Annotated in this window: 57 protein-coding genes (1 of these 57 running past the window's edge); 20 read left to right on the top strand and 37 right to left on the bottom strand. The window is 73.7% G+C overall.

Annotated elements, in window-relative coordinates; translation table 11 throughout:
• The 3 genes in view from DCS98_RS20525 to DCS98_RS20515 are tightly spaced (at most 42 nt apart) and all read left to right on the top strand, a layout consistent with a single transcriptional unit that may run on beyond the window.
• Nucleotides 1-205, top strand: the 3' end of a protein-coding gene (locus tag DCS98_RS20525) for an aldehyde dehydrogenase family protein (RefSeq protein WP_116453333.1). Its footprint begins 1280 nt before the window's first position; the window shows 205 of its 1485 coding nt (coding positions 1281-1485); its start codon lies beyond the left edge, outside the window; its stop codon occupies nt 203-205.
• Entirely contained in the window at nt 202-1071 is an 870-nt protein-coding gene (locus DCS98_RS20520; RefSeq protein WP_116453331.1) for an aldehyde dehydrogenase family protein, read from the top strand. The genes DCS98_RS20525 and DCS98_RS20520 overlap by 4 nt, the downstream gene beginning before the upstream one ends.
• A gap of 42 nt (nt 1072-1113) precedes the next feature.
• Nucleotides 1114-2445: a hypothetical protein gene (locus DCS98_RS20515; RefSeq protein WP_116453328.1), complete on the top strand. Its 1332-nt coding sequence runs from the start codon at nt 1114-1116 to the stop codon at nt 2443-2445.
• A gap of 87 nt (nt 2446-2532) precedes the next feature.
• On the opposite strand, the gene DCS98_RS20510 is transcribed toward DCS98_RS20515, so the two are convergent.
• From DCS98_RS20510 to DCS98_RS20465, 10 genes are all read right to left on the bottom strand, one after another.
• The gene (locus tag DCS98_RS20510; RefSeq protein WP_116453326.1) at nt 2533-4008 is read right to left on the bottom strand and encodes a DEAD/DEAH box helicase; all 1476 of its coding nucleotides are present in this window, start codon (nt 4006-4008) and stop codon (nt 2533-2535) included.
• Between the two features lie 231 nt (nt 4009-4239).
• A complete protein-coding gene (locus DCS98_RS20505) occupies nt 4240-5316 on the bottom strand; it encodes an adenosine deaminase (protein ID WP_116453325.1) in 1077 nt (358 codons plus the stop codon).
• Between the two features lie 50 nt (nt 5317-5366).
• Nucleotides 5367-6191 (bottom strand): ABC transporter permease, encoded by an 825-nt coding sequence (locus tag DCS98_RS20500; protein ID WP_116453323.1) that lies wholly within the window; start codon nt 6189-6191, stop codon nt 5367-5369.
• Entirely contained in the window at nt 6188-7087 is a 900-nt protein-coding gene (locus DCS98_RS20495; protein ID WP_241038517.1) for an ABC transporter ATP-binding protein, read from the bottom strand. The genes DCS98_RS20500 and DCS98_RS20495 overlap by 4 nt, the downstream gene beginning before the upstream one ends.
• Before the next feature lie 64 nt (nt 7088-7151).
• Nucleotides 7152-8423 (bottom strand): thymidine phosphorylase, encoded by a 1272-nt coding sequence (locus tag DCS98_RS20490; protein ID WP_116453321.1) that lies wholly within the window; start codon nt 8421-8423, stop codon nt 7152-7154.
• Nucleotides 8423-8857, bottom strand: coding sequence for a cytidine deaminase (locus DCS98_RS20485; protein ID WP_116453319.1), 435 nt, complete (start codon nt 8855-8857; stop codon nt 8423-8425). The genes DCS98_RS20490 and DCS98_RS20485 overlap by 1 nt, the downstream gene beginning before the upstream one ends.
• Nucleotides 8857-10137 (bottom strand): ABC transporter permease, encoded by a 1281-nt coding sequence (locus tag DCS98_RS20480; RefSeq protein ID WP_116453317.1) that lies wholly within the window; start codon nt 10135-10137, stop codon nt 8857-8859. Before DCS98_RS20480 ends, DCS98_RS20485 begins: the two co-directional genes overlap by 1 nt.
• The gene (locus DCS98_RS20475) at nt 10134-11333 is read right to left on the bottom strand and encodes an ABC transporter permease (RefSeq protein WP_116453315.1); all 1200 of its coding nucleotides are present in this window, start codon (nt 11331-11333) and stop codon (nt 10134-10136) included. Before DCS98_RS20475 ends, DCS98_RS20480 begins: the two co-directional genes overlap by 4 nt.
• Complete coding sequence (locus tag DCS98_RS20470; protein ID WP_116453313.1) at nt 11330-12952, bottom strand: ABC transporter ATP-binding protein; 1623 nt, start codon at nt 12950-12952, stop codon at nt 11330-11332. Before DCS98_RS20470 ends, DCS98_RS20475 begins: the two co-directional genes overlap by 4 nt.
• A 278-nt stretch (nt 12953-13230) precedes the next feature.
• Nucleotides 13231-14280 (bottom strand): BMP family lipoprotein, encoded by a 1050-nt coding sequence (locus tag DCS98_RS20465; protein WP_116453311.1) that lies wholly within the window; start codon nt 14278-14280, stop codon nt 13231-13233.
• Nucleotides 14281-14528: 248 nt separating this feature from the next.
• On the opposite strand from DCS98_RS20465, the gene DCS98_RS20460 reads away from it, so the two are divergent.
• Nucleotides 14529-15824: a D-alanyl-D-alanine carboxypeptidase family protein gene (locus tag DCS98_RS20460; RefSeq protein ID WP_116453309.1), complete on the top strand. Its 1296-nt coding sequence runs from the start codon at nt 14529-14531 to the stop codon at nt 15822-15824.
• Here DCS98_RS20460 and DCS98_RS20455 read toward each other — a convergent pair.
• Genes DCS98_RS20455 through hisC form a run of 4 tightly spaced genes read right to left on the bottom strand, consistent with a single transcriptional unit; the run spans nt 15745 to nt 19473 of the window.
• Complete coding sequence (locus DCS98_RS20455) at nt 15745-16704, bottom strand: YihY/virulence factor BrkB family protein (protein ID WP_241038515.1); 960 nt, start codon at nt 16702-16704, stop codon at nt 15745-15747. The genes DCS98_RS20460 and DCS98_RS20455 overlap by 80 nt on opposite strands.
• Nucleotides 16705-16724: 20 nt before the next feature.
• A complete protein-coding gene (locus DCS98_RS20450) occupies nt 16725-17291 on the bottom strand; it encodes a 2'-5' RNA ligase family protein (protein ID WP_116453306.1) in 567 nt (188 codons plus the stop codon).
• A complete protein-coding gene (gene trpS, locus DCS98_RS20445; protein WP_116453304.1) occupies nt 17288-18310 on the bottom strand; it encodes a tryptophan--tRNA ligase in 1023 nt (340 codons plus the stop codon). The genes DCS98_RS20450 and trpS overlap by 4 nt, the downstream gene beginning before the upstream one ends.
• Nucleotides 18311-18360: 50 nt before the next feature.
• Complete coding sequence (gene hisC, locus DCS98_RS20440) at nt 18361-19473, bottom strand: histidinol-phosphate transaminase (protein WP_241038513.1); 1113 nt, start codon at nt 19471-19473, stop codon at nt 18361-18363.
• A gap of 43 nt (nt 19474-19516) precedes the next feature.
• Between hisC and galE the strand changes: the two genes are divergently transcribed.
• The gene (gene galE / locus DCS98_RS20435) at nt 19517-20470 is read left to right on the top strand and encodes a UDP-glucose 4-epimerase GalE (protein ID WP_116453300.1); all 954 of its coding nucleotides are present in this window, start codon (nt 19517-19519) and stop codon (nt 20468-20470) included.
• Here galE and DCS98_RS20430 read toward each other — a convergent pair.
• Nucleotides 20467-21795: a hemolysin family protein gene (locus tag DCS98_RS20430; RefSeq protein WP_116453298.1), complete on the bottom strand. Its 1329-nt coding sequence runs from the start codon at nt 21793-21795 to the stop codon at nt 20467-20469. The two genes, galE and DCS98_RS20430, sit on opposite strands and share 4 nt — an antisense overlap.
• 218 nt (nt 21796-22013) lie before the next feature.
• Here DCS98_RS20430 and DCS98_RS23745 point away from each other — a divergent pair, with 218 nt between their 5' ends.
• A complete protein-coding gene (locus tag DCS98_RS23745; RefSeq protein ID WP_241038512.1) occupies nt 22014-22865 on the top strand; it encodes a CAP domain-containing protein in 852 nt (283 codons plus the stop codon).
• A gap of 160 nt (nt 22866-23025) precedes the next feature.
• Here DCS98_RS23745 and DCS98_RS20420 read toward each other — a convergent pair whose 3' ends face one another.
• The 5 genes from DCS98_RS20420 to DCS98_RS20400 form a co-directional block, all read right to left on the bottom strand.
• A complete protein-coding gene (locus tag DCS98_RS20420; protein ID WP_116453296.1) occupies nt 23026-23403 on the bottom strand; it encodes a hypothetical protein in 378 nt (125 codons plus the stop codon).
• A 129-nt stretch (nt 23404-23532) separates the two neighbouring features.
• A complete protein-coding gene (locus tag DCS98_RS20415) occupies nt 23533-24747 on the bottom strand; it encodes an NADP-dependent isocitrate dehydrogenase (RefSeq protein WP_116453294.1) in 1215 nt (404 codons plus the stop codon).
• A gap of 35 nt (nt 24748-24782) precedes the next feature.
• The gene (gene mdh, locus DCS98_RS20410; RefSeq protein ID WP_116453292.1) at nt 24783-25736 is read right to left on the bottom strand and encodes a malate dehydrogenase; all 954 of its coding nucleotides are present in this window, start codon (nt 25734-25736) and stop codon (nt 24783-24785) included.
• Between the two features lie 54 nt (nt 25737-25790).
• Nucleotides 25791-26090: a DUF3017 domain-containing protein gene (locus DCS98_RS20405; protein ID WP_116453290.1), complete on the bottom strand. Its 300-nt coding sequence runs from the start codon at nt 26088-26090 to the stop codon at nt 25791-25793.
• A gap of 2 nt (nt 26091-26092) precedes the next feature.
• Nucleotides 26093-26962 carry a bifunctional methylenetetrahydrofolate dehydrogenase/methenyltetrahydrofolate cyclohydrolase gene (locus tag DCS98_RS20400; RefSeq protein WP_116453288.1) on the bottom strand — a complete coding sequence of 290 codons (870 nt, stop codon included), beginning with the start codon at nt 26960-26962 and terminating at the stop codon, nt 26093-26095.
• 91 nt (nt 26963-27053) lie between these two features.
• On the opposite strand from DCS98_RS20400, the gene DCS98_RS20395 reads away from it, so the two are divergent.
• Nucleotides 27054-27593: a hypothetical protein gene (locus tag DCS98_RS20395; protein ID WP_241038510.1), complete on the top strand. Its 540-nt coding sequence runs from the start codon at nt 27054-27056 to the stop codon at nt 27591-27593.
• On the opposite strand, the gene DCS98_RS20390 is transcribed toward DCS98_RS20395, so the two are convergent.
• The 7 genes from DCS98_RS20390 to sucC form a co-directional block, all read right to left on the bottom strand.
• Nucleotides 27590-28225: a pentapeptide repeat-containing protein gene (locus tag DCS98_RS20390; RefSeq protein WP_116453286.1), complete on the bottom strand. Its 636-nt coding sequence runs from the start codon at nt 28223-28225 to the stop codon at nt 27590-27592. The genes DCS98_RS20395 and DCS98_RS20390 overlap by 4 nt on opposite strands.
• On the bottom strand, nt 28225-29775 hold the full coding sequence (purH, locus tag DCS98_RS20385; protein ID WP_116453284.1) for a bifunctional phosphoribosylaminoimidazolecarboxamide formyltransferase/IMP cyclohydrolase: 1551 nt from the start codon (nt 29773-29775) through the stop codon (nt 28225-28227). The genes DCS98_RS20390 and purH overlap by 1 nt, the downstream gene beginning before the upstream one ends.
• Nucleotides 29772-30383: a phosphoribosylglycinamide formyltransferase gene (gene purN, locus DCS98_RS20380; RefSeq protein WP_206340370.1), complete on the bottom strand. Its 612-nt coding sequence runs from the start codon at nt 30381-30383 to the stop codon at nt 29772-29774. The genes purH and purN overlap by 4 nt, the downstream gene beginning before the upstream one ends.
• A 44-nt stretch (nt 30384-30427) precedes the next feature.
• Nucleotides 30428-31603: a cell division protein PerM gene (locus DCS98_RS20375; protein ID WP_206340369.1), complete on the bottom strand. Its 1176-nt coding sequence runs from the start codon at nt 31601-31603 to the stop codon at nt 30428-30430.
• Between the two features lie 84 nt (nt 31604-31687).
• Nucleotides 31688-32794, bottom strand: coding sequence for a hypothetical protein (locus tag DCS98_RS23390; protein ID WP_206340368.1), 1107 nt, complete (start codon nt 32792-32794; stop codon nt 31688-31690).
• 170 nt (nt 32795-32964) lie between these two features.
• On the bottom strand, nt 32965-33843 hold the full coding sequence (gene sucD, locus DCS98_RS20365) for a succinate--CoA ligase subunit alpha (RefSeq protein ID WP_116453282.1): 879 nt from the start codon (nt 33841-33843) through the stop codon (nt 32965-32967).
• A 31-nt stretch (nt 33844-33874) separates the two neighbouring features.
• Complete coding sequence (gene sucC / locus DCS98_RS20360; RefSeq protein WP_116453280.1) at nt 33875-35035, bottom strand: ADP-forming succinate--CoA ligase subunit beta; 1161 nt, start codon at nt 35033-35035, stop codon at nt 33875-33877.
• A gap of 156 nt (nt 35036-35191) precedes the next feature.
• On the opposite strand from sucC, the gene DCS98_RS20355 reads away from it, so the two are divergent.
• Nucleotides 35192-37066, top strand: a complete 1875-nt coding sequence (locus DCS98_RS20355) for a CocE/NonD family hydrolase (protein WP_206340367.1) — start codon at nt 35192-35194, stop codon at nt 37064-37066.
• Here the strand turns inward: DCS98_RS20355 and DCS98_RS20350 are convergent.
• Nucleotides 37063-37464 (bottom strand): coenzyme B12-dependent isobutyryl CoA mutase small subunit, encoded by a 402-nt coding sequence (locus tag DCS98_RS20350; RefSeq protein ID WP_116453278.1) that lies wholly within the window; start codon nt 37462-37464, stop codon nt 37063-37065. The genes DCS98_RS20355 and DCS98_RS20350 overlap by 4 nt on opposite strands.
• A gap of 32 nt (nt 37465-37496) precedes the next feature.
• A complete protein-coding gene (locus DCS98_RS20345) occupies nt 37497-38528 on the bottom strand; it encodes a hypothetical protein (protein ID WP_241038508.1) in 1032 nt (343 codons plus the stop codon).
• Between the two features lie 254 nt (nt 38529-38782).
• Between DCS98_RS20345 and DCS98_RS20340 the strand changes: the two genes are divergently transcribed.
• Nucleotides 38783-39670, top strand: coding sequence for a lipase family alpha/beta hydrolase (locus DCS98_RS20340; RefSeq protein WP_116453276.1), 888 nt, complete (start codon nt 38783-38785; stop codon nt 39668-39670).
• Nucleotides 39671-39864: 194 nt separating this feature from the next.
• Nucleotides 39865-40665, top strand: a complete 801-nt coding sequence (locus DCS98_RS20335) for a M23 family metallopeptidase (protein WP_116453274.1) — start codon at nt 39865-39867, stop codon at nt 40663-40665.
• Nucleotides 40666-40878: 213 nt separating this feature from the next.
• Here DCS98_RS20335 and pcrA read toward each other — a convergent pair whose 3' ends face one another.
• Nucleotides 40879-43173 (bottom strand): DNA helicase PcrA, encoded by a 2295-nt coding sequence (pcrA, locus tag DCS98_RS20330; protein ID WP_116453393.1) that lies wholly within the window; start codon nt 43171-43173, stop codon nt 40879-40881.
• 272 nt (nt 43174-43445) lie between these two features.
• On the opposite strand from pcrA, the gene DCS98_RS20325 reads away from it, so the two are divergent.
• Nucleotides 43446-43718 carry a chorismate mutase gene (locus DCS98_RS20325; RefSeq protein WP_116453273.1) on the top strand — a complete coding sequence of 91 codons (273 nt, stop codon included), beginning with the start codon at nt 43446-43448 and terminating at the stop codon, nt 43716-43718.
• 16 nt (nt 43719-43734) lie between these two features.
• On the opposite strand, the gene DCS98_RS20320 is transcribed toward DCS98_RS20325, so the two are convergent.
• On the bottom strand, nt 43735-44028 hold the full coding sequence (locus tag DCS98_RS20320) for a hypothetical protein (protein ID WP_116453271.1): 294 nt from the start codon (nt 44026-44028) through the stop codon (nt 43735-43737).
• A gap of 83 nt (nt 44029-44111) precedes the next feature.
• Here DCS98_RS20320 and DCS98_RS20315 point away from each other — a divergent pair, with 83 nt between their 5' ends.
• From DCS98_RS20315 to DCS98_RS20295, 5 genes are all read left to right on the top strand, one after another.
• Entirely contained in the window at nt 44112-44360 is a 249-nt protein-coding gene (locus DCS98_RS20315; protein WP_164704678.1) for a hypothetical protein, read from the top strand.
• 192 nt (nt 44361-44552) lie between these two features.
• Nucleotides 44553-45104: a carboxymuconolactone decarboxylase family protein gene (locus DCS98_RS20310; RefSeq protein ID WP_116453267.1), complete on the top strand. Its 552-nt coding sequence runs from the start codon at nt 44553-44555 to the stop codon at nt 45102-45104.
• Entirely contained in the window at nt 45101-46003 is a 903-nt protein-coding gene (locus tag DCS98_RS20305) for an RNA polymerase sigma-70 factor (protein WP_116453265.1), read from the top strand. The genes DCS98_RS20310 and DCS98_RS20305 overlap by 4 nt, the downstream gene beginning before the upstream one ends.
• Before the next feature lie 9 nt (nt 46004-46012).
• A complete protein-coding gene (locus DCS98_RS20300; RefSeq protein ID WP_116453263.1) occupies nt 46013-46744 on the top strand; it encodes a PIG-L deacetylase family protein in 732 nt (243 codons plus the stop codon).
• A gap of 12 nt (nt 46745-46756) precedes the next feature.
• Nucleotides 46757-47056, top strand: coding sequence for a TfoX/Sxy family protein (locus DCS98_RS20295; RefSeq protein WP_116453261.1), 300 nt, complete (start codon nt 46757-46759; stop codon nt 47054-47056).
• On the opposite strand, the gene DCS98_RS20290 is transcribed toward DCS98_RS20295, so the two are convergent.
• Nucleotides 47053-47715, bottom strand: a complete 663-nt coding sequence (locus DCS98_RS20290) for a response regulator (RefSeq protein WP_116453259.1) — start codon at nt 47713-47715, stop codon at nt 47053-47055. The two genes, DCS98_RS20295 and DCS98_RS20290, sit on opposite strands and share 4 nt — an antisense overlap.
• Nucleotides 47712-48917: an ATP-binding protein gene (locus DCS98_RS20285; protein ID WP_116453258.1), complete on the bottom strand. Its 1206-nt coding sequence runs from the start codon at nt 48915-48917 to the stop codon at nt 47712-47714. The genes DCS98_RS20290 and DCS98_RS20285 overlap by 4 nt, the downstream gene beginning before the upstream one ends.
• Nucleotides 48918-49052: 135 nt before the next feature.
• Between DCS98_RS20285 and DCS98_RS20280 the strand changes: the two genes are divergently transcribed.
• The 3 genes from DCS98_RS20280 to DCS98_RS20270 all read left to right on the top strand — a co-directional run bounded on the left by DCS98_RS20280 (nt 49053) and on the right by DCS98_RS20270 (nt 51139).
• Complete coding sequence (locus DCS98_RS20280; RefSeq protein ID WP_116453256.1) at nt 49053-49988, top strand: PspC domain-containing protein; 936 nt, start codon at nt 49053-49055, stop codon at nt 49986-49988.
• Nucleotides 49981-50283 carry a hypothetical protein gene (locus DCS98_RS20275; protein ID WP_116453255.1) on the top strand — a complete coding sequence of 101 codons (303 nt, stop codon included), beginning with the start codon at nt 49981-49983 and terminating at the stop codon, nt 50281-50283. The genes DCS98_RS20280 and DCS98_RS20275 overlap by 8 nt, the downstream gene beginning before the upstream one ends.
• Before the next feature lie 97 nt (nt 50284-50380).
• Nucleotides 50381-51139 (top strand): META domain-containing protein, encoded by a 759-nt coding sequence (locus DCS98_RS20270; protein ID WP_164704677.1) that lies wholly within the window; start codon nt 50381-50383, stop codon nt 51137-51139.
• A 4-nt stretch (nt 51140-51143) separates the two neighbouring features.
• Here the strand turns inward: DCS98_RS20270 and guaA are convergent, their stop codons facing one another.
• The 3 genes from guaA to guaB are packed head-to-tail and all read right to left on the bottom strand — an operon-like array spanning nt 51144 to nt 55359.
• On the bottom strand, nt 51144-52706 hold the full coding sequence (gene guaA, locus DCS98_RS20265) for a glutamine-hydrolyzing GMP synthase (RefSeq protein ID WP_116453251.1): 1563 nt from the start codon (nt 52704-52706) through the stop codon (nt 51144-51146).
• Nucleotides 52706-53842 (bottom strand): GuaB3 family IMP dehydrogenase-related protein, encoded by a 1137-nt coding sequence (locus DCS98_RS20260; RefSeq protein ID WP_206340366.1) that lies wholly within the window; start codon nt 53840-53842, stop codon nt 52706-52708. Before DCS98_RS20260 ends, guaA begins: the two co-directional genes overlap by 1 nt.
• Before the next feature lie 2 nt (nt 53843-53844).
• Entirely contained in the window at nt 53845-55359 is a 1515-nt protein-coding gene (gene guaB, locus DCS98_RS20255; RefSeq protein WP_116453249.1) for an IMP dehydrogenase, read from the bottom strand.
• A 124-nt stretch (nt 55360-55483) separates the two neighbouring features.
• Here guaB and DCS98_RS20250 point away from each other — a divergent pair, with 124 nt between their 5' ends.
• Entirely contained in the window at nt 55484-55882 is a 399-nt protein-coding gene (locus DCS98_RS20250) for a DUF5319 family protein (protein ID WP_116453391.1), read from the top strand.
• 72 nt (nt 55883-55954) lie between these two features.
• Here the strand turns inward: DCS98_RS20250 and DCS98_RS20245 are convergent.
• The coding region (locus DCS98_RS20245; RefSeq protein ID WP_164704676.1) for a response regulator transcription factor at nt 55955-56135 on the bottom strand (181 nt) is incomplete at its 5' end.

The raw sequence follows: 56135 nt of genomic DNA, 5'->3' as shown, positions 1-56135 counted from the left end.
CTACGGGCTCTCGGCCGGCATCTGGACCGAGAAGGGCTCGCGGATCCTCAAGATCGCGAACCAGCTCCGGGCCGGCGTCGTGTGGGCCAACACGTTCAACAAGTTCGACCCGACGTCGCCGTTCGGCGGCTACAAGCAGTCCGGCTACGGCCGCGAGGGCGGCCGCCACGGCCTGGCCGCGTACCTGAAGGGGAACGACCAGTGAGCTCGGACCGTCTCGCCGTCCGGAAGACCTACAAGCTCTACGTCGGCGGGGCCTTCCCGCGGTCGGAGTCCGGGCGCACCTACGAGGTCACCGACGCCAAGGGCCACTTCCTCGCCAACGCCGCCTGGGCGTCGCGCAAGGACGCCCGGGACGCCGTCGTCGCCGCACGTGGCGCCTTCGGGAAGTGGTCAGCCATGACGGCGTACAACCGCGGCCAGGTGCTCTACCGCGTCGCCGAGGTGATGGAGGGCCGGCACGTCCAGTTCTGCGCGGAGGTCGCCGAGGGCGAGGGCCTGTCCGCGTCCAAGGCCCGCGCCGCCGTGGACGCGGCCATCGACCGCTGGGTCTGGTACGCCGGCTGGACCGACAAGCTCGCCGCCGTCCTCGGCGGGGCCAACCCGGTGGCCGGCCCGTACTTCGACTTCTCCATGCCGGAGCCGACCGGCGTCGTCGCCGTCCTGGCGCCGCAGCAGTCGTCCCTGCTCGGCCTGGTCAGCGTGCTGGCCCCCGTCCTGGCCGGCGGCAACACCGCGGTAGTGGTGACGTCGAAGGAGCGCCCGCTCCCGGCGGTCACCCTGGCCGAGGTGCTGGCCACCAGCGACGTCCCGGGCGGCGTGGTGAACGTGCTGACCGGCGACGCCGACGAGCTGGGCCCCTGGCTCGCCGAGCACGCCGACGTCGACGCCATCGACCTCACCGGCGCGTCCCCGCGCCGGGCCATGGAGTTCGAGCGCGAGGCGGCCGGCACGGTGAAGCGCGTCCTGCGCGCGCCGGCCCAGGAGCCGGACTGGACGGCCGACCCGGGGCTCTCGCGGATGACGCCGTTCCTCGAGACCAAGACGGTGTGGCACCCGATCGGGGTCTGAACCGGGCAGCGCGTTCCCAGGGCGACCTGAGAGGGTGTTCCCGTGGCCAGGCCCAGCATCGTCCCGATCGCACTCACCCTCGATGACCGCACCGGCTACACCCTGTGGGCTCCTCCGTGGGAGGAGGACGGGGAGGAGTGGCAGGCGTTCCTCGGCACCACCGAGGGCGACACGGCGAAGGTCCACCTCTTCCCCACCCCGGCGGCGCTGGCGGCGTACTGCCGCACCAGCACCGACCACGACCTCGCCGACCACCCGGTGTGGCCGGTCGTCGTCGGCCTCGGCCCCGAGGACCTGACCCCGGACGACGACCACCGCTACGACCTCGACGGCGTCTACGACATCGCCGCCGAGAACCCCGACCGCTGGGCGGTCGAGGAGCTCGCGGCCACCATCGACATCGTCACCCGGCTGGCCGACTGCCTGGACACCGCCGGCGACGAGGACGACGAGGACGACGACGAGACGCAGTTCGAGGCGGTCGCCGAGCTGGCGGCCAAGCCGGAGATCGGCTCCCTGGGACTCGGCGTGGACGCGTTCGTCGGCCGGTCCGGCGAGGACGCCTGGGTCGGTGTGGGAGGGGTGCTCGACGACCTGTGGGAGGACGTCGTCGCCGAGCTCGACGAGCACTTCGACTGGACCGGCGCCGGCTCGGCCACCCTCGACGACTACCCGGCCGCGTCCGAGGTGGAGGACGTCGACCCCGACGACCTCCCGGAGGACGTCGTCGTGGTCGACGACGACGAGCCCGCCGGTGCCACGCCGGTGAGCAGCATCGCCCGCGGTGGCCGGCTCAACGCCTCGGCCGCCGAGGTGGCCCAGGCCGCGACGTTCTGGGAGGCGGTCGGGATCCTGCCGGTGGAGATCGTGGTGCCCGACGGGGCCGGGGTGACCCTGCGCTGCTACGTCGAGGACGTCGCCCGGTTCCTCGGCCGCGACGGCGAGGTGTTCCTCTTCGACACCCCCGAGCAGCTGGCGCGCTTCTGCAAGGGCAACGAGGAGCACGACCTGGCGGAGATCGCGTCGTGGCCGGAGGTGGCCGACACCGACGTCCGGCCGCTGCCCGCCGACCAGGACCGCTACGACCTCACGGAGCTCTCCGAGGTGCTCGCCGAGGTCGCGGACGGCGCCGCGGGGCTGGTCGACCACCAGGCCTTCGCCCAGCCGGTGGAGGGCGTGCGCGACCTCGCCGAGTACGCGGGGCTCCGCCGGGTGGAGGCCCTGCTCTCCCCCGGCGAGCCGCTCGGCCGCGCCGTCGTCCACGGCGAGAGCCACCCGACGGCACCGCTGCGCCAGGAGGACGCCGGCGAGCTGCGCCGCCAGTGGGACGAGGTCGTCGGCGAGATCAGCGGCGCCCTGGTCTTCCGCGACTGAGAACGCTGTCGGTACAGGAAGCTGGAACGGCAGCGGCCGGCCCCGGGAGATCCCGGGACCGGCCGCTGCGTCGTCCGGTGCTGCGCGTCAGCTGGAGTAGCGCGACGGGCGGCCGGGCCGCCCGCCGGACCGCTGACCGCGGTCCCCGTAGGAGCGCTCACCCGAGCCGGACCGCTCGCCGGCCGGCCGGGGCCGGTCGCCGAACGAGCGACGCGGACCGCCACGGTGACCGCCGGTGGGCCGGTCGCCGTCGCGACGCGGGCGGCCGCCGGGGCCGCCGCCGCCGCGGCGCATGTCGCGCTGGGTGCGCTCCTTGGGCTCCACGGCGATGCCCTTCGCCACCAGGTCGAGGATCGCCTGGTCACCGGGGCGGATGCGGTCGACGCGCGGGTCGACCTTCGCCGTCCGGAAGCGGCGCTTGGCCTGGCCGACCTGGTCGGGCAGGAGCAGCGACACGACCACACCGGCGGCACCGGCGCGGGCGGTGCGGCCCGAACGGTGCAGGTAGGTCTTGGCGTCCGTCGGCGGGTCGTAGTGCAGGACCAGCGAGACGTCGTCCACGTGGATGCCACGGGCGGCGACGTCGGTCGCGACGAGCACCGGCGACCGCGCGTCGGTGAACTCCTCGAGGGCCCGGCGGCGCGCCGACTGCGGCAGCCCGCCGTGGATGGCCTCGGCCTTGATGCCGGCGGCCTTCAGGTTCTCGGCGAGCCGGTCGACGCCCAGCTGGGTGCGGGCGAAGACGATCGTCCGGCCCGGGCGGCCGGCCAGCTCCGTGGCCACCTGCAGCTTGTCGCGGAAGGCGAGGCTGAACGCCAGGTGCTCGGCCGGCGGGGCGTCGTCCCCGGCGCGCTTGACCTCGTGCCGGGCCGGGTCCTTGAGGTAGCGGCGCACGAGGGCGTCCACCTCGCCGTCCAGGGTGGCCGAGAAGAGCAGCCGCTGGGCGTCGGAGACGGTCTGGTCGAGGAGCTCCTTGACGACCGGGAGGAAGCCCAGGTCGGCCATGAAGTCGGCCTCGTCGAGGACGGTGATGACGACCTCGGCGAGGGTGGCCTCGCCCTGGTTGATCAGGTCCTGGAGCCGGCCCGGGGTGGCGATGACGACGTCGACGCCACGGCGCAGCTGCTGGATCTGGCGGTACATGGGCGCACCGCCGTAGACGGTGGCCAGCTGGACGCCGGTCGCCTGACCCAGCGGGGCCAGGTTGTCGTGCACCTGCTGGGCGAGCTCGCGGGTCGGCACGAGGACCAGGCCACGCGGGGCACGGCGGCCCTGCTTCACCTCGGCGCCGATGCGCGCGAGCAGCGGGAGGCCGAAGGCCAGGGTCTTGCCCGAGCCGGTGGCGGCCTTGCCGAGCACGTCACGGCCGGCGAGGGCGTCCGGCAGGGCGGAGGTCTGGATGGCGAACGGGCGGTGGATGCCGCGCCGCTCCAAGGCGGTGATCAGCAGCTGAGGCAGGCCCAGCTCGTGGAAGGTCGGACCCGCGGGGGCCTCGACGGAAAGGTCTTCGGAAGTGGTCTGAACAGCGTTCGACTCGAACGAGACAGGGTGGACCAAGGTCATGCGGGGTGGGGCTCCGATACTGCTCGGAGCGCGTCCCGTGGGAGAGGAGGAGCACCGTCAGGTACCGGCGTCCTCACATGGCGATCGCTTGCGCCCAGGTGTGGAACGCGGATCTGCACGGATGCGCTCGTGCCCGGACAAACCGTCCGGGAGGATGACCGGCCTTGTGCCGGTACACCCAGGTTAGCAGCGGGGACCGCCGGGCGATTCCCGAGAAGGGGGTGGGGGCGGTCACCCCTGCAGGGCGGCGTACCCCGGCCGGACCAGCTGGTCGAGCAGCCGCTGCCGGTCGCCCTCGCCGATGAAGGCGGCGGCCAGCGCCCGCTCGGTGACGGTGCGGACGTCGTCCCACGACCAGCCGAAAGTGCCGGCGACGGCCGCGACCTCGCTGGTCACCGAGACCCCGCTCATCAGCCGGTTGTCGGTGTTCAGCGTGACGGCGAAACCCAGCCGGTGCAGCCGGTCGACGGGGTGCTCGGCCAGCGACGGGTACGCGCCGGTCTGCACGTTGGACGACGGCGCGACCTCGAGGACCACCTGCTCGTCGAGGACGCGCTGCGCCACCGGGCCCAGGGTGCCGTCGGCGCCCACCTCGTCGGCGATGCGGATGCCGTGGCCGAGCCGCTCGGCGTGGGCGCCGTCCAGCGCCGCCCGGATGCTGTCGATGCCGGCCGCCTCGCCCGCGTGGATGGTGCGGTGGGCGCGGGCGCCGTCCAGCACGCCGATCGCCGAGGGGATCCGGTCGGGCGGGAAGCCGATCTCCGGCCCGGCGAGGTCGAAGCCGACCACACCCGCGTCCCGGAAGCGGACGACGAGGCCGGCGACCTCGTCCCAGCGGTCGGCCTGGCGCATGGCGCACAGCAGCGCGCCCACCCGGATCGGCGAGCCCGCCTCGGTGGCCTCCCGGCCGCCGACGGCGAAGCCGTCGACCATCGCCTCGACGACCTCCTCGATCGGCAGGCCCTGGGCGGTCGACAGCTCCGGGGCGAACCGCACCTCGGCGTAGACGACGCCGTCGGCGGCGAGGTCGAGCGCGCACTCGCGGGCGACCCGGTGGATCGCCTCGGGCTGCTGCATCACGCCGACCGTGTGGGCGAAGGTCTCCAGGTACTGCACCAGCGAGCCCGAGTCGGCCGCCTCCCGGAACCAGGCGCCGAGCCCTTCCGGGTCGGATGCGGGCAGCCCGCGGTAGCCGAACTCGTCGGCCAGCTCGAGCACCGTCTCCGGGCGCAGGCCGCCGTCCAGGTGGTCGTGGAGGAGGACCTTGGGGGCGCGGCGGATGTTCTCGGCGTTCAGCGGAGCAGGCACGCAGCGACGCTACCTGCCGTGCGGCGAAGGGCCGGCGAGGCTGCGGAGCGCTAGTCCGAGCCGCGGTCCTGCCAGCGGAAGGTGGCCACGCACAGGAGGAGCCCGGCCACGCACCACACGCCCAGGACGATCGCGACCCGGCCGAGCTCCCAGGTGCCGGCCGGCTCCTGCGCGGCCAGGAAGTCGGGCAGGAACACCGACCGGAGGCCCTGCGCCATCCACTTGAGCGGGAAGAACGACGCGATCGTCTGCATCCAGGTCGGCACCTGGCTGAACTGGAAGAAGACACCGGAGATGAACTGCAGCACCAGCGCGATCGGGGTGACCATCGCCGACGCCGACCGCCCGTTCTTCGCCAGGCTGGACACGGCGATGCCGAGCAGCGTGCAGGCGGCCGAGCCGAGCGCCGTCACCCAGACGAAGGTGACCCAGTCGCTGCCCGTCGGCAGGTCGATGCCGTAGACGAGGACCCCGACTGCCAGCAGGATCGCCACGATCAGCACCGTGACGGCGAGGACCTGGACGACCTTCCCGACGAAGTAGGCGCTCTTCGGCATCGGCGTGCCGTAGAGGCCCTTCAGCGTCCCGTCGGAGCGCTCGGTGGCGATGCTGATGGCCATGTTCTGCAGGCTGGCCCCCAGGATGCCCGCCGCGATGATCCCGGCCATGAAGTACTGCGTGAAGGTGACGCCGCCGCCGATGTCGTAGTCGAGGACGGCACCGAACACCACCAGCAGGATCACGGGGAAGGCGAGGGTGAAGACCACCGACTCCCGCTGCCGGAAGAACTCCTTGAGCTCCACGGACGCCCGAGTGCGGTAGACGGCCGCCAGCGACGGCAGCGCGACCTGCGAGCGGTCCTGGACGGTGGTCATGCCGGGTCCCCGATCATCCGCAGGTAGACGTCCTCGAGCGTCGGCCGGGTCACGGCCAGCTCCGGGACCTCGCCCGGGAACCGGCTCGCCAGGTCCCGCACGAAGGCGGTCGGCGTCGCGGTCGCCTCGGTGCGCCGGACGCCGTCCTCGCTCCAGCTGACGACGGCGGGCGCGTTCTCCCGTCCGCCCAGGTGCGCCGGGACGGCGACCTCGACCAGCCGGCCGCGGGCGATGACCCCGACGCGGTCGGCGAGCGCCTCGGCCTCGTCGAGGTAGTGCGTGGTGAGCAGCATCGTGGTGCCCAGCTCGCGCAGCGACCGGATCAGCGACCAGAACTGCCGGCGCGCCTCGGGGTCGAACCCGGTGGTCGGCTCGTCGAGGAACAGCAGCGTGGGGCGGCCGACGATGCCGAGGGCGACGTCGAGGCGCCGCCGCTGGCCACCCGACAGCGTCCGCCCGCGCGACTTCGCCTTCTCGGTGAGCCCGACCAGCTCGAGCACCTCGTCGGGGTCGCGCGGGTCGGGGAAGTAGGAGGCCTGGGCCTGCAGCAGCTCCCGGCAGGTCAGCTGGCTGTCCCCCGCCCCGGACTGCAGCACGATGCCGAGCCGCGACTTCCAGCGGCGACCGCCCGCGGCCGGGTCCTCGCCGAGCACCCGGACCTCGCCGGCGTCCGGCCGGCGGTACCCCTCGCAGATCTCGACGGTCGTCGTCTTGCCGGCTCCGTTGGGGCCGAGCAGCGCGAAGATCTCGCCACGGCGGATGTCGAGGTCGAGCCCGTCGACGGCGGCGAAGGTTCCGTAGCGCTTCACCAGACCGCGGATGGAGATCGCTGCGTCGGGGTCGAGGGGCTCGACGGGAGGCAGCACGGCGGCTGCCGACGCGGGAGTGCTGGTCACGAGGAGACAGTGTCCCCCTCCGACCTGCCGATCCCGCGGCCAGGTGGCCGCGGGATCGCGCAGATCACCCGGTGATGCGGTCCAGGACCAGCGGCAGCGGCTGCTCGCCGGTGTCGACGCCGATGGCGCCCTCGAGCGCCTCCAGTGCCCGCGGGATGCGCGAGGCGTCGTCGGTCTGCAGCTCCAGGAGCGGCTGGCCGGCGGTCACCTGCTCCCCGACCTGGGCGGTCCAGACGACGCCCGCCGCGGCGGACACCGGGTCCTCCTTGCGCGCCCGCCCGGCACCGAGCCGCCAGGCGGCGACACCGAGGGAGAACGCGTCCAGGCGGGTCAGGGTGCCGGTCGCCGGTGCCGTGACGACGTGCGTCTCGGCCGGCGTCGGCAGCGCGGCGTCCGGGTCACCGCCCTGGGCGGCGATCATCCGCCGCCACACGTCCATGGCCCGGCCGTCGGCCAGCGCGTCGGCCGGGTCGACGTCGGCCCGCCCCGCACCGGCGAGCATCTCCCGGGCCAGCGCGAGGGTCAGCTCGACGACGTCGGCCGGCCCGCCGCCGGCGAGCACCTCGACCGACTCCGCGACCTCGACGGCGTTGCCCGCCGCGCGGCCGAGCGGGCGGTCCATCGCGGTGACGAGCGCGACCGTCTTCACGCCGGCCGCCTCGCCGAGGCCGACCATCGTGCGGGCCAGCTCGCGGGAGAGCTCCGGGTCCTTCATGAACGCACCCGAGCCGGTCTTCACGTCCAGCACCAGCGCGTCGGCGCCCTCGGCGATCTTCTTGCTCATGATCGAGCTGGCGATCAGCGGGATCGACTCCACCGTGCCGGTCACGTCGCGCAGCGCGTAGAGCTTCTTGTCGGCCGGCGCCAGGTCGTTGCCGGCCGCGCAGATCACCGCGCCGACCTCGCGCAGCTGCGCCAGGTAGGCCTCCTCGTGCACGTCGGCGCGCCAGCCCGGGATGGCCTCGAGCTTGTCCAGCGTGCCGCCGGTGTGCCCGAGCCCGCGCCCCGACAGCTGCGGCACCGCGACCCCGCAGGCGGCCACGAGCGGCGCCAGGGGCAGCGTGATCTTGTCGCCCACGCCGCCGGTGGAGTGCTTGTCGGCGGTGGGCCGGCCGAGCGAGGACAGGTCCTTGCGCTCGCCCGAGTCGATCATCGCCTGGGTCCACACGGCGAGCTCGTCCGGCGACATCCCGCGGAAGAACACCGCCATGAGCAGCGCACTCATCTGCTCGTCGGGCACGGTGCCGTCGGTGTAGGCGCCGATGACCCAGCGGATCTGCTCCGGGGTCAGCTGCCCGCCGTCCCGCTTGGTGCGGAGGACGTCGATCGCGTCCATCAGCCCTGCCCCCGCTCCGCCGCGGCGACCAGGTCCTCGGGACCGAACGCGTCGGGCAGCACCTCGCGCATGGGCACGATGCCGAGCGAGACGGTCTCGATGAGCATGTCCGCTCCCCCGTGCTCCCAGAGCAGCTGCCGGCAGCGCCCGCACGGCATCAGCGGCTGCCCGTCGCCGCCCACGCACGCCACGGCGACGAGCCGGCCGCCACCGGTGCGGGCGAGGTCGCTGACCATCCCGCACTCGGCGCACAGGCCCAGCCCGTAGGAGGCGTTCTCCACGTTGCACCCGGTGACCACGCGGCCGTCGTCCACGAGACCGGCGACGCCGACCGGGAACTTCGAGTACGGCGCGTAGGCGTGGGTCATCGCCTCGCGGGCGGCCGCCCGCAGGGCGTCCCAGTCCGCCTGGACACTCCGGCCCGGCCCGCCCATCAATGCTCTCCTCGTCGGTAGACCAGGCCGTCGGCCTGGGGCATGCGCAATCGCTGGGAGGCCAGCGAGAGGACGAGCAGCGTCGTCAGGTGCGGCGTGAAGGAGACGATGCCCGGGGGCAGCTCGTCGATCAGCAGGAAGCCGGTCAGCGACGCGACCGCGAACGCGCCGGCCAGGATCGCCTGCACCAGCTTGCGTCGCGTCGCCTGCCAGATCGCCACGCCGGCGAGCAGGACCGCCACCAGCAGCAGGAGGGCCACGACCGCGGTGCGGCTGCGCAGCTGGAGCGCGTCGGCGAACCCGAAGAGGCCGGCGCCCGCGGCCAGGCCGCCCGGCCGCCAGTTGCCGAAGATCAGCGCGGCCAGACCGATGAAGCCACGGCCGTTGGTCTGGTTCTCCCGGTAGATGCCGGCGATGAAGACCAGGAAGACACCGCCCATGCCGGCCAGCGCGCCGGAGATGATCACGGCGATGTACTTCATCCGGTAGACCGCGACGCCGAGGGAGTCGGCGGCCGCCGGGTTCTCACCGCACGAGCGCAGCCGCAGCCCGAACGCCGTCCGCCAGAGCAGCAGGTAGGACGCCGGCACCAGCAGGACGGCGAGGATCGTCAGGACGCCGACGCCGCTGGTGAACCCGCGCAGGACGCCGGCCAGGTCGCTGACCAGGAACCAGTGCTGGTTCTCGAGGTCGCCGAGCAGGTCCGGGCCCGACGAGAGCACCGGCAGCGACAGCCGCGGCGGGTCGCTCGACAGCGCCGGGGACTGGGTCACGCCGCCGCCGGCCGGGTTGTCGGTGTAGAGCAGCTCGGAGAGGAAGCGGGCGACGCCGGCGGCCAGGATGTTGATGGCCACACCGGACACCACGTGGTCGACGCCGAAGGTCACTGTCGCGACCGCGTGCAGGAGGCCGCCGAGGGCGCCGAACAGGACGCCGCCGATCAGCGCGGCCGCCCAGCCCCACTGGTAGCCGGCGTAGCCCGCGCCCCAGGTGCCGAGGATCATCATGCCCTCGAGGCCGATGTTCACCACGCCCGCGCGCTCGGAGAAGAGCCCGCCCAGCGCGGCCAGACCGATCGGCACCGCCAGCAGCAGGGCGGCCGACATCGTCGAGGACGACGTCAGCGCCTCCTCGCCGCTGATCGCGCGGACGACGGAGAACAGGACCAGGGCGGCCATGGCCAGCCACAGCGCCCGGCGGACCGGCCCACCGCCGGTCAGGAGGTCGGTGATCGGACCGCGGCTGGGCCGGGTCCCGGGTGACGTCACCACGGTGCTCATGCCCGGGCCCCCTGCCGCTGGTCGAGATCCCCGGCGGGCCCGGCTGGGCCGCCCGGGGTCTGGTCGGGTCCGGTGCCGCCGTCACCGGCCACCGGGGCGGGCGCCTGGCCGCTGCCCCGCTCGGCCGACCGGCGGGCCACGCGGCGGGCGATCTCGTTCGCGACGACGACCGCCAGCACGATCGTGCCCTGGATGATCGTGACGACCGATGCGGGGAAGTCCGCGATCTGCAGGGGCACCAGCGACCGGTCGAGGAACCCGAAGAGCAGGGCCGCGAACGCGATGCCGAGCGGCCGGTTGCGGCCCAGCAGCGCCACCGCGATGCCGAGGAAGCCCAGGCCGGCGGTGAAGTCGGTCGTGTAGGAGTGCGTCGTCCCGAGCAGGTCGGGCAGGCCGATCAGGCCCGCGACCGCGCCGGACAGCAGCATCGTCTTGATGACCATGCCGCGGGCGTCGACCCCGCTCGCGCTCGCCGCCGAGGGCGACAGGCCGCTGATCTTGAGGTCGTAGCCGAACCGCGTGCGGTTGAGCAGGATCGCGATGACGACGCCGACGACGATCGCGATCGGCAGGAAGCCGTAGAGCTGCCGCGGCGGGTTGGCCAGCCCGATCGCGCCGAAGATCGCGTTGATGCCGCCGAGCTGACCCGACTCGGGGATCTCGGCGGTGCTGATGATCGAGGCGCCCTCCTCGCTCCCCCGGAACGGTCCGGTGAGCAGGTAGGACGCCAGCCCCAGCGCGATGAAGTTCAGCATGATCGAGCTGATGACCTCGCTGACGCCGCGGGTCACCTTGAGGACGGCGACGATGCCCGCCCAGAACGCCGCGACGACCACGGCCACCACCACGATCAGCAGGACGTGCAGCGGCCCGGGCAGCGCGACGGCGGCCCCGACGGCGGCGGCCACGATGGTCGCGAGCCGGTACTGGCCCTCGACGCCGATGTTGAACAGGCCCATGCGGAAGGCGACGGCGACCGCCAGGCCGGCGAGGAACAGCGGGATCGCCCGGTTGACGATCACCACGATCGCGGTGACCTGCTGGGCCGGCGTCTCGCCGAAGTCGAGCATCACCTCGAACACCTGCAGGGGGTTCACCTGCAGCGCGGCCATGACCAGCGACGAGATGACCAGGGCGACGACGACGGCCAGGACCGGCGCGAACAGCGCCATCCCGATGCGGCGGAGCACGCTCATGCCGCACCCGCCGAGGTGCGCGCGCCCGTCATGTAGCCGCCGAGTTCCTCGGGCGTGACGTGAGCGGGGTCCACGGTGGCGACCAGCCGGCCGCGCAGCATCACCTGCAGCGTGTCCGACAGGCCGATCAGCTCGTCGAGGTCGGCGGAGATCAGCAGGATCCCCATCCCTTCGGCTCGGGCGTCCTTGAGCAGCTCCCAGATCGCCGCCTGGGCCCCGATGTCGACGCCGCGGGTCGGGTGCGCGGCGATGAGCAGACGCGGGTTCGAGCTCATCTCGCGGCCGACGATGAGCTTCTGCTGGTTGCCGCCCGACAGCGCGACGGCGAGGGTGTCCGGCCCCGGGGCGCGGACGTCGTAGTCCTTCATGATCCGCTCGGTGTCGGTCCGGGCGGCCTTCTTGTCGATGAAGAGGCCCTTCGCGGCGGGCGGCAGCGTCTGGTGGCCGAGGATCCGGTTCTCCCAGAGCGGCGCGTCGAGGAGGATGCCCTGCCGGTGCCGGTCCTCGGGGATGAAGCCGAGCCCGGCCTCGCGGCGGGCGCGCGTGCTCCAGGCGGTGATGTCCTCCAGAGCGGCTCCGCCCCTGTCCGCCCCGCCGTCGCCCTTCGTCCCCCCGTCGAGCCGCACGGTGCCCGTCGCCAGGGGGCGCAGGCCCATGATCGCGTCCACGAGCTCGGCCTGGCCGTTGCCCTCGACCCCGGCCAGCCCCACGACCTCGCCCGCCCGCACGGTCAGGCTCACGTCGTCGATGAGCGCGCGGCCCTCGGGGGTGCGCACCGTGAGGTGCTCGAGCACCAGGACCGGCTCGTCGCGGACGGTCGACGTCCGCGTCTCCGGGGAGGGCAGCTCGGAGCCGACCATCATCTCGGCGAGCTGCTTGACCGTCGTCGTCCGCGGGTCGGCGTCCCCGACCGTCGTGCCGCGGCGGATGACGGTGATCGCGTCGCACACCCGGCGGACCTCGTCGAGCTTGTGCGAGATGAAGATGACGGTGAGGCCCTCGCGGGTGAGCTGCTTGAGGTTGCCGAACAGCTCGTCGACCTCGTGGGGCACCAGGACGGCGGTCGGCTCGTCCAGGATCAGGATGCGGGCGTCGCGGTAGAGCACCTTGGCGATCTCGACCCGCTGCCGCGCGCCCACGCCGAGGTTCTCGACCAGCTCGTCGGGGTCGAGGCCGAGGGCGTACCGGTCGGAGATCTCGAGGATGCGCCGGCGGGCCTCCGTACGGTCGAGGCGCACGCCCTTGGTCGGCTCGCTGCCGAGGACGACGTTCTCGAGGACGGTGAAGTTGTCGGCCAGCATGAAGTGCTGGTGGACCATGCCGATGCCGGCAGCGATGGCGTCGGCCGGGCTGCGGAAGGAGACCTCGCGCCCGTCGACGACGATCTTGCCCTCGTCGGGCCGGTGCTCGCCGTACAGGGTCTTCATCAGCGTCGACTTCCCGGCGCCGTTCTCGCCGACGATCGCGTGCACCTCGCCGCGGCGGACCCGCAGCCGGATGTCGCGGTTGGCGACGACGCCCGGGAAGCGCTTGGTGATGCCGCGCAGCTCGACGGCGTACGGGGCCTCACCGGCCGCCGGCGCCGGGGCGCTGTCGCCGGTTCCTCCTGTTGCGGCCATGGTGGGCCTCTCCCTCGGGTGCGGCCGCCGGTGGGCGGCGCAGGTGTGCTCGTCTGCGCCGGCGACGGGGTCGTCCGCCCGCGGCGCTGCGGTTCGGGCTCGCCGCATGATGTCGCACCTCGCCGTACCGGCGGGAGACCGGGGGCGGTGCGGGGCGTGCGGTGCGCCCCGACCGCGACGGCGGGCCCGGGCTGCGCACCGGAGGTGCGGTGCGCCCGGACCCGCCGTCGGGGGTGGATCAGCGGCGCGGGCCCGCCGGAACGGGCCCGCGCCCGGTGTCACGGGGTCGTGGGGACCTCGATCTCACCGTCGATGATCTGCTGGCGGTACTCGTCGATGTCACCCTGGATGTCGTCGATGAACCCACCGGTGGTGGCCAGGCCGACGCCCTCGGACTCGAGGTCGTTGACGACGTCCGTGCCGCCCTCGACGTTGCCCTCGACGAAGCTGTCGATGAACGCCTGGACGGCGTTGTCGACACGCTTGAGCATCGAGGTCATGATCACGGCCTGGAGGGCCGGGTCGTCGACGGTCTGGTACTGGTCGGAGTCGACGCCGATCGCGCGGCCGTTCGAGGCGGCGGCGGCCTGGAAGACACCCAGACCCGAGCCACCGGCTGCGTGGTAGACGATGTCCGCCCCGCCGTCGAACATGCCCTGCGCCACGATCTGGCCCTTCGCCGGGTCGTTGAAGCCGGAGAAGTCACCGGCCGGCGAGATGTAGGAGACGTCGACCGTGATCGCGTCGTTGACGGCCTTGGCGCCGGCGACGTAGCCCGCCTCGAACTTCTCGATCAGCGGCGTCTCGACACCACCGACGAAACCGATGTGGTCGGTCTCGGTCTTCAGGGCGGCGGCGACGCCGGCGAGGAACGAGCCCTGCTCCTCGGCGAACAGCAGGCCGGTGAGGTTGTCGGCGCCGATCTCCTCGACCGAGGAGTCGATGATCGCGAAGGTGGTGTCCGGGTACTGCTCCACCACGTCGCCGATCACGTCGCCGTAGGCGAAGCCGACGGCGATGACCGGGTTGTAACCCTCGTCGGCGAGCTGGGTGAGCAGCTCCACGCGGTTCGAGGCGTCGGAGTTCGGGGACAGGTCGCGGACCTCGCCACCGTGCTCCTCGATCGCGGCCTCGACGCCGGCGATGGCCGAGTCGTTGAACGAGCGGTCGCCACGGCCACCGGTGTCGTACGCGACGCCGATCTTGAGGTCCTCGCTGCCGCCGCCGCCGCTGCTGCTGCCGCCGGCGGCGTCGCCGCCGTCCTCGTCGCTGGCACAGGCCGACAGGGCCAGGCCGCCGGCCAGCAGCAGCGCTGCGGCCTTCGTCATCCGCGCTCGGCGCAAGACGATCTCCTCTCTGGAGGGACGCGCGTGTTCGTCGGTGCGCGTCCCGGTGGGGTCAGGATCCATCGGCCCCGGCCCGCAGGCCGGACTCGATCGCTTAGGACTGAGGAACGCTAACTGCGCCGGGCACGGACACCACCACCCCGCCCAGGACTGAGATGCGATCGTTGCGAACCGCCGGACAGGGGTGGGCGGGGTCACCTCGAGGGGCACGAGCGCCTACCGTGCCGTCCATGGAGCGACGCCCACGGGGGGCGCGGTGGCCGGTCGCCGCGCTGGTCGCGGCTGTGGTCGCCCTGCCGGGGGCGGGCCCCGCGGCGGCCGACGACGCGCGGCCGACCGTCGATCCCGGCGCCCCGACACCCACCGCGCCGTACGTCGGCGGGCCACCCCAGGGGTCGGCTCCCGACGGCCGCACCGTGGGCGGCGAGGACCTCGACACGCGGGGTCTGGTGGTCGCCGAGGGGGCACCGCCGCTCCCCGACGGCCTGGCGGCCGGCGGCTGGCTGGTGGCCGACGCGGGCACGGGCGAGGTCCTGGCCGCCCGGGACCCGCACGGCCGCTACTACCCGGCGAGCACGCTCAAGACGCTGACGCTGCTGACCCTGGCCCCGCTCCTGGACCCGGCCGCGGTCGTCGAGGGCACCGTCGAGGACGAGAACATCGAAGGCAGCCGGGTCGGCCTCGTGCAGGGCGGGCGCTACCCGGTCTCCCTGCTGCTCCAGGGCCTGATCCTGCAGTCGGGCAACGACGCGGCCAACGCGCTGGCCCGCGCGGCCGGCGGGGTCGACGTGACCGTCGCGGCCATGAACGAGACGGCCGAGGACATCGGCGCGTACGACACGGTCGCCGGGACGCCGTCCGGGCTCGACGTCGCCGGGCAGTCGTCGTCCCCCTACGACCTCGCGCTCATCTTCCGGAGGCTCATCGCCGACCCCCGCACGGCGGCGATCCTCACCACCCCGACCGCCGACATCCCGCCCGTGGAAGGCCGGTCGCCGGGCTACCAGATCCAGAACCAGAACCCGCTGGCCGGCACCCCGGGCAACCTCGGCGGGAAGACCGGCTTCACCGACGCCGCACGGCACACCTTCGTCACCGCCGCGGAGCGCAACGGGCGCCGTCTCGTGGTCAGCGTCATGGACACCGAGAACGTGCCGCTGCGCGCGGCCGACCAGGCGGCGCTGCTGCTCGACTGGGGCTTCGCCGTCCCCGGGGACGCCGACGCCGTCGGCACCCTGGTCGACTCCGGCCGGCTCCCCCCGCTCCCGGCGCCGACGACCGCCGCGCGGCGGACACCCCGCCCGGCAACGGTCCTGCAGGCCGACCCCGTTCCCAGCCCGGCGAGTACCGCGCCGTGGGTGCCGCTGGCCCTGGGCGCCGGCGCGCTGGCGATCGTGACGGCGACGCTCGTGGGACGGCGGCGGGCCGTGCGGGTCGTGCCGGTCCTCAGGCGAGGACCGGGGACTCCTCCCGGCGGGGGTCGCGCGCCTCGATCCGACGGAGGGTCGACGTCCACGCGGCCGTGAAGAACGCGAAGCGGGCCACCAGGTTGATCCAGACCAGCAGACCCACCGCACCGCCGAACGCCGACGCGGTCAGGCTGTCGGAGATCAGCGACAGGTAGTAGCCGCCGATCAGCTTCAGCGCCTCGACGCCGGCGGCGCCGAACAGCGCCCCGGGCAGCAGCAGCCGCAGCGGGTGGTTGACCGATGGCACCACCCGCAGCAGCCACAGGAAGACGACGACGTCGGCGGCCACGGCCAACGCGATGCCGAGGACCCAGGTGAGGACGCCGTAGCCCGGCTCGTCGGCGAGCCCGAGCAGGTCGAGCACCCAGGAGGTGGCCTGGGTGACGCCGCCGGTCAGCCCGAGGCTGGCCAGGCCGACCGCGCCGAGGGCGACGAGCGCGAGCAGGTCCTGGACGTTGTCGCGGAGGAACTCCGGCTCGTCGACGTGCCCCTTCCAGATGCGCTCCATGCCGACCCGGAGCTTGTCCATCGCGCGCAGCCCGGCGTAGAGCGAGCCGACCAGGCCGATCAGCCCGAGCACGCCGGCGCCGGAGATGGCGCTCTGCAGCTGGCGGACCAGCTCCCGGCCGACCGCACCGGGGAAGGCGTCCTCGATGGCGGCGAAGAGCTCGGACTGCAGCAGTTCGTTGCCCGACAGCACCAGCCCGATGACGGACGCGACGAGCAGCAGGACCGGGAAGAGGCCGAGGAACACGAAGTAGGTGACGCCGGCCGCCATGAGGTCGCCCTGGACCCGCTGGTAGCGGCCGCCCGCGCGCGCCAGGTGGTCGAACCAGCGGTAGCGCCGGCGCAGGGCGGCGATGCGGTCCTCGAACCACGCGTAGAGCCGGTTCCACCACGGCTCGCGGCCTGCGGGCTGCTCCGCGGGAGAACTCACCGCCCGAGTCTGCGGCCTCGTCAGTGCGTGGGCCCGGTGAGGGCGTACTCCCTGGCGACGGTCCAGGCACCGGTCGGCGTCTGCTCGAACTCGGTGAACGCGGTGACCCGGAACTCGGCGGAGAGGTCGGCCAGCCCCGTGTAGGCCAGCTCGAGCATGTCCTCCGGGACGTCGTGGGCCACGGTCACGTGCGGGTGGTACGGGAACGACAGCGAGCGGGCGAGCGGACCGCGGCGCACGTCGTCGGACAGCAGCTCGCAGTTGCCGATCCCCCGCGCCACGGCGACGAAGACGACGTCCGACACGGGCCGGAAGGTGCCGGTCCCGGACAGGTGCATGTCGAAGGGCGGGTGGCAGCGGGCCACCTCGGCCAGGTGGGCGCTGATCGTCGTCCGGTCGGCGACCGGGACCTCGGTCGGCGGGAGGAGCGTGACGTGCGGCGGCACGAGGCTGGCCTGCGGGTCGCCCACCTTGGCGCGCCAGTCGACCAGCAGCTGGGCCCACGGCTCCGGGACGGGGACGACGATGCCGAGCACGGTGTTCTCGTCCCGCGCGCTGCCGCGCGGGACGAAGGTGTCGTCGTTCATCGCCGCGCCCCGGCCGGCGGGAGGAAACCGGTGCGGTCGTAGACCGCCGCGACCGTGGCCCCGGCGACCTCGCGCGCCCGGTCGGCGCCGGCGGCGAGGATGCGCTCCAGCTCGGCCGGGTCGTCCAGCAGCTCCTGGGTGCGCGTCCGGACGGGCGTGACGAAGTCGGTGACGACCTCGGCCAGCTCCTTCTTCAGGTCCCCGTAGCCGCGGCCGGCGAAGTGGTCCTCCAGCTCGGCCACGGTCGTCCCCGACAGCGCGCTGTGGATCGTCAGGAGGTTGGTCACGCCGGGCTTGGTCTCGGCGTCGGCCACCACCTCGCGCCCGGTGTCGGTGACGGCCGAGCGGATCTTCTTCGCCGTCACGGCCGGCTCGTCGAGCAGGAACACGCACCCGGCCGGGGGCAGGCTCTTGCTCATCTTCTTGTCCGGCGACTGCAGGTCGAGGATCTTCGCCGCACCCGGCGGGATCTGAGCCACCGGGACCGTGAGCGTGGGCCCGTACCGGCTGTTGAACCGGGTCGCGAGGTCGCGGGTCAGCTCGAGGTGCTGGCGCTGGTCCTCGCCCACGGGCACCTGGTCGGCCTGGTAGACGAGGATGTCGGCGGCCTGCAGGACGGGGTAGGTGAACAGCCCGACCGAGGCGCCGGCGGTGCCCTCGCGCTGGCTCTTGTCCTTGAACTGCGTCATCCGGCTGGCCTCGCCGAAGCCGGTGAGGCACTCGAGCACCCACGACAGCTGGACGTGCTCGGGGACGTGGCTCTGCACGAACAGCGTGCTGCGACCGGGGTCGACGCCCAGCGCCAGCAGCTGCGCGGCCGAGGTCAGGGTGTTCCGTCGGAGCTCGGCGGGGTCCTGCGGGAGCGTGATCGCGTGCAGGTCGACGACGCAGTAGAAGGCTTCCGCGGAGTCCTGCAGCGCGACCCACTGGCGCAGCGCACCGAGGTAGTTGCCGAGGTGGAACGACCCAGCCGTCGGCTGGATGCCCGAGAGCACACGGGGAAGAGGCACGTCGGCCATCAAACCAGCCGCGCGGGCTCCGCGTTCCGGCCTCCCCCGTTCCGGTGGCGCTAGGCGACCGTGCTCGCGGCCCTGACCTCGTCGAGCGCGGCCAGGAACACGTCGTCCTCCTCGGGGGCGCCGACGGTCACCCGGATGCCGTCGCCGGCGAACGGCCGGGTGATGACGGCGCGCGACTCCAGCCCCGCGGCCAGGCCGGCCGACTCCTCCCCGAGCGGCAGCCAGACGAAGTTGGCCTGGCTGTCGGAGACGTCGAAGCCGCGTTCGCGCAGGGCCCCGGTGAGCCGTTCGCGCTCGGCGGTGACGGCGGCGCAGCGCGCCCGCACCTCGTCCTCGCTCGACAGCGCCGCGACGGCGGCCGCCTGCGCGAGCATCGAGACGCTGAAGGGGACGTGGGTCTTGCGCACCGCCTCGGCGACCGCGGGGTCCTCGGCGACGAGGTAGCCCACGCGCAGCCCCGCCAGGCCCCACGCCTTGGAGAACGTCCGCAGGACGGCGACGTTCGGCCGCCCGCGCATGAGCTCGATGCCGTCCGGGACGTCGGGGTCGGTGACGAACTCGCGGTACGCCTCGTCCAGGACGACGAGGGTGCTCGCGGGGACGGCGTCCAGGAACCGCTCGAGCTCCGCCCGGCGGACCGCCGTCCCGGTGGGGTTGTTGGGGTTGCAGACGAAGACCAGGCGCGTGCTGTCGTCGATCGCGGCGAGCAGCCCGTCGAGGTCGTGGGTGTCGGCCGGGCCGCCGGGGCGGCCGGGGACCAGCGGCACCTGGATCGCGCGGGCCCCGGCGACCCGGGCGAGCAGCGGGTACATCTCGAACGAGCGCCAGGCGAAGGCGATGCTCGTCCCGGGCTCGCAGTAGGCCTGGGCCAGCTCCTGGCACAGGGTGACCGCGCCGCAGCCGGTCGCCACCTGCGCGGGGTCGACGTCGTAGCGGTCGGCCAGCGCCCGGGTGAGGACGACGGCGCCGTTGTCGGGGTAGCGGTTGGTCTCCCCCGCCACCTGCGCGATCGCCTGCACCACCGCGGGCAGCGGCGGGAACGCGACCTCGTTGCTGGCCAGCTTCACGGCGCGCTCGACGCCGATCTCGCGGGCCAGGTCAGCGGGGTTGCGCCCCGGCTTGTACGCGGGCAGCCCCTGCACGACCGGACGCGGCTCGACCACTGCTGGACCACCTCTCCCCGGCGGTCCTCCTAGGGTGGCCGCCATGCGCGTACTCGTCGCCGGTGGAGCCGGCTACATCGGCAGCGTAGTGACGGCTGCCCTGCTGGCCGACGGGCACGAGGTCACGGTCCTCGACGACCTGTCGACCGGCCACGCCGACGCCGTCCCGTCCGGCGCCACCTTGGCGGCCGTCTCCCTCCACGAGTCCGCGCCGGTGCTGGCCGACGTCCGCCCCGAGGCGGTGCTGCACTTCGCGGCCAAGTCGCTGGTCGGCGTCTCGCAGCAGCGCCCGCACGAGTACTGGGACACGAACGTGGGCGGCTCGCTGGCGCTGCTCGAGGCGATGCGCGCTCATCACTGCCGCCGGATCGTCTTCTCCTCGACGGCCGCGACCTACGGGGAGCCCGAGTCCGTGCCGATCCGCGAGGACGCCCCGACGCGGCCGACCAACACCTACGGCGCCTCGAAGCTCGCCGTCGACCACATGCTGACCTCGTACGCCGTGGCGCACGGGTTCGCCGCGGTCAGCCTCCGCTACTTCAACGTGGCCGGCGCCGCGCACGGCCTGGGCGAGCGGCACGCGGTGGAGACGCACCTGATCCCCATCGCGCTGCAGGTGGCGGCGGGCGAGCGGGAGACCCTCACCGTCTACGGCGACGACTACCCGACGCCCGACGGCACCTGCATCCGCGACTACGTGCACGTCGAGGACCTCGCCGACGCCCACCTGCTCGCCCTGCCCGCGCCGGCCGCGGGCGAGCACCGCATCTACAACCTGGGCAACGGCACCGGCTTCTCCGTGCAGCAGGTGGTGGACGCGGCCCGCGAGGTCACCGGCCACCCGGTGCCGGTCGTCGTCGGCGAGCGGCGGGCCGGCGATCCCGCCCAGCTGGTCGCCTCCAGCGACCTCATCCGCGCCGAGCTCGGCTGGGCGCCTCGGCACACCGACCTGGCCGGGATCGTCCGCGACGCCTGGGACGTGGCGCGAGCGCGCTAGGCACCCGCGGGCTCCTCCGTCGAGGCCTCGTCGTCCGCCGGGGCGGGCGGCGGGCCGACCAGGAGGCGCGCGATCCGCCGTCCGTCGAGCTCGACGACCGACAGGCTGCGGCCCTCGACCTCGACCGCGTCGCCCACCTCGGGCAGCCGGCCGAGCTCGGCGAGCACGTAGCCGGCGACCGTCTCGTACGGCCCGTCGGGCAGCTGGAGACCGGTCACCTCGGCGAAGTCGTCGAGGTTCAGCAGGCCGTCCACCTCGCGCGGGCCGCCGTCGGGCTGCCTGTCCTCCGGTGCCGCCTCCTCGTCGTACTCGTCGTAGATCTCGCCGATGACCTCCTCGATGAGGTCCTCGAGGGTGACGATCCCGTCGGTGCCGCCGTACTCGTCGACGACGATGGCGAGGTGGTGGTTCTCCCGCCGCATCTCGCTGAGGGCGGTGAGGACGCCGGCGGTGCCGGGCAGCCGCTTCACCTCGCGGGCCAGGTCGCCGACGGTGGCCGCGCGCCCGGCGGGGTGGTTGGGCAGGAACAGGTCGCGCACGTGCACGAAGCCGACGACGTCGTCCTCGTCGCGGCCGGCCACCGGGAAACGGGACCAGTTGGAGTCGCCGACCTGCTTGGCCGCGCGGCTGGCCGTGGTGCCGGCGTCCAGGAACCCGACCTCGGTGCGCGGCGTCATGACCTCGCGGACCTCGCGCTCGCCGGCGCGGAAGACCTCGTCGATCAGCCGGCGCTCGTCGCTGCTCAGGGACTCGTGGGCGGCCACCAGGTCGCGGAGCTCCTCCTGGCTGATCGCCTCGCCGCTCTGCTTCGGATCACCGCCGAGGAGCCGGACGAGGACGTTGGTCGACTTCGAGAGCAGCCAGATGATCGGCCGCGACAGCGTGGCCAGGGCGTTGAGCGGCGCCGCCACCAGCAGCGAGAAGCCCTCGGCCCGCTGCAGGGCCAGCCGCTTGGGGGTCAGCTCCCCCACCACCAGCGACAGGTAGCTGATCGCGATCGTGACCAGCACCAGGGCGAGGGTGCCCGAGACCCCCTCGGAGACGCCCCGCTCCTGCAGCCACCCGGCGAAGGGCTCGGACAGCGTGCTGGCGCCGAACGCCGCGGAGAAGAAGCCGGCGAAGGTGACGCCGACCTGCACGGCGGCCAGGAACCGGTTGGGGTCGCTGAGCAGCTTCTGCACCGACTGCCCGCGGCGGCCGGTCTCCGCCATCGCGCGGACCTGCGACTCGCGCAGGGAGACCAGGGCGATCTCCGCGCCGGAGAAGGCACCGCCGATCAGGACGAAGACGACGACCATGACGATGTTGAGCCAGACGTCGCTCACCGGCGGCGTGCTCCTCAGGGGGGTCGGGACGTGGGGCGCCCCCATGGTGCCTGCTCCGGACCCGCCCGGTCGCGGTCGGCACCGCCGGGCTCCCTCAGCGGGGTGCCGTCGCGCTCCGGACGTGACGAATCCCTCGGGCACTATCGGTGACCTTGCGCGCACCGTTAGTCTCGGCTCGGTAACGAAACGTGATCAAGCAACTCCGTGAGGTTCAAGACGTGCACCACTCCTCCGCCGGCTCCTCCTGGTTCCCGGCCGTCCGCCGCGCCCTCGGCCACCGGGGCGGACGCCTCGCGCTGAGCGTCTGCCTGAGCACCGTGGTGACCGCGTTGGTGCTCGCGATGCCGGTGGTGGCCACGCCGAGCCCCTCCTCCCCCGTCGTCCTGGGGCAGGACGGCGGGCCCCTGTCGTCGGAGACCTTCGCCGGGCTCACCTCCGCGGCGACGTACTCCTCGGCCACCGATGAGACCGCCGCCGCCCCGTCGCCGCGGTCGTCCACCGCCGACGACGTGACCGCGGAGCCCTCCGCCACCGGCTCGCTCCCGGGCGGGACGGCACCGGTGGTGCCCGACCCGGCGACGGCCGCGCCGGTCGTCCCGGAGCCCGCTCCGGCGCCCGCCCCCGAGCCGGCACCGGCACCCGCCCCGAAGCCCGCGCCCGCGCCCGCGCCCGCCCCGGCGGCTGCTCCTGCGCCGTCCGACGGCACCACCGAGGGCCAGGTGCTCGCGCTCGTGAACGCCGAGCGGGCAGCCGCCGGCTGCGGCGCCCTCTCCGCCGACGCGGGGCTGGCGAACGTCGCCCGTGCGCACAGCGCGGACATGCGCGACCGCGGCTTCTTCGACCACGTCAACCTCGACGGCCTCGACCCGTTCGACCGGGCCGAGCGTGCCGGGCTCAGCGCGCGGGCCGAGAACATCGCCTGGGGTCAGCGGTCGCCCGCCGAGGTGATGGACTCGTGGATGAACAGCCCCGGTCACCGCGCGAACATCCTCAACTGCAGCCTGACCCGGCTCGGCGTCGGTGTCGCCGAGGGCAGCGGTGGCCCCTGGTGGACCCAGCTCTTCGGCTGACCCGCCCGCCCCGGTGACAGGGGATGATCAACGCCCACCGGTGGCCCTCTCCGACCTCGACGAGGGGGCGCTCAGCGGGCGTTGATCATCGCCAGCCCCTCCGGCCGGAGGGCCCGCACCCGGGCAAGCAGACGGCGGGGGTCGCGCAGGTCCTCGACCGTCACGTGCACGACCTCCCACCCCGCTGCGTCGAGCCGGTCGAGCCCGCCGCGAGGAGCCCCTCCCCGGGGTGCCACCGCTGCCCGCCGGGGAGGACCACCTCGACGGGATCGCGGGGACCGGCGACCTCGGGCACGCCTCGGAGCACGGCCGCGCCGAGGCCGGTGAAGCCCACCCCGTACGGCAGGACCAGCCCCACCGCGCTGACCAGCAGTCGATGGGTCACCTCGAGCGCGGCATCGGCGTGGACATCCTGCCGCAGACGGCGCCAGGCAGAGCTGCGCAACTGCTTCCGGGTCAGCAGCCCCTGCTGCACCGCCGTCGTTCCTCGGAACACCCGTCCGCGGAGCGGCTCGGGACGCAGGGCGGCGATCGGCATCCCGCGACCCTGCCCGCTGGCGGCTCCGGCCCTTCTGGCCATCCACGGGCGAGAACGCGTCAGGGGCCCTCTCGAGCGGATCGAGAGGGCCCCTGACGGGCGTTGATCACCGCGAGGCGATGACCTGGGTCAGGCCATGGCCTTCTGGAGGTTGGTGTCGATGGCCGCCAGGAAGTCCTGGGTGGTCAGCCACGGGCTGTCCTTGGAGATCAGCAGCGCCAGGTCCTTGGTCATCTGGCCGCTCTCGACGGTCTCGATGCAGACGCGCTCGAGGGTCTCGGCGAACCGGGTGACCTCGGGAGTGCCGTCCAGCTTGCCGCGGTGGGCGAGGCCCCGCGTCCAGGCGAAGATCGACGCGATCGGGTTGGTCGACGTCTCCTTGCCCTGCTGGTGCTGGCGGTAGTGGCGGGTGACGGTGCCGTGCGCGGCCTCCGCCTCGACGGTGCGGCCGTCGGGCGACATCAGCACGGAGGTCATGAGACCCAGCGAGCCGAAGCCCTGCGCGACGGTGTCGGACTGGACGTCGCCGTCGTAGTTCTTGCACGCCCAGACGTAGCCGCCCTCCCACTTGAGCGACGCCGCGACCATGTCGTCGATCAGGCGGTGCTCGTAGGTGATGCCGGCGGCCTCGAACTTGTCCTTGAACTCGGCCTCGAAGACCTCCTGGAACAGGTCCTTGAAGCGGCCGTCGTAGGCCTTGAGGATCGTGTTCTTGGTCGACAGGTAGACCGGGTACTCGCGCTGCAGGCCGTAGTTCATGGAGGCCCGCGCGAAGTCGCGGATCGAGTCGTCGAGGTTGTACATCGCCATCGCGACGCCACCACCGGGCGACTGGAAGACCTCGTGCTCGATCGGCGCGGAACCGTCGGCCGGCTGGAAGCTGATGGTGAGCGTGCCCTCGCCGGGGAACCTGAAGTCGGTGGCGCGGTACTGGTCACCGAAGGCGTGACGGCCGACGACGATCGGCTTGGTCCAGCCGGGCACGAGCCGCGGCACGTTCTGCATGATGATCGGCTCGCGGAAGATGACGCCGCCGAGGATGTTGCGGATCGTCCCGTTCGGGGACCGGTACATCCGCTTGAGGCCGAACTCCTCGACCCGCGCCTCGTCGGGGGTGATGGTGGCGCACTTGACGCCGACGCCGTGCTTCTGGATCGCCTTCGCCGCGTCGACCGTGATCTGGTCGTCGGTCTCGTCGCGCTTCTCGATGCCGAGGTCGTAGTACTCGAGGTCGACGTCGAGGTACGGGAGGATCAGCTGGTCCTTGATGAACTGCCAGATGATCCGGGTCATCTCGTCGCCGTCGAGCTCGACGACGGTGCCCTCGACCTTGATCTTTGCCACTTGCACGTCCCTCTCTGCAGCTCTGAGCGATGCGCTCAGAGGTCGGCCACGTCGGCCTGCTTGGCGCGCACGGCCTCGGCCGCGTCGCGCAGCCCGGCCAGCTCGCTGTCGGACAGGTCGCCCTCGACGACCTTCCGCACTCCTTCTCGCCCGATCTCGGCCTCGACGCCCAGGTAGACGCCGTTGATCCCGTACTCGCCGTCGACCCAGGCGCACACCGGCATCACGGCGCCGGAGTCCTCCATGACCGCGCGGGCCATGCGGGCTGCCGCGGCCGAGGGCGCGTAGTACGCCGACCCGGTCTTGAGCAGCGCCACGACCTCGGCGCCGCCGTTCCGGGTCCGGTCCACGAGGTGGTCGATGCGGTCCTGCGCGAGCACGTCGGAGAGCGGCTTGCCGTCGACGGTGCAGCGGGAGGGCACCGGGACCATGGTGTCGCCGTGCGACCCGAGCGTCAGGGTCTGCACCGAGGAGACCGGGACGCCGAGCTCCTCAGCGACGTTGTTGCTGAAGCGCGCCGTGTCGAGCATGCCGGCCTGCCCCATGACCCGGTTCTTCGGGAACTGGGTGGCCAGCTGCGCCAGCGCCGTCATCTCGTCGAGCGGGTTCGACACGACGATGATCACGGCGTCGGGCGAGCTCGAGGCGATGTTCTCCGCGACCTGGCGCACGATCTTCGCGTTGGTCTCGATGAGGTCCATCCGGCTCATGCCGGGCTTGCGCGGGAGGCCCGCGGTGATGACGACGACGTCGGAGCCCTCGGTGCCCTCGTAGGAGCCCCCGCCGACGCCGACGACCTTCGTCTCGAAGCCCTCGATCGGCCGCGACTGGTTCATGTCCAGCGCGATGCCCTCGGGCTTGCCCTCGACGATGTCGGTGAGGACGACGGTCTCGAAGATGTCGTACTCCGCGAGACGCAGTGCAGTGGTGGAGCCGTAGAAACCGGCACCGACGACGGTGACCTTGCCGTTCCTGGACTTCTCTGCCATGGCCAGGAACCTATCGCCGTGCGCGCCGCCCCGCGCGGGCGGGGCGCGGGAGGGCTACACCGACGGGATCATCAGGGCGATCACGGTCAGGGCCACCCCGGCCCCCGCCATCAGGACGACGTCCACCGGCCGGCTGCGGACGGCGAGGAAGCCCACCCGCCGCACCGGCAGGAGGAGCCGGAGCAGCGCGGCGGCCACCAGGGTCACGCCCATGACGACCAGGCCCCGGCGCCAGTGGCCGAAGGTCACGACCAGCAGCCCCACGCCCACGGTCACGAGCACGGCGAGCAGCGGCAGCTGGCGCAGGAGCCCGGCCAGGAAGGGCCGGCGGACGTAGAGGGGCGGACGCGTCATGCTCAGGCCGACAGCGCCTCGAGCGCCGCGGCCTGCTCGGCGGCGAGGACGACGTTCTGCAGCAGCATCGCCCGCGTCATCGGCCCCACCCCGCCCGGGTTCGGCGCCACGTGACCGGCCACCTCGAGGACGTCAGGGGCGACGTCGCCGGCGATCTTCCCGTCGACCCGGCTCACGCCGACGTCGAGGACGGCGGCACCCGGCTTGACCATGTCCGTGCCGATCAGCCCGGGGACGCCGGCCGCGGCCACCACCACGTCGGCCGACCGGACGTGCGCGACCAGGTCGCGGGTGCCGGTGTGGCACAGGGTCACGGTGGCGTTCTCCGTGCGCCGGGTGAGCAGCAACCCGAGCGGCCGGCCGACGGTGATCCCGCGCCCGACGACGACGACCTCCGCGCCGGCGATCGGGACGTCGTACCGGCGGAGCAGCTCGACGATGCCGACCGGCGTGCACGGGAGGGGCCCGGGCACGTTGAGGACGAGCCGGCCGAGGTTCACCGGGTGCAGGCCGTCGGCGTCCTTGCCCGGGTCCATCGCCTCGAGCACCCGGCTCTCCTCGATCCCGGCCGGCAGGGGCAGCTGCACGATGTACCCGGTGCACCGCGGGTCGGCGTTGAGCTCGTCGACGACGCCCAGGACGTCGGCCTCGGTGGCCGTCGCGGGCAGCTCGCGCTGGATGCTGGCGATGCCGACCTGCGCGCAGTCGGAGTGCTTCGCGTTCACGTACCAGCGGCTGCCCGGGTCGTCGCCGACGAGCAGGGTGCCCAGCCCGGGCCGGTGCCCGGCCGCGGCCAGCGCCGCCACCCGCTCGGTGAGCTCCTCGCGGATGGCTGCCGCCGTCGCCTTGCCGTCCAGGATCGTCGCGGGCACGTCGCACAGTCTGCCGGAAGCCCCCACGGACGACGGCGCGGTCCTACGCTCGGCACGCCCGCCCGCTCTGCCGACCGCCGGAGGTACGCCGATGACCGAGCGCGAGCCCGTGCAGCCCACCGGGGCGACCGCCTACCCGCCCGCGCAGGGGCCGGACACCGGTTCCACGGCGCCGGACTACTCCGCGAGGCCAGTCGCGATCCGCGGGCCGGAGAGCCTCGGTGGGCTGCTGCTGATCCTCGCCGGCATCGCTGCGGCGGTCAGCCTGCTGCTGGACTGGCTCGAGGGCGACGACGTCTCGGGCTGGACCCTGGTCCGGGCCGGGTTCGACGACCTGGGCGGCATCTTCGACACCGGGTTGTGGCAACCGCTGGCGATCGTGCTGGGCGGGGGCGTCCTCTTCGTGCTCGGCATCCTGATGTGGCTGCCCATGCGCGGCCACCGCTTCCTGGGGCTGCTCGGCCTGCTGGTCACCGGAGCGGTCATCGCCGCCGTGCTGGTGCCGCTGCAGGACGCGGACTGGGACCTCGGTTTCTTCGGCCCCGGCTTCTGGCTCGGCATCGCCGTCGCCGTCCTCGGCCTGCTCGGCAGCGTGAAGGCGCTGCTCACGCGCCCGAAGGTGGCGCGCTAGCTGCCGACGACGGCGCCGTGCGCGCGGGCGAACTGCACGGCCTGCGCGAGGTCGAGCCGGACGCCGGTCAGCTCGAACGCCCGCCAGTTGACCTCGTCCGTCGATGCCCCGGACAGGTTCGCCCCGCGGAGCTTGGCGCCCTGCAGCCGCACCCGGTCCAGGTCCGCGTTGGTCAGGTCGGTGCCGCGCAGGTCGGCGTCGGTGAGGTCGGCGTCCCGGAAGCGCTGGCGCGAGAGGTCGAGCTCGGCGAGGTCGGCGCCCCGCAGCGAGACGTAGCTCCAGTCGCACTCGGTCGCCGTCATCGGCCGCAGGTGGGCGCCGGGGAACTGGGAGCCGGTCAGCTTGCAGCCCTCCCACGTGACGTCGATGAGCCGGGCGCGGTCGAACCGGCAGGACAGGAACGCCGAGCCGAGGTGCCGCGAGCCGCCCAGGCGGACCCCGGTGAGGACGCACTGGTCGAACACGCACCGCCGGGTGACCAGCTCCTCGAGGCCGGCGTCGTCGAAACGGCACCGGGTGAAGGTGACGCCCTCCAGCTCCGTGCCCCACCAGTCGACCCGGGCGAAGTCCTCGCCCTCGACCTCGGCCCCCGCCTCGGGCGGGCCGAGGTGGGGACGGGACGAGTGGCGCATCAGTGCGCGAAGTGGCGCGTGCCGGTCAGGTACAGCGGCACGCCGGCGGCGGCCGCCGCGGCGACCACCTCGTCGTCACGCACCGACCCTCCGGGCTGGACGACGGCGCGGACGCCTGCCTCCAGGAGCACCTGCAGCCCGTCGGCGAACGGGAAGAACGCATCGGACGCGGCGACGGAGCCCACGACCCGCTCCCCTGCGCGCGACACCGCCAGCCGCGCGGCGTCGACCCGGTTGACCTGGCCCATGCCCACCCCGACGGTGGCCCGGTCGTGCGCGAGCAGGATCGCGTTGCTCTTGACCGCGCGGACCGAGCGCCAGGCGAACACCAGGTCGTCGAGGCCGGCCGCGTCGAGCGGCTCGCCGGTCGCCAGCGTCCAGGTGGTGGGGTCGTCACCGGGGGCGTCGAGCCGGTCCTTCACCTGGAGCAGCAGGCCCCCGCCGATCGGGCGCATCTCGGCGCCGGGCGCGGGCAGGTGCGGGAGCCGCAGCAGCCGGATGTTCTTCTTGCCGGTCAGCACGCGCACCGCGTCGTCGGTGAACGACGGCGCCACGACCACCTCGGTGAACACCTCCGCGACCTGCTCGGCCATGGTCAGGTCGATCTCGCGGTTGGCGGCGATCACCCCGCCGAAGGCCGACACGGGGTCGCAGGCGTGCGCCTTGCGGTGCGCCGAGGCGATGTCGGTGCCGACGGCGATCCCGCACGGGTTGGCGTGCTTGATGATCGCGACGCAGGGGTCGTCGTGGTCGTGCGCGGCCCGCCAGGCGGCGTCGGTGTCGATGTAGTTGTTGTAGGACATCTGCTTGCCGTGCAGCTGCTCGGCGTGCGCCAGCCCGGGCTGCCAGCCGCGGTAGAGCGCCGCCCCCTGGTGCGGGTTCTCGCCGTAGCGGAGGACGTCGGCCCGCTCCCAGCTCGCGCCCACCCAGGCGGGGAAGCCGCTGTCGTCGTCCGGTGCGACGACGTTGCCCAGCCACGACGCGACGGCGATGTCGTAGGAGGCCGTGTGCCGGAACGCGGCCGCGGCCAGCTTCTGCCGCTCGGCCAGCGTGAAGCCGCCGGCGCCGACGGCCGCCAGGACGTCTGCGTAGCGGGCGGGGTCGACCACGACGGCGACCGACGGGTGGTTCTTCGCCGCCGCCCGCACCATCGCGGGGCCGCCGATGTCGATCTGCTCGACGCACTCGTCGGCGCTGGCACCGGAGGCGACGGTCTCGGTGAACGGGTAGAGGTTCACGACCACCAGGTCGAAGGGCGCGATGCCGAGCTCGTCGAGCTGCGCCACGTGCTCGGGCTTGCGGCGGTCGGCCAGGATGCCCGCGTGCACCGCCGGGTGCAGGGTCTTGACCCGGCCGTCGAGGCACTCGGGGAAGCCGGTGACCTGCTCGACCGGGGTGACGGGGATGCCCGCCTCGGCGATGCGGCGCGCGGTCGCGCCGGTGCTGACCAGTTCCACGCCGGCGGCGGCCAGTCCGGCGGCCAGCTCCTCCACACCGGTCTTGTCGTAGACGCCGAGCAGGGCACGGCGGATCGGGGTGCGGTCGGTCATCGGTCGCTCTTCCTCGTCAGCTCGGCGGTGACGAGCTGCGCCACCGTCTCCACCAGGAGCTCTCGCTCCACTTCCTTGATCCGTTCGTGCAACTGGTCCTCGTCGTCGTCCGGCCGGACGGCGACCTCGCGCTGGGCGAGGACGGGACCCGTGTCGAGACCGGCGTCGACGACGTGCACGGTCGCGCCGGTCACCGTCGCCCCGGCGGCCAGCGCGTCGCGCACGGCGTGCGCGCCGGGGAAGGCCGGCAGCAGCGCGGGGTGGGTGTTGACGAGCCGTCCGCCGAAGGCGTCCAGCACCGCCGGACCGACCAGCTTCATGAACCCGGCCGACACCACGAGGTCCGGCCGGTGCGCGGCCAGCTCGGCGGCCAGCGCGCGGTCCCACGCGGCCCGGTCGGGGTGGTCGCCCAGCGCGCGGACGAACGTCGGGATACCGCGCCGGCGGGCGTGCTCCAGGCCGGCCGCCTCCCGGTCGGCGCCCACGACCACGACCGTCGCGGGGTAGGCGGGGTCGTCGGCCGCGGCGAGCAGCGCGGCGCACAGGGAGCCGGTGCCGGACAGCAGGACGGCGACACGGGCCCGCTCGACGGGCTCGGTGGCGGGCACGCACGGAACCCTAGCCGCGGGCCCGGGCGCGACCGTCGGCGCCGTCAGCCGTGGGCCCGCCAGCGGGCGACGGCTGCGGCGACCGCCGCCGCGATACCGCTCTGGGCGGCGATCGCGATACCCGTGGCCACCGGGGGGGCGCCCACCTCGGCGAGGGCGCCGTCGCCGAGGGATCCCCCCGCGATCCAGACCAGCACCCCGCCGGCCACCCCGAGCAGCACCCCGGTCAGGACACCGTTCAGCCCGGCCACGACCGAGCCACCGTGCTCGTCGCCGAGCCAGCGGCCCACCGCCGTACCGGCGACCAGCCCGGCCAGCGCCGGGATCGCCTGGGAGACGAACGCGATCAGCGGGACGGCCTGGGTGTCGGGCAGGGCGGCGAGCATCGGCAGGGCGGGGACGGCGTCGAGGGTCACACCGTGCACCGAGACGAAGGTGCCGGAGCCGACGTGGAAGCCGGGCCCGGCGGCGAGCCCGAGCACGGCTCCCGCCGCGTTGGGCAGCAGGAGCAGGGCCAGCCCGGCGAGCCCGACCGCACCCGCGCCGGCGCCGCCCAGCGAGCCCGACAGCGCCGCGTAGCCGCCGGCGTCGGAGACCAGGGCGACCGCCACGACACCGGTGCACAGCGCGAGCGCCGTCAGCAGCCCGGCCACGACCCCGCGCAGCACCGCGCGGGTGGAGCCGCGGTCGAGCACCGCGTCGAGGGAGCCCGACTCGCGCGCGACGCCCCAGCCCGTGGCCACGAGTGCCAGCACGGCGGCACCGGCCACCGTCCGGAGCAGCCCGACCCGCGCGCCGGGCGCGTCCACGACCAGAGCCAGGACGACGGTGAGGAGCACGTGGACGGCGACGACCGTGCCCACCGCCCGGGCCGCATCGGCTCCGGACGACGGCGGTCGCACGCGGGCGATCCCGCGGCCGGCCTGGGACAGCCCCCACGCGAGGCCGAGCGTGAGCAGCAGCGGCGCGAGCACCAGCGGGCCGGAGTCGAGGCCGAGCTCCCCGCCCTGGGCGAGGAGCAACAGCCGGCCGGCCAGCACGACCGAGTCACCGACGGACCGGCCGCCGCTCGGGTCGAGGGTCTGGACGACGACCAGCGCGAGGGCGAGACCTGCCAGGGCGGCGGCGCTGACGGCCAGAGCCGCGGCGCCGGCCAGCGCGACGACCGGTACGGAGCCCGCACGGCCGGTCCGGGGCAGGCGCGCGAGCAGGGAGACCACGTCCCCACTCTCGCAAGAGGAGGGGGCCGACGCGGCCGCACGCGCCGGGACCGGACCCGATATCGGGCGGTCCCGGCGCGTCGATCAGGCGGGAGGCCGCTCGCCGGAACCGGGAGTGCCCGAGCCCTCACCGGACGCGGTCGAGCCGCCCTCGGACGGCGGCGCCGGAGGCGGGGCCGGGGCCGACTGCGGAGGCGGCGGCGGTGGGGCCGACGAGTAGGGCTGGGCCGGCTGCCCGTACTGCTGGCCGGGCTGCCCGTAGCCCGGGCCGTGCCCCTGCTGCCCGTGCCCCTGCTGCCCGAGCCCGTGCTGGCCCGGTCCCTGCTGGCCGTAGGCCTGCTGCGGGCCGCCCGGGCGCTGGCCGAAGTCCGGGGCGGGCTGGTTGGCCCACTGGGCGGCACCGGCCAGCCCGCTCGGCAGGGACGGCCGGTTGCGGATCTCGGGGATCAGGGACAGCCCGGCGATCACCAGCACCGCGGTCGAGGTCAGGAAGCCGAGCAGGGGCCACACGGTGAACCCGGTGTCCATGCTCTCCAGCCAGGCGAACAGGGTGAGCAGCCAGGCCAGCGCCGTGAGCGCGACGGTGACCCACGACCGCGGGAAGCCGAGCTTCAGGTCGACGAAGGCCGGGAGCAGCGCCCACGCCGTGGCGAGGACGAGCAGGACGAACGCCGACGTCACGTTGCTGAAGTCGAAGCCGCTGCGGCTGAAGCTGAAGAAGTCGTCCCCGAAGGTCTCCCACGGGAACAGCGCCCAGACGAAGTAGAGGACCGTCCCGGCGGCGATGACGTAGTCGGCGACCCGAAGCCGCTTCAGATCGAAGGAGAAGCCGCTGCCCGCGGGCCGGACCGGCGGGTACCCGGGGGGCGGGCCCCACCCCGGCTGGCCGTAGCCGGGCTGGTAGCCCTGCGGCGGCCCGTAGCCGGGCGGCGGGCCGTAACCCGGAGGCGGGCCGTAGCCGGGCGGCTGCCCGTAGCCGGGCGGGGGCGGCTGGCCGTAGCCCGGTGGGGGCTGCTGGGCGGGTGGCGGCTGGTAGCCCGGCGGGGGCTGGTGACCCGGACCCTGCGGGCTCCCGTAGCCCTGCGGGGGCTGCTGCCCGTACGGCGGCTGCGCCGGCGGCGGGGGCTGCTGCGGGTGCCCGGGCCCCGGCTGCTCGCCCGAGGGCGGCTGGGGCGGCTGGCTGGAGGTCATGTCGGGCGCTCCTCGCAGTGGGGATGGGCGAGGCGCATCGTGGCCGCCGCGCGGCGGCCGGGCAACGGCGCCTCGCGTGTCGTCGTCCGAACGTGATCTTCGCAGGACCCCGGAGACGCCGCTGCCCGGTGTCCCCCGTCTGGGGACACCGGGCAGCGGCGCGAGCGGCGTCAGCCGCCGACGATCTCCCGCATGAGGCGGGCGGTCTCCGACGGGGTCTTCCCGACGCGCACACCGGCGGCCTCGAGGGCCTCCTTCTTGGCCTGCGCGGTGCCGGCCGAACCGGAGACGATCGCGCCGGCGTGGCCCATGGTCTTGCCCTCGGGCGCGGTGAAGCCGGCGACGTAGCCGACCACCGGCTTCGTGACGTTGGCCTTCACGAAGTCGGCGGCGCGCTCCTCGGCGTCGCCGCCGATCTCGCCGATCATCACGATGGCCTCGGTCTCCGGGTCGTCCTGGAACGCCTGGAGGCAGTCGATGTGCGTGGTGCCGATGACCGGGTCACCGCCGATGCCGACGGCGGTGGAGAAACCGATGTCCCGGAGCTCGTACATCATCTGGTAGGTCAGCGTGCCCGACTTCGAGACCAGGCCGATCCTGCCCTGCTTGGTGATGTTGGCCGGGATGATGCCGGCGTTCGAGCGCCCGGGGCTGATCAGACCCGGGCAGTTCGGGCCGATGATGCGGGTGGAGCTGCCCTGGGCGTGCGCCCAGAAGTAGGTCGAGTCGTGCACCGGGATGCCCTCGGTGATGACGACGGCGAGCCCGATGCCCGCGTCCACGGCCTCGATGACGGCGGCCTTGGCGAACGGCGGGGGCACGAAGATGACGCTGACGTCGGCGCCGGTCTCCTTCATCGCCTCCGCCACGCCGCCGAACACCGGGACGCTGGCGCCGTCGAAGTCGACGCTCGTGCCGGCCTTGCGCGGGTTCACGCCACCGACGATCGCGGTGCCCGAGGCCAGCATGCGCTGGGTGTGCTTGCTGCCCTCGGAGCCGGTCATGCCCTGGACGATGACCTTGCTGTTCTCGTTGAGGAAGATCGACATTCTGGTGTCCTGTCCGGAGTGGGGGCGGCGATCAGGCGGCGAGTTCGGCGGCCCGGCGCGCGGCGCCGTCCATCGTGTCGACCACGGTCACCAGCGGGTGGTTGGCCTCGGCGAGGATGCGGCGGCCCTCGTCGACGTTGTTGCCGTCCAGGCGGACGACGAGCGGCTTGGTCGCCTCGTCGCCGAGGATGCCCAGGGCGCTGACGATGCCGTTCGCCACCGCGTCGCAGGCGGTGATGCCACCGAAGACGTTGACGAAGACGCTCTTGACGGCGGGGTCGGAGAGGATGATCTCCAGGCCGTTGGCCATGACCTCCGCGGAGGCACCGCCACCGATGTCGAGGAAGTTGGCCGGCTTGACGCCGCCGAACTCCTCACCGGCGTAGGCCACGACGTCGAGGGTGCTCATGACCAGGCCGGCACCGTTGCCGATGATCCCGACCTCGCCCTCGAGCTTGACGTAGTTGAGGTCCTTCTCCTTGGCGCGCGCCTCGAGCGGGTCGGCCGCGGCGGTGTCCTCGAGCGCGGCGTGGCCCTCCTGGCGGAAGGACGCGTTCTCGTCGAGGGTCACCTTCGCGTCGAGCGCGAGCACGGTGCCGTCGGGCGCCTTGGCCAGCGGGTTGACCTCGACCAGCGTGGCGTCCTCCTTGGAGAACACGTCCCACAGCTGGACGGCGATCGCGATCACCTGGTCGCGCACCTCGGCCGGGAAGTTCGCCGCGTCGACGATCTCGGCCGCCGTGGCCTCGTCGACGCCCTTCGACGCATCGACGGGGATCCGGGCCAGGGCCTCGGGCCGCTCGACCGCGAGCTGCTCGATCTCCATGCCGCCCTCCTTCGAGGCCATGGCCAGGAAGGTGCGGTTGGAGCGGTCGAGCAGGTAGGAGAAGTAGTACTCCTCGGCGATGTCGCTGGCCTGGGCCACCATCACGCGGTGCGTGATGTGCCCCTTGATGTCCAGCCCGAGGATGTCCTGGGCGCGCGCCTTGGCGTCCTCGGGGTTGTCGGCGAGCTTGACGCCACCGGCCTTGCCGCGGCCGCCCACCTTCACCTGCGCCTTGACGACGACGGTCTGCCCGATCTCGCGGGCGATCGCCTCCGCCTGCTCGGGGGTGTCGGCGACGCCGCCGGGGAGCACGGGGACACCGTGCGAGGCCAACAGGTCACGGGCCTGGTACTCGAAGAGATCCACGAACAGGCACCGTAGCCCGCCCGTAACCTCCTCGCGCCTCCGGGCGTTGTAGGGGTGCGGGCCGGGTGGGGCGCATCACAGGATGCGTCACCCCAACGGGCCGGAGTTCCGCCTGCACGTGCCCTGACCGACGCACCTCGACGACGAGGAGTCCCCGTGCGCCGAGCAACGACCGTCCTGGTCACCACCATGCTGACCGCCGGGGGCATGGCCGCGCTCGCGCCACCGGCGTCCGCGTCCGAGATCACCCCGCGGGACCTGACGATCACCGTGACGGGTCTCGGGCCGGAGAACCGGACGTGCCGGATCGACGCCGACCTCTACGTCCCGGCCGGGGTCAGCAAGGCCCGCCCCGCCCCGGCGCTGCTGGCGACCAACGGCTTCGGGGGCACCAAGGACGACCAGGCCGACCTCGCGCAGGGCTTCGGCGAGCAGGGCTACGTGACGCTCTCCTACACGGGCCTCGGCTTCGTCGACGGCGACAACTGCCCCATCACCCTCGACGACCGCGAGCACGACGGGAACGCGGCCGGCCAGCTGGTCCGGTTCCTCGGCGGGGACCCCGCGATCAGCGCCGTCGACGACGCCACCGGGCAGCCGGTGCGGATCGACCAGGTGGTCCGCGAGGACGCGAGGACGGGCGTGCGGTACGACCCCCAGGTCGGCATGACCGGTGGCTCCTACGGCGGGCAGATCCAGTTCGCGACCGCGGGCTTCGAGAAGGCCGCCGGCACCCCGCGGGTCGACGCGATCATCCCGCTGATCACCTGGAACGACCTCTCCTACTCCCTCGCACCGGACAACAGCGGGTTGCCGCAGGGCACCGCGCGCAGCGGCTCGGTGAGCTCGGGGAACAGCGGCGTCTTCAAGTACCAGTGGGCGGCCCTGTTCACGACCGTCGGCGTCATCAACGGCGCGCAGGACCTGCAGGCGCTCGCCGACCCCGAGGCGTTCACCGCCTTCTTCCAGCAGGCCTCGCAGGCGGAGAACTGCGCGAACTTCGAGCCCGAGGTCTGCCGGGCGCTCGCCGAGGTCGCCACGATCGGCTACCCGACCCAGGCGTCGGTCGACTACCTGCGCTCGAACTCGGTGGCCAGCTACATGCGCGACGTGCGGGTGCCGACGCTCATCGGGCAGGGGCAGGCCGACACCCTGTTCAACCTCCAGGAGTCCGTGGCCACCTACACCGCGCTCCGGCGGCAGGGGACGCCGGTCTCGCTCGTCTGGCAATCGTGGGGGCACAGCAGCTCCACCCCCAAGCCGGGTGAGCTGGACATGCGCCACCCCGCGCAGTCGCTGCAGGGCAAGGCGGCGCTGGCGTGGTTCGACCACTACGTCCGTGACCGCGGGCCCAAGCCGCCCCAGGGCTTCGCCTACTACCGCGACTGGGTCTACGAGGCGACCGGCGACATCACCCGGTCCTACGCCGTCGCGCCGTCCTACCCGGTCGGCACCGAGCGGACCTTCCACCTGTCCGGTTCCAGCGCCGGCGGCCGGGACGGCGCCCTGGTCACCTCCCCGACGCAGGTCGTCCCGGGCCTGAGCGCCTACAGCGGGGTGGCGCCGGTCGGGCCGAACTACACCGAGACCTCGGCGCTCGACCAGAGCGGGCCGGTGACCGATCCGCCCGGGACGGCGATCCGCTTCGCGACCGCGCCGCTGACCCGGGCTATGGACGTCGTGGGCTCGCCGCGGCTGACCGTGCGGCTCGACGCACCGACGGTGGCGGCGACCCAGGCGGGTGGCCCGGCCGGCCAGCTCGTCGTCCACGCGAAGGTCTACGACATCGGCCCGGACGGCGCGATCGAGCTGCCGAACCGGCTGATCTCGCCGGTCCGCGTCGCCGACGTCACGAAGCCGGTCACCATCGAGCTGCCGGGGATCGTGCACCGGTTCGAGCGCGGGCACCGGCTCGCCGTCGTCCTCGCCGGTGGCGACCTCGCCTACCGCGGGTCCACGCTCCCCCAGCCGGTCACGCTGACCACCGGGCCGGGACGGGGCCAGCAGCTGACCGTCCCCGTGGTGGGTTAGGCGGCCGCGCCGACGTTGCGCTGGACCCAGTCGACGATCTCGGTGGTGGTGGCGCCGGGCGTGAAGATGCGCCCGACGCCCAGCCGCTCGAGCTCGGGAATGTCCTCGTCCGGGATGATCCCGCCGCCGAAGACGACGACGTCGTCGATGCCGCGCTCGTCCATCAGCTCCCGGAGCCGGGCGAACAGCGTCATGTGCGCCCCCGAGAGGACGGACAGGCCGACGGCGTCGGCGTCCTCCTGGACGACGGTCTCGACGATCTGCTCGGGGGTCTGGTGCAGGCCGGTGTAGACGACCTCCATGCCGGCGTCGCGCAGCGCCCGCGCCACGATCTTGGCGCCGCGGTCGTGCCCGTCGAGGCCCGGCTTGGCGATGACCACCCGGATGCGTTCGTCCACGCCCCGCACCTTATGCAGACGGCCGTCGCCGGTCAGCCCCGGCGCAGCCGCCAGGCCAGCGCGGTGAGGACCGCGTAGCCGACGCCGGTGACGAGCAGGCCCACCCCGGGGAGGGTCCACTCGAGCTCGTCGGACGCCGCAGCGTCCCGGAGCCCGGAGAGGGCGGCGGCCAGGACGGCGACGGCGATCGCGAGCAACCCGCCCACCACGGCGAGGCGCGGGCGCAGGGACGGCGCCACGACCGAGCAGAGCACCACCGCTCCGGCCAGCAGCAGTCCACCCATCAGCGCGAGGCCCGGGCGTTCGAGCAGTGCCTGCGGACCCTCCTGGGTCACGACGGTCTCGAGCCCGGTCGCGGGATCGACGACCAGCCTGTCCGGCACGTCGGCGGCCGGCAGGCTGAGGCAGAGCACCGTCGCGACGCCCAGCAGCACGGCGGCCCCGGCGATCCCGGACCGGACGGCGTCCAGCGCACCCCCGTCGTCCATCACGGTCCTGCCCCACGTTGCGACGGCGACGACGCCGGCCACGACCGTGACGACGAGCGCGACGACGCCGAGGACCCAGCCCGGGCCGGCCTCGACACCGGTGGTGAGAACCCGTTGGCCGGCGAGCACCTCCACTCCGGGCCGTGCCGTGGAACTGCTCCCCCGGTAGATCTCGATGAGCAGCTGCCCGACGCCCAGGGCGCCGGCCACCGCGGCGTAGGCGAGACCGAACTTCGGCACCGCCCCGCGCAGCAGCGTGCTCCCGACCGCCAGCCCGGCGACCGGCACGAGCAGCGCGACGAGGGCGCTGCCCAGCCCGTCGACGGCCGACAGCTCCTCGCCGCCGACGACGAGGTAGGTGGGGAAGGCGGCGGCGATCCCCAGCAGGGCGGCGAGCACCAGCAGCGCGCCGGCGGCCCGTGCACCCGGGGGTACGGCGCCGACGACCACGGTGTCCGCGGGCCGACCGGCGCCCGGCGCCCCGCGTCGGCCGGACGCGGCCGGACGGGCGGAGGTCCGGCGGGCCGTCGGTGCGGTGCGCCGGGCGGCAGACCCGGAGCGGACGTCGCGGGACACGGTTCCCCCTTCGGTCGCCGGCTCGTCGGAGTCCCGACGCCGGTTCCAGTCTGCGGCCGCGGTCGGCGGTCGGAGGGTCACGGATGGCCGCGATCCGGTCACGAACCGGACTCGATCGGCCGATGAACGGGAGCGTTGCGTGTGACGACGGACACACGTGCGCATTACCGTCCGGTGAACGGAGCAGTAGCCGTGCACCTGCGGGGCCGAAACCCGAGCCACCGCCGGTGAGCAGGAGCGGGGGGAGTTCGACCATGCGTCCAGGTGTCGTCCCCGGCGCGGTCCCAGCGTCGCAGACGGGCGGGTCGGCCGGGCCCGCCCCCACCGGCGTCCGGGCGCTCTGCCGGCCGGCCACCCTGACCGGCGGTCTCGCCGAACTCGCCTGGGTCGGGGCCCACGTCCTCATGTACCCGCTGGGCACGCGCACGCCCGCGCTGCGGCTGGACCCCCGGATCCGAACGGGCGAGCAGCCGGCCGCGGTGCGCGCGCTCTTCGCCGACGACCCGCTCGCGGCCCGCACGCCGGTCCTGCTCGTGCACGGCCTGGTCGACAACCGCTCGGTGTTCTCGGTGATGCAGCGCAGCCTGCGCCGGCGGGGGTTCGCCCACGTCTGCACCTGGAACTACAGCCCGCTGCTGACCGACATCGCCCGCGGCGCAGCGGACCTCGGCGAGCACGTCGAGCGGATCTGCGAGCGGACCGGTCACGACCGCGTGCACGTGGTCGGGCACAGCCTGGGTGGCCTCATCGCCCGCCACCTCGTGCAGCGGCAGGGCGGCGACTGCCGCATCGCCTCGCTGGTGACCCTGGGCACCCCGCACTCGGGGTCCGTCCTCGCCCACGTGGTGCCGACCCCGCTGATCCGCCAGCTGCGGCCCGGCTCCCCCGTGCTGCAGGAACTCGCCGAGCCGGCGCCGGGTTGCCGGACACGGATCACCGCGATCTACAGCGACCTGGACCAGATGGTGCTGCCCACCAACTCCGGCCGCTGCGACCACCCGGACCTCGGCGCACGCAACGTGCTCGTCCGCGGTGTCGGGCACATGAGCCTGCCCCGGCAGCGCCACGTCGTGGACGAGGTGGCCGCGACGCTGGCCGGCCGGCGGGACGAGGCGCGGCCCCTGCACCGCGCCGTCGCCTGAGAGCCGTCACACCTCGCACACATCGCGACACGTGCCGTGCGGTGCTTTGTCGCGCCCTGACGCGTCGTTACGGTTCGATCACGGCGCCGGTGACCACCGGCGGACGCCGGACAGCCGTCGTCCCAGCCGCCGTCGCTCCCCCGACGGGCCGTCGACCGGCTCGGCAGGGAAGCGCTCGTCCGGGAAGGTGCGCCTTGGCTCGCAGCAGTGCACCGCAGGTCCTCGAACGGCCCGGCACCGAGCGCGAGCGCACGGCGACGCCCGTCCCCGCCACGGCGGTCACCACCGCGCCCCCCACCACCGAGGTCCTCGAGGCCGAGCCGGTCCCGGCCCGTTCCCGCCGCCGGCTCCCCCACCCGCCCGGCCGACGGGCGCACCTCTGGCTGGCCGCGCTCATCGCCGGCGCGCTGATCGCCGCCGTCCCCGGTCTGACCGGCAGCGGTGAGGAACTGACCGGCACCGCGTCCGACTACGGCCTCGGCGTCGCCGCCGACCTCGCCCTCAGCGGCGGCATCGACGACAGCGGGGTGCGCCGCAGCATCACCGAGGCCGAGGCGCAGGCCCGCCTGGGCGAGCTGGCCGCCTCCCGCGCCGCCCGCGCCCCCAAGACCGTGCTGCCCACCCAGGGCCGGCTCACCACCTGCTACTGCATGCGCTGGGGCCAGATGCACTACGGCCTCGACCTGGCCGCCCCCCTCGGGACGCCGATCTACGCGGCCGCCGACGGCGTGGTGCTCAAGGCCGGCCGGGCGTCGGGCTTCGGCAACGCGGTCTACATCCAGGACGCCGACGGGAACGTCCACATCTACGGGCACATGCGCTACTACAACGTGGCCGCGGGCGACATCGTGCACGCCGGCGACCAGATCGCGAAGGTCGGCAACGAGGGCTACTCGACCGGCCCGCACCTGCACTACGAGATCCACCGCGGCGGCATGGACGGCCGCCCCACCGACCCGCAGGACTGGTTGGCCGAGCACGGCGTGAGCATCTGATCGATCGGGCTCCGCCTGATCGACCGCGGCCAGGTGCCGTGCCCCTGCGGCGTAGAGCCCATCCCGCTCGCTCGTCGAGGACCCTCCGGGCCCGCTCCTCACGGCGCCTCGCGGGGCGGCCCGCCCCGTGTTCCGCAGCTCCAGCCGTCCCCACTTGTGCTCGCGGCTCCCTAGCCGCTCGTCGGGGAACCCTCCGGGCCCCCACTCCTCGGGCTAGAGCTTGACGAGGGGGGCGTAGCGCAGGACGAGACGCTTGGTGCCGCCGGAGCCGAAGTCCACGGTCGCCTGCGCCTTGTCGCCGACGCCGGTGACCTCGACGACCGTGCCGAGGCCGAAAGCGTCGTGGCTCACCCGGTCGCCGACGTCCACCGAGATGATCGGCCGGTTGCCGGCGCCGCCGCGCAGCCCGCCGGTGGACAGCCCGGTGGCGGCCACGCGCGACTGCGCCGAGGAGTAGCCCGTCGACGCGGGGGCGGGCTCCAGCCGCGCCCAGTGCACCGTGTCGGCCGGCAGCTCGTCGAGGAAGCGCGACGGCGGGTTGTACGAGGGCTGGCCCCAGCTCGTGCGGACCTGCGCCCGGGACAGGAACAGCCGCTGCTGGGCGCGGGTGATGCCCACGTAGGCCAGCCGGCGCTCCTCCTCCAGCTCGTGCGGGTCGCCGAGCGCCCGCAGGTGCGGGAAGACGCCGTCCTCGAGGCCGGTCAGGAAGACGACCGGGAACTCCAGCCCCTTGGCGGTGTGCAGCGTCATCATCGTCACCACGCCGGCGTCGTCACCGGTGACCGGGATCTGGTCGGCGTCGGCGACCAGGGACACCTGCTCGAGGAAATCGGTGACCGTGCCGTTCGGGTTGGCCGCCTCGAACTCCGCCGCGACCGAGATGAGCTCGTTGAGGTTGTCGACGCGCCCCTCGTCCTGCGGGTCGGTGCTGGCCTGCAGCTCGGCCAGGTAGCCGGTGCGGTCGAGGATGCTCTCCAGCAGCGCGGCGGGGCCGGAACCGGTCTCCACCAGCTGCTCGAACTCCTCGAGCAGCGCGACGAACTCCTGGATCGCCTTGAGCGAGCGCGTGGCCAGGTCGCCGATCTCGGAACAGCGGCGCAGCGCCGAGGCGAAAGCGATCCGCTCCCGGTCGGCGAAGTTCTCGATGCACGCCTCGGCCCGGTCGCCGATGCCGCGCTTCGGGGTGTTGATGACCCGGCGCAGGCTCACCACGTCGGCCGGGTTGGCGACCACCTTGAGGTAGGCCAGCGCGTCGCGGACCTCCTTGCGCTCGTAGAAGCGCACGCCGCCGACGACCTTGTAGGGCATGCCGACCCGGATGAACACCTCTTCGAACACACGGGAGGCGTTGTTCGTGCGGTAGAAGACCGCGATGTCCTTGGGCTGGGCCGTGCCCTCGTCGACGAGCGCGTCGATCTGCTCGGCGACCCAGGCCGCCTCGTCGTGCTCGTTGTCGGCGACGTAGCCCTCGATCAGCTCGCCGTCGCCCGAGTCGGTCCACAGGTTCTTGGGACGGCGGCCGGTGTTCTTCGAGATGACCTGGTTGGCCGCCTTGAGGATCCGCTGGGTCGAGCGGTAGTTCTGCTCCAGCAGGATCGTGGTGGCCTGCGGGTAGTCGCGCTCGAACTCGTCGATGTTGCGGATCGTCGCGCCGCGGAAGGCGTAGATCGACTGGTCGGCGTCGCCGACGACGCACAGCTCCGCCATCGGCACCGGGCCCGCGCCGTCCCCGACCAGCTCGCGCACCAGCATGTACTGCGCGTGGTTGGTGTCCTGGTACTCGTCGACCAGGACGTGGCGGAACCGGCGCCGGTAGTGCTCGGCGACGTCGGGGAACGCCTGCAGCAGGTGCACGGTGTTCATGATCAGGTCGTCGAAGTCCATCGAGTGCGCCTGGCGCAGCCGCTGCTGGTAGAGCTTGTAGGCCTCGGCCAGCACCTTCTCCGGCGCCGTCTGCGGGACGTAGGCCTCCTCGTCGACCAGCTCGTTCTTCAGGTTCGAGACCTGCGCGGCCAGGCTGCGGCCGGGGTAGCGCTTGGCGTCGAGATCGAGGTCGCGGGCGACCATCGTCATCAGCCGCACCGAGTCGCCCTGGTCGTAGATGGTGAACGACGACTTCAGGCCCAGCTTGGCCGCCTCGGCCCGCAGGATGCGGACGCACATCGAGTGGAACGTGGAGACCCACATGGCGCGGGCGCGGGGGCCGACCAGGTGGGCCACCCGCTCCTTCATCTCGCCGGCAGCCTTGTTCGTGAACGTGATCGCGAGGATCTCGCCCGGCTGGGTGTGCCGGGCCCCGAGGAGGTAGGCGATCCGGTGCGCCAGCACCCGGGTCTTGCCCGAGCCCGCACCGGCGACGATGAGCAACGGGCCGCCCTCGTGGACGACGGCCTGGCGCTGCGGGCCGTTGAGCCCGGCGAGCATCCGCTCGAGCTCGCGCCCGACGGACCCCTTGGCCGTGCGCTGGAGTGCGGCTGTGCCGGGGAGGGCTTCCTGGACGCTGCTCATGACCACATCACTGTAAGCCGGTCGGGGGACACTCCCCCGCCGCCGTCCACGCCCGCCACTCCCGTCCCAGGACGGTCCTGGCGGGGGTGCCCCGGACTGTGGCAGACTCCGATCCGTGCTCGCCACGGTCAGCTTTTACTACGGCCACCGGGATCCGGTGTCCGTCACCGCTGGCTGAGCAACCGCCGCAACAGACGCCCCGGGCCCGAAGAGCCCCGGGGCGTTCTTCGTCTCCGGGGACCTGACGGCCACCCACCCCCGGAGGACATCCCGTGAGCACTCCCACCGCCGTCACCGGCACCGACGTCGAGAGCATCGGCGAGCTGCGCGCCCAGATCGACGCCTGCGACGCCGCCATCATCGAGCTGGTCCAGAAGCGCGTGGCCGTGTCGCAGCAGATCGGTGAGCTGCGGTCGGCCAGCGGCGGCACCCGGCTCAACCTCTCCCGCGAGCAGCAGGTGCTCGACCGCTTCCGCACCGCGCTCGGCCCGGACGGCGCAGCGCTCGGGATGCTGCTGCTGCGCCAGGGCCGGGGCCGGCTGTAGGAGCGGCTCCGACCGGTCAGGGGACCGCGCGCCAGACCAGCGAGTCCTCGTCCCCCATCGCCGACACCTCGAGCAGCGTCCCCGGGCACCGCGCCACGAACTCCGCCCCCAGGTCCTGGGCCAGCCCCAGCGCCGCCTCGAGGCTCTCGGCCGGCTCCTCCGTCGCCACGCGGAGCAGCCCGCGCCCGTCCTCGCGCCACACCCGCAGCGCGTCGTCCCCGGGGCGCAGGCCGGTCGTCAGCGCGTCGACGGCGGAGTCGTCCGGGGACTCGTCGGGGCGCAGCGCGAGGAAGAGCGTGAAGGTGTCCACCGCCGCAGTCTGCCCGCCGTGTATCCGGCGCCTCCGTCACCTCCCTCCTCCGGTCACAGGCCCACCGAGAGGACGTGATGACGATGCCCGAGTCGATCCCCGTTCCGCCGTTCCGCCACCGCCTGCCCGCCGAGGTGGCCGCCCGCATCCAGGCCACCGCACCCCGGCGCCCGATGGCCGCGGTCGTGCTGGTCGCCGGCATCCTCGCCGCGGCCTTCACCGTCGCCGTCCCGGCGGGCGAGGCCCAGGCGATGCGGGACCAGACCTGCGGCCCGGTCGTCGTCGTCGACGCCTTCGGCCACAAGCACACGGTCGAGAACTCCAGCTGCTGACACCCCCGACGTCCGGCCCGGCCGGCCCGCCCTGACCTCGCGGAGCCACGGCCGGGCCGGAGGCCGGACGTGCCGTCCGGTCGCCGGCGCCGGTCGGGTCGGAAGGGGGAGGACCCGGCCGGTGCCGGCCCTGTCACGTCCGCGGCCGCTGCGTCGTCTCCATGCGCACACAGGCACGGAGAGGACGACGACATGGCACGGATCCCGCTCGACCCGCCCCGCACCCGGCTCTACCGCCTCGCCGAGTGGTACGCCCGCCGCACCTACGGCGTGATGCCCGACCCGCTGGCGGCGATGGGGCACCACCCGCGGGTGCTGCTCGCGGACGCGCGCTTCGAGACCTCCCTGGCGAAGTGGAACCGGCTGGACCCGACGCTCAAGGCGCTGGCCGTCATGGCCTCGGCCGTCGAGATCGGCTGCTCGTGGTGCGTCGACTTCGGCTACTGGATCAGCACCCAGGACGGGGTGGACCCGGCGAAGCTCCGCGCCGTCCCCCGGTGGCGTGACAGCGACGTGTTCACCGACCTCGAGCGGCAGGTCATGGCCTACGCCGAGGCGGCGACGGCGACCCCGCCGACCGTGAGCGACGAGATGGTCGACGGCCTGCGGGAGCGGCTGGACGACGCCGAGCTGGTCGAGCTGACCATGATGATCGCCGTGGAGAACGTGCGGTCGCGGTTCAACAGCGCCCTCGGGCTGACCAGCCAGGGGTTCCGCGACCGCTGCGAGGTACCGGCGTCGTGACCGCCGCCCTCGCCCCCTTCGACCGGCACCGGCGGCTGCTGTTCACGGTGGCCTACCAGATGCTGGGCAGCGTCGCCGACGCCGAGGACGTCGTCCAGGACGCCTGGCTGCGCTGGTCGGCGGCGCCGCGGGACGACGTCGTCGACGCACGGGCCTACCTGGTGCAGATCACGACCCGGCTGGCGCTGGACCGCCTGGGATCGGCGCGGGCGCGGCGGGAGACCTACGTCGGCCCGTGGCTGCCCGAGCCGCTGCTCACCGGCGGTGGGGTGGCAGGTGCCCCGCCGGCCCCCGGGCCCGACGAGGCGGCCGAGCTCGGCGAGCAGGTGTCGCTGGCGCTGCTCGTCGTCCTCGAGACGCTCTCCCCCGCCGAGCGGGCGGTCTTCGTCCTCCGGGAGGTGTTCGGGATGCCGGTCGCCGAGGTGGCCGGCGCCCTCGGCCGCAGCGAGGCGGCGGTCAGGCAGACGGCGCACCGGGCGCGCGAGCACGTGGAGGCCCGCCGTCCCCGGTTCGACACCGATCGCCGCGCCCAGCGCGAGGCGACCGAGCGCTTCCTCGCCGCCGCCGCCGGCGGCGACGTCGAGCAGCTGCTGGCCGTGCTCGCGCCGGACGTCGTCCTGGTGAGCGACGGCGGCGGCAAGGCGAAGGCGGCGCTGCGTCCCATCGAGGGCGCCGACAAGGTGGCCCGCTTCGTCGCCGGGGTCTCGTCGCAGGGCCTGGCCGTGCCCGACCTCCGGGTGGAGGTCGCGGACGTCAACGGAGCCCCGGCGATCGTGGCCTGGCAGGGCGGCGAGCCGTTCCTCTCCATGTCGATGGTGCTGGCCGAGGACGGCCGGATCGGCCAGGTGCTGCTGGTGCGCAACCCCGACAAGCTGCGGGGCGTCGCCCTGCGCTCCTAGGCTCGCGCGGTGACCCAGCCACCCCGCGCACCTGCCGCATCCGTCGAGCGCGTCCTCTGCGTGCTCGCCCACCCCGACGACGTCGACTTCGGGAGCGCGGGCACCGTCGCGACGTGGACGGCGGCCGGCACGGAGGTCGTCTACTGCATCGTCACCGACGGCGACGCCGGCGGGTTCGACGAGACGCCGCGCGACCAGATGGGTCCGCTCCGCCAGGCCGAGCAGCGCGCCGCCGCGGCCGCCGTCGGCGTCACCGACGTCCGCTTCCTCGGCTACCCCGACGGGCGGCTGGAGCTGACCCTCGACCTGCGCCGCGACATCAGCCGGGTCATCCGCCAGGTCCGGCCGCAGCGGGTGCTGACGTCGTCCCCCGAGCGGTTCTGGGAGCGGATCGGCGCCAGCCACCCCGACCACATGACGGTCGGCGAATCGACCCTGCGCGCCGTCTACCCCGACGCGCGCAACCCGTTCGCCTTCCCGGAGCTGCTCGAGGACGAGGGGCTCGAGGCCTGGACCGTGCCCGAGGTGTGGCTGGGCGCGAGCCCGCGGGCCGACCACGCCGTCGACGTCACCGACGTGCTCGACCGGAAGCTGGCCGCGCTGCACTGCCACGTCACGCAGGTGAGCCACAACCCCGACATCGACCAGTTCGTCACCGGCTGGATGCGGCAGACGGCGCAGCGGTTCGGCCTCCCCGAGGGCCGGCTCGCGGAGGCCTTCCACGTCGTCCACACGGCGTGATGAGGTCAGGCCATGGCTGACTCCTGGGAGGACCTGGTCGAGCGCACCCGCGGGGGCGACGTCACGCCCGGGACCATGTTCGGCTCGGCAGGTCTGCGGACCGGCAGGAAGTTCTTCGCCATCTGGTGGCACGAGCAGCTCGTCGTGAAGCTGCCGGCCGACCGGTTCCGGCAGCTGGCCGACGCCGGGCTGGCCGAGCAGTTCGAGCCGATGGAGGGCCGCCCGATGAACGGCTGGGCGCTGCTGCACGACGGCGCGGAGTGGGATCCCGTCGTCGCCGAGGCCCGTGCGTGGGTGGAGTCCCAGCGCTAGAGCAGGCGGTTGGTCGCCGCCCAGCGGGTCAGCTCGTTGCGGTTGGACAGCTGGAGCTTGCGCAGCACGTTCGAGGCGTGCGACTCCACCGTCTTCACCGAGATGAACAGCCGCGAGCCGATCTCCCGGTAGGTGTAGCCGCGGGCCAGCAGCTGCATCACCTCGCGCTCGCGCGCGCTGAGCAGGTCCAGCCCCGGGTCGGTCGCCTCCTCCTCCGGCTGCACGGCGGCCACCGGTCCGCCGGCCGCGAACGCGTCCAGCACGAACCCGGCCAGCCGCGGGCTGAAGACGACGTCGCCGTCGGCCACCCGCCGGACGGCGTCGAGCAGGTCCGGCCCCGAGATCGTCTTGGTGACGTAGCCGCGGGCCCCGGCCCGGATGACGGCGATGACGTCCTCGGCGGCGTCGGAGACCGACAGGGCCAGCCACTTCACGTCGGGCAGCTCGGCGCGCAGGGTCTCGAGCACCGCCCGGCCTCCACCACCCGGCATGTGCACGTCGAGCAGGACGACGTCCGGCTCCGTCGCGCGGATGCCCTCGACCGCCGAGGCGACGTCGGCACCCTCGCCGACGAACGCGACGTCGTCCCCGAGCTCCGCGCGCACGCCGGCGCGGACCATCGCGTGGTCGTCGACCACGAAGACGCGGGGGGTGGTCATGCGGCTGCTCCTCTCGGGAGCACGAGCTCCACCTCTGTGCCCTCACCGGGCGCCGACCGGACGACGGCCGTGCCGCCGAGCCGGGTGAGCCGACCGCTGACCGAGTCGCGCAGACCGCGGCGGTCGTCGGACACCTCCGCCGGATCGAACCCCTTGCCGCGGTCGCGCACGTAGACCGACACCCGCTCGGGCGTCACCTCGGTGTAGAGGTCGGCCGCCGTGGCGCCCGAGTGCTTCGCCGCGTTGACCAGCGCCTCGCGGGCGGCCGCGCCGAGCCCGGCCAGCGCCTCGTCGACCGGCGCGTCGCCGACCACGACCGGGTCGACCAGCAGGGCGTGGTCGGCCTCGACCTCGGCGACCACCGCCGCCACCAGCCCGGCCCAGGTGCCGCCCTCGCGCACGACCTTCGGGTCGTACAGCCAGGCGCGCAGTTCCCGCTCCTGGCCGCGGGCCAGCCGGCTCACCGCCTGCGGGTCCTCGGCGTGGCGCTGGATGAGGGCCAGGGTCTGCAGCACCGAGTCGTGCAGGTGGGCGGCGACGGCGGCCCGCTCCTCCGAGCGCACGCGCGCGGTGCGCTCCTCCGCGCGGGAGGCCAGCAGCCGCCGCCAGATCGGCGCGGTCGCGAGGACCAGGCCGGTGAGGATGACGAGGGTCGCGGCGAAGCCGTTCCGGGCGTTGGCCAGCTGGCCCGTGGTCGCCAGCAGCAGGATGAGGCCCCCGGCCGCCAGCGCCGCGCCTCCGGCCAGCGCCCAGCGGACGCCGGGCAGGTTGAGCGTCCGGTCGGTGTCGAGCTGACGCCAGATCACCGCCATGCCGACGGCGAGCACCAGCAGCGGCACGACCAGGTCGCCGTTGCTCAGCCTCGCAACCTGCCCGAGCACCGTGACGGCGGCGATCCCCAGCAGCACGAGGGTGACCACCTGGCGCTTGCCGGTCGGGCGCTGGAGCCGGATCGCGGCCGGCGTCGGGTCCTCCCCCGGCGCGGCGACGGGCATGGTCAGCCAGAGCAGGCCGTACATGACGATGCCGATGCCGAAGCTGGCGAGCACGACGAACGCCACGCGCACCACCAGGGGGTCCTGCTTCAGGTGGGACGCGGTGCCGACGGCCACGCCGGCCAGCAGGCGTCCCGACCGCGGGCGCACCAGCGGCGGCCGGTCCGCCGTCGTCGCGGGGGGCGCCCCGGTCGCAGTGGTGGTCACATACCCGATCGTCGCACCGCGGGCCACGCCTCCGACACGGGTGATCACCCTGGAAGAGCAGGCGCGGCCGATCCAGGGTCGGATGGGGGGCTTCCCTGATGGAATCCGGGCGCCGCGGTGGGCAGGCTTCCGGTCATGACATCCGCTCCGCCCCCCGCAGCTCCGCCGCCCCTGCCCCCGGCGATGGAGCCCCCGTCCTGGCCGCCGCCTCCTCCCGAGCCGCCGGCGGCTCGTCCCCAGCTGCGCCGCAGCCGCACCGACAAGATCCTCGGCGGCGTCAACGGCGGCCTGGCCGAGTACACCGGCATCGACGCCCTGCTCTGGCGGGTCGGGTTCGTCGCCCTGACCCTCGCCGCCGGCACCGGCGTCATCGTCTACCTGCTGCTGTGGGTGCTCATGCCGGCCGGCCCGCCCGGCGCCCCCGGCTCCGCGGTCGCCCCGGCGCCGCAGAAGCCGGCCCTGCCCCGGTCGCCGGTTCCGCGGATCACCGTTGCCGCCTTGCTGATCGTCGCCGGGCTCATGGCCGCCGTCACGAACCTCAGCGACTGGGACATCGGCCCGCGCGGCGTCCTCGGCGGCCTGCTGGCCGTGGTGGGGCTCGGTCTCGTCGCCGCCGCGTTCAGCGGCGGGCGGACCGCGCGGGGCGGCCTCATCGCCCTCGGCGTGGTCCTCTCGCTGGCCCTGGTCGCCGTCTCGACCGTGGGCGACACGGACGGCGGCGTCGGTGACCGGACCTACCGGCCGGCCACCGTGTCCGAGCTCCGGGACGTCTACAGCGGGGGCATCGGCGACGTCACCGTCGACCTGAGCCGGCTGGACCAGGGGATCTCCGGACGGGGACTGGAGGTGGAGATCGACCACGGCGTGGGCGACCTCGAGATCATCGTGCCCCGCTCGGCGGACGTGCAGCTGGAGGGCAACCACGGCCTCGGCGACATGGACGTCTTCGACAGCTCCGAGTCCGACGGCTTCTTCCCCGGGGCGGGCCGGTCATGGTCCGACGACGGCCGGGCCGAGTTCGTGATCACCGTCAACGCAGGTGTGGGAGACGTGGAGGTGTCCCGTGGCTGACTACAGCGAGTTCCCGACCACGCCGACCGCCTGGCAGGAGGCGCAGCTCAAGGACTGGCAGACGGTGCTGCCGCTGTCGACCGAGGACCCCGAGCCGCCGCGCAAGCGGGCGGTCGACCTCACCGCACTGGTGCCCGGCGTGCTGTTCCTCGCCCTGGCGGTCGTGGCGATGGCCGGCGTCGACCTGCCGTTCGGGTTCTGGGAGAACGGTGGCTTCGTCTGGATCCTGCTGATCGGCGGCGGCATCGCGCTGCTGGTGTCGGAGCTGAAGAAGTCCCGGCGGCGCCGTAGCTGACCGGCGGAGCGGACGTCGGGAGGGCCCGGGGAGCGATCGCTCCCCGGGCCCTCCGCCGTGCGGGAACCGAGATGCGCCGCGGGGCGTCGGAGTGAGCGTGCACCGCGCAGCCCTCCTGCTCGCCGCCGTCCTGGCGCTCGCCGCCTGCGGCGGGGGCGCCGGCAGCGGGCCGGACCTGGCCGGCGAGTGGGAGTTCACCGGAGGGACGGCGGACGGCGCGGCCCTCCCCCGGCCCGACGGCACGGCGGCGACCCTCGAGGTGGACGGGGACGAGCTGCGCGGCACCGCGTTCTGCAACCACTGGTTCGCCTCCTACCGGCTCGACGGGTCGTCGTTCACGGTGTCGGGTCTGGGCAGCACCGAGATGGGCTGCGCGCCCGATGTGCTCGCCGCCGAGAGCGCCTTCCTGGCCGCCCTCGGCGCGGTGGACACGGCGGCGTCGGGCGACGACGGGCTGCTGCTCTCCGGCGACGGGGTCGAGCTGCGCTTCACCCGTGCGGCGTCGGTCCCCGACAGCCCGCTCGAGGGCACCCGCTGGGTGCTCGAGACGGTCGTGGACGGGGCGACCGCGAGCTCCACCGTCGGGGAACCGGCGGTCCTGCGGCTGGACGGCGACGGGACCGCCGAGGCCACGACCGGCTGCCGCACGATCACCGGCCGCTGGCTGCTGGAGGACGGCGCCCTGGTGATCGACGACCTGCTGGCCGACGGCATCGACTGCCCGCCCGAGGTCGCGCAGCAGGACGTAGCGGTGTCCTCGGTGCTGGGCGGCAGTCCGGCCACCGAGGTCACCGAGGACCGCCTCACCCTCACAGCCGACGACGGGCGGGGCCTCGTCTACCGGGACGCGGGCTGAGGAACTACTCCCACTCGATGGTGCCCGGCGGCTTGCTGGTGACGTCGAGGGTGACCCGGTTGACCTCGCGCACCTCGTTGGTGATGCGGGTCGAGATCCGCGCCAGCACGTCGTAGGGCAGCCGCGTCCAGTCGGCGGTCATCGCGTCCTCGCTCGACACCGGCCGCAGCACGATCGGGTGCCCGTAGGTCCGCCCGTCGCCCTGGACGCCGACCGACCGGACGTCGGCCAGCAGCACGACGGGGCACTGCCAGATCTCCCGGTCCAGCTTCGCCGCAGTGAGCTCGGCGCGGACGATCGCGTCGGCCTTGCGCAGGATGTCCAGCCGTTCCTGGGTCACCTCGCCGACGATGCGGATGCCGAGGCCGGGACCCGGGAAGGGCTGGCGCCACACCATGGCCTCGGGCAGGCCCAGCTGGAGGCCGACCTCGCGGACCTCGTCCTTGAACAGCGTGCGCAGCGGCTCGACCAGCGTGAACTGCAGGTCCTCCGGCAGGCCGCCCACGTTGTGGTGGCTCTTGATGTTCGCCGTCCCGGACCCGCCGCCGGACTCGACGACGTCGGGGTAGAGCGTCCCCTGCACGAGGAAGTCGACGGTGTCGCCGTGCTCCTTGGCGTCGCCGACGACGTCGAGCGCGGCCTGCTCGAAGACCCGGATGAACTCCCGGCCGATGATCTTCCGCTTCTCCTCGGGGTCGGAGACCCCGGCCAGCGCGCCGAGGAACTGCTCGCGGGCGTCGACCACCCGCAGGTCCACACCGGTGACGGCGACGAAGTCGCGCTCGATCTGCTCGGTCTCGCCCTCGCGCATCAGCCCGTGGTCGACGTAGACGCAGGTGAGCCGGTCACCGATCGCCCGCTGGACCAGGGCGGCCGCGACGGCGGAGTCGACCCCGCCGGACAGCGCGCACAGCGCCCGGCCCTCGCCGACCTGCTCGCGGATCCGCTCGACCTGCTCCTCGACGACGTTGGCCATCGTCCAGGTCGGCTCGAGGCCGGCGATGTCGAACAGGAAGTGCTCGAGCACCGTCTGCCCGTGCGCGGTGTGCCGCACCTCGGGGTGGAACTGCACGCCGGCGAGCTTGCGGTCCACGTCCTCGAAAGCGGCCACCGGGGCGCCGGTCGACGTCGCCGTCACGGTGAAGCCGGGCGGCGCCTGCGAGACGGCGTCCCCGTGGCTCATCCAGACGTCCTGCTGGACCGGGAGCTCCCCGAACAGCCGGCCGGCCGTCGTGACGGTCAGCGGCGTTCCGCCGTACTCGCGGTCACCGGTGTGCGCGACGGAGCCGCCGAGGCTCTGCGCCATCGCCTGGAAGCCGTAGCAGATGCCGAAGGCCGGGACGCCGGCCTCGAACAGCGCCGGGTCGACCTGCGGGGCGCCGGGCGCGTAGACGCTCGACGGGCCGCCCGAGAGCACGATCGCCGCGGGCTTGCGGGCGACGATCTCCTCGGCGGGCACGTCGGAGGGGACGATCTCCGAGTAGACGCCCGCCTCGCGGATCCGCCGGGCGATCAGCTGCGCGTACTGGGCACCGAAGTCGACGACGAGGACGGTCGGGAAGTCCATCAGTCCGCCTGACCGCCGATCACGAGATCGACCCGCTGGAACTCCTTGAGGTCCCGGTAGCCGGTCTTGGCCATCGTGCGGGCCAGGGCGCCGAACAGGTTGGTGCGGCCGTCGGAGCTCGCCGCCGGGCCGAGCAGCACCTGCTCGAGCGGGCCGACCGGCTGCACGGGGGCCGAGGTGCCACCGCGCGGCAGCCGCGGGTGGGCGGCCACCGAGTCCCACCAGATCCCGCCGGCGGGCGCCTCGGTGGCGATCCGCAGCGACTCCCCCAGCTGCACCGCGTCGGCGCCGCAGGCCAGGGCGCGGGCGATCGCGCCGCTGGTCTCGATCCGGCCGTTGGCGATGACGTGCACGTACCGGCCACCGGTCTCGTCGAGGTAGTCGCGGCGGGCGGCCGCGGCGTCGGCGATGGCACTGGCCAGCGGCACGCGGATGCCGAGCACGTCGTCGCTGGTGGAGAAGCTGTCGGCGCCCACGCCGACGACGACGCCCGCCGCGCCGGTGCGCATCAGGTGCAGGGCGGTCGTGTAGTTCGCCGCCCCGCCCACGATCACCGGGACGTCGAGGTCGGCGATGAACTGCTTGAGGTTGAGGGCGTCGCCCTGCGTCGTCACGTGCTCGGCCGAGACGATCGTCCCCTGGATGACCAGCAGGTCGACGCCTGCCTTCAGCGCCGCGGGCGCGAGCTGCTCGGTGTGCTGCGGCGAGACCCGCACCGCCGTCGTCACCCCGGCGTCGCGCATCTCGCGGATCCGCTCGGCGACGAGCCCGGGTTTCACCGGCTCGCAGTAGACGTCCTGCAGCAGCGCCACCGGCGGCGCCCCGGCGCCCGCAGCGTCCCGGAGCTTGCGGTACACCGGCTCCGGGTCCTCGTACCGGGTCCAGAGCCCCTCGGCGTTCAGGACGCCGAGGCCACCGGCCTGGCCCACCGCGATCGCCGTCGCCGGGCTGACCACGGCGTCCGACGGGCTGGTGACCAGCGGGATGCCGAACCGGAAGGCGTCGATCTGCCAGGCGGTCGAGACGTCGTCGACGTCCCGCGTGCGCCGGGACGGGACGATCGAGACCTCGTCCAGGTCGTAGCCCCGGCGGGCGAAGCGGTTGAGCCCGATCTCGACGGTGTCACGCACGCTCATGCTCAGCGACCTCGGTAGTTGGGGGCCTCGACGGTCATCTGGATGTCGTGCGGGTGGCTCTCGACCAGGCCCGCCGACGTGATGCGGGTCAGCCGGCCGCGCTCCTTGAGGTCGGCGACCGTGGCCGCGCCCGCGTAGCCCATCGAGGCGCGCAGCCCGCCGACGAGCTGGTGGGCGACGCCCTGCAGCGCGCCGCGGTAGGGCACCTGGCCCTCGATGCCCTCGGGGACGAGCTTGTCGTCGGAGAGGACGTCGTCGGCGAAGTAGCGGTCGCGGCTGAACGACTGGTTGCCGCGCTTCTGCATCGCGCCCAGCGAGCCCATGCCGCGGTAGGTCTTGTACTGCTTGCCGTTCATGAAGACCAGCTCGCCCGGCGCCTCCTCGACGCCGGCGAACAGCCCGCCGATCATCACGGTGTCGGCGCCGGCGACCAGGGCCTTGGCGATGTCACCGGAGTACTGGAGCCCGCCGTCGGCGATCACCGGCACACCGGCCGGGCCGGCCGCCAGCCACGCCTCGTAGATGGCGCTGACCTGGGGGACGCCGACACCGGCGACCACGCGGGTGGTGCAGATGGAGCCGGGCCCGACGCCGACCTTCACCGCGTCCACCCCGGCGTCGACGAGGGCCTGGGCGCCGTCGCGGGTGGCGATGTTGCCGCCGACGACCTCGACGCCACCGTCGCCGCCGAAGTCCTTCTTCACGCGAGCGACCATGTCGAGGACGGCGCGCTGGTGGCCGTGCGCGGTGTCGACGACGAGGACGTCGACACCCGCGTCGACGAGCAGGCCGGCGCGCTTGTAGGCGTCCTCGCCGACGCCCAGGGCAGCGCCCACCACGAGGCGGCCGTCGGCGTCCTTGGTGGAGTTCGGGTACTGGTCGCGCTTGACGAAGTCCTTGACCGTGATGAGCCCGCGCAGCCGGCCGCCCTCGTCGACGATCGGCAGCTTCTCGATCTTGTGCTTCGACAGCAGGGTCAGCGCGGTGTCCGCGTCCACCCCCACGGGCGCGGTCACCAGCGGCATCGGCGTCATGACGTCGCGGACCAGCCGGTCGTGGTCGGTCTCGAAGCGCATGTCGCGGTTGGTCACGATGCCGAGCAGGACGCCGTCGGCGTCGACCACGGGGGCACCGGAGATGCGGTAGCGGGCCGACAGCGCGTCGACCTCGGCGAGCGTGTTGTCGGGCGAGCAGGTGACCGGGTTGGTGACCATGCCGGCCTCGGACCGCTTCACCAGGTCGACCTGGCCCGCCTGGTCCTCGGCGGCGAGGTTGCGGTGCAGGACGCCCATGCCGCCGACGCGGGCCATCGCGATCGCCATGCGCGCCTCGGTGACGGTGTCCATCGCGCTGGACAGCAGCGGCACGGCCAGCCGGATGCGGCGGGTGACCTGGCTGCTGGTGTCCACCTCGGTCGGGACGATGTCGGACGCCCCCGGGATCAGCAGGACGTCGTCGTAGGTCAGCCCGAGCGGGGCGAACTTCGCCGGGAGCTCGGGTACGTAGTCGGCCTGCATGTGCCGCCACCCTCCAGGAATCGGGGCCGGACTCCGCACCGGGCGCAGGAAGTCCGTGCACGATCGTAGGCGGCGGCGCAGAAGGCGCGGTGCGCTGCCTGCCGGGGCGGTTACGGTGGAGGACGTGACTCCGTTCGACGACGCCTCCGGCCCCGACTTCGGGCCCCTCGACCCGCCGGGTCAGCCTCCGCTGACGATGGAGGAGCGCGCCGGTGTCCTGGACGACCTCGCCGAGCTCGAGGTGTTCCGCACCCTGCTCGAGCCGACGGGCATCAAGGGCATCGTCGTCGACTGCCCCGACTGCGACGAGGAGCACCACGTCGACTGGGCGCTGATGCAGGCCAACCTGCGCCAGCTCCTCGACGAGGGGCAGACCGGCCGCCACGAGCCGCCGTTCGACCCGAACCCCGACGACTACGTCAGCTGGGACTACGCCAGCGGGTACGCCGACGGAGTCGCGGCGACGGCCGAGCACGAGGAGCCGACCGGAAAGCACGGCGGCCGGCACGCCCGCGACGACTGAGCGCACGTCACCACGCACCGAGGGCTGCCTCCCGTGATCGGGAGGCAGCCCTCGGTGCGTTCTCGCCTGCTGTCAGGTCATGATGCCGCGGCGGAAACCCGTCGCGACGGCCTCGGCGCGATCCTTCGCACCGAGCTTGCGGAAGAGCCGGCGGGCGTGGGTCTTGATGGTGTCCTCGGACAGGTAGAGCTCCCGGCCGATCTGGGCGTTGCTCTTGCCCTGGCTCATGCCGGTGAGCACCTGCATCTCGCGC

It is taken from the genome of Blastococcus litoris, from assembly GCF_003075095.1.
Taxonomy (GTDB): Bacteria; Actinomycetota; Actinomycetes; order Mycobacteriales; family Geodermatophilaceae; genus Blastococcus_B; species Blastococcus_B litoris.
Note: the sequence above shows the minus strand (reverse complement) of the source record. Positions and strands in the feature narration are given on the sequence as shown.

Bases quoted from the DNA above. Each gene is read 5' to 3' on its own strand.
- DCS98_RS20260 (WP_206340366.1), bottom strand. From the start codon at position 53,842: ATGAGCGTGCGTGACACCGTCGAGATCGGGCTCAACCGCTTCGCCCGC.
- DCS98_RS20340 (WP_116453276.1), top strand. From the start codon at position 38,783: ATGCGTCCAGGTGTCGTCCCCGGCGCGGTCCCAGCGTCGCAGACGGGC.
- guaA (WP_116453251.1), bottom strand. From the start codon at position 52,706: ATGGACTTCCCGACCGTCCTCGTCGTCGACTTCGGTGCCCAGTACGCG.
- guaB (WP_116453249.1), bottom strand. From the start codon at position 55,359: ATGCAGGCCGACTACGTACCCGAGCTCCCGGCGAAGTTCGCCCCGCTC.
- DCS98_RS20450 (WP_116453306.1), bottom strand. From the start codon at position 17,291: ATGAACGACGACACCTTCGTCCCGCGCGGCAGCGCGCGGGACGAGAAC.
- DCS98_RS20510 (WP_116453326.1), bottom strand. From the start codon at position 4,008: ATGACCTTGGTCCACCCTGTCTCGTTCGAGTCGAACGCTGTTCAGACC.
- purH (WP_116453284.1), bottom strand. From the start codon at position 29,775: ATGACCGACCGCACCCCGATCCGCCGTGCCCTGCTCGGCGTCTACGAC.
- mdh (WP_116453292.1), bottom strand. From the start codon at position 25,736: ATGGCAGAGAAGTCCAGGAACGGCAAGGTCACCGTCGTCGGTGCCGGT.
- DCS98_RS20310 (WP_116453267.1), top strand. From the start codon at position 44,553: ATGGCACGGATCCCGCTCGACCCGCCCCGCACCCGGCTCTACCGCCTC.
- DCS98_RS20470 (WP_116453313.1), bottom strand. From the start codon at position 12,952: ATGGCCGCAACAGGAGGAACCGGCGACAGCGCCCCGGCGCCGGCGGCC.
- DCS98_RS20290 (WP_116453259.1), bottom strand. From the start codon at position 47,715: ATGACCACCCCCCGCGTCTTCGTGGTCGACGACCACGCGATGGTCCGC.
- DCS98_RS20390 (WP_116453286.1), bottom strand. From the start codon at position 28,225: ATGCGCCACTCGTCCCGTCCCCACCTCGGCCCGCCCGAGGCGGGGGCC.
- DCS98_RS20405 (WP_116453290.1), bottom strand. From the start codon at position 26,090: ATGACGCGTCCGCCCCTCTACGTCCGCCGGCCCTTCCTGGCCGGGCTC.
- DCS98_RS20465 (WP_116453311.1), bottom strand. From the start codon at position 14,280: ATGACGAAGGCCGCAGCGCTGCTGCTGGCCGGCGGCCTGGCCCTGTCG.
- pcrA (WP_116453393.1), bottom strand. From the start codon at position 43,173: ATGAGCAGCGTCCAGGAAGCCCTCCCCGGCACAGCCGCACTCCAGCGC.
- DCS98_RS20280 (WP_116453256.1), top strand. From the start codon at position 49,053: ATGACATCCGCTCCGCCCCCCGCAGCTCCGCCGCCCCTGCCCCCGGCG.
- DCS98_RS20460 (WP_116453309.1), top strand. From the start codon at position 14,529: ATGGAGCGACGCCCACGGGGGGCGCGGTGGCCGGTCGCCGCGCTGGTC.
- DCS98_RS20295 (WP_116453261.1), top strand. From the start codon at position 46,757: ATGGCTGACTCCTGGGAGGACCTGGTCGAGCGCACCCGCGGGGGCGAC.
- DCS98_RS20500 (WP_116453323.1), bottom strand. From the start codon at position 6,191: ATGACCACCGTCCAGGACCGCTCGCAGGTCGCGCTGCCGTCGCTGGCG.
- DCS98_RS20480 (WP_116453317.1), bottom strand. From the start codon at position 10,137: ATGAGCACCGTGGTGACGTCACCCGGGACCCGGCCCAGCCGCGGTCCG.
- trpS (WP_116453304.1), bottom strand. From the start codon at position 18,310: ATGGCCGACGTGCCTCTTCCCCGTGTGCTCTCGGGCATCCAGCCGACG.
- DCS98_RS23390 (WP_206340368.1), bottom strand. From the start codon at position 32,794: ATGACCTCCAGCCAGCCGCCCCAGCCGCCCTCGGGCGAGCAGCCGGGG.
- galE (WP_116453300.1), top strand. From the start codon at position 19,517: ATGCGCGTACTCGTCGCCGGTGGAGCCGGCTACATCGGCAGCGTAGTG.
- sucD (WP_116453282.1), bottom strand. From the start codon at position 33,843: ATGTCGATCTTCCTCAACGAGAACAGCAAGGTCATCGTCCAGGGCATG.
- DCS98_RS20485 (WP_116453319.1), bottom strand. From the start codon at position 8,857: ATGGGCGGGCCGGGCCGGAGTGTCCAGGCGGACTGGGACGCCCTGCGG.
- DCS98_RS20395 (WP_241038510.1), top strand. From the start codon at position 27,054: ATGACCGAGCGCGAGCCCGTGCAGCCCACCGGGGCGACCGCCTACCCG.
- DCS98_RS20490 (WP_116453321.1), bottom strand. From the start codon at position 8,423: ATGGACGCGATCGACGTCCTCCGCACCAAGCGGGACGGCGGGCAGCTG.
- DCS98_RS20475 (WP_116453315.1), bottom strand. From the start codon at position 11,333: ATGAGCGTGCTCCGCCGCATCGGGATGGCGCTGTTCGCGCCGGTCCTG.
- DCS98_RS20315 (WP_164704678.1), top strand. From the start codon at position 44,112: ATGCCCGAGTCGATCCCCGTTCCGCCGTTCCGCCACCGCCTGCCCGCC.
- DCS98_RS20420 (WP_116453296.1), bottom strand. From the start codon at position 23,403: ATGCCGATCGCCGCCCTGCGTCCCGAGCCGCTCCGCGGACGGGTGTTC.